Below are 54,663 nucleotides of genomic sequence, written 5' to 3'. Positions count from 1 at the left end.
AAAGTTCAAATTAAATCTTAGTTAGAGTATAAAATAGCCCATACCTTAATACTAGGTGTGGGCTATTTGACGCTTACGTTAAAATAAACTTTACCGATTTCGGAGTTGGAACCAATAATTTCTCGGGTTTTTTCCAATAGGAACCCGGGATTTTTTATTCCTTTATCAATACAAATCAATATTATTCCAATAGCTTTTTCATAAAATAATTATCGCCCTAACCCTTGCCATTACAGGGTTTATTCAATATTTCATTCATGATTAATTTCAATAAATCATTCAATACTTTGCAATATTTATTCTTCTTTTCTCTTTCTTCTTTCTAGCATCCAACTCTTTTTTTTAACTCCACTATTTTCGCAAAACTTTATTTTAATTTCGAAAAAAAGGTGAAAAAACAGCCGAAAAAGGTTCGAAAAACGGTCATTTTTGAACAGAAAAAGTGTGAAAATGGGGGTTCCGTAGCAAAACTTTATTTTAACTGAAACGGTGGAATGCGGGTTAGAGGGGTGGGGGTTGGGAGATGTATTTTTTAGTTGTACAGAAATTATCTAATTAAAATATAAATTTGGCAATTAAAATAAACTTTTGCTATTTCGGAGGTCTTCTTAAACAAGTTAGAGATTTATTTTGTTTGATGGTTGCTTCTATTTTTAATTATACTTTTATAAATGGTCAAGAGATCTACTAAAAGTAAATCTCTTGACTATTGTTAATCCTTTTTCCATTCGAATTGTCTCGAAGGTATATGTTTGTTAAAATCAGTTAGTCTAATATCAAAGTATTCCTCTATATCTCGTTTTAAATTTCTTTCTAAGTTAGTAAATTCATTTACTATATATTCTAAATTAAAAACGTTATATAGTTCTTGTTCTGCCCAAATTGATTTTACTCTGGCCATATTTCCACCAAATGGGATTAGTGAAATAATAGCCCCTTCATCATATTCGTCATATTCTAATGTATAATAATGAAACTCTTGGGTGATATTGTACTTTTTATTGGCATTTACCCAATTATATAAGTATTTATAGAACTCTAGGATGGGAAACTCTTCTTGATCAAAATAAATTTTATTGTTTATTTTGATTGTAAATCTTGCAGAGACATTTAGGATTGAATTAACATCCCTTCTCTTTTTATAAGAAATACAATCCTTGCCGCTTGTAAATTCGTAGTTGAAATTTATTTGACTGGATAAGCTGTCCATACTTTACCTGTATAGTCAAATACGACTTTTATTTTAGTTTCCCCTTTAGTTCCAACCTTTTTCCCAACGTTCGCAGTTATGGTAAACGATAATTTATCATAGTTTTCATTAAATGAAATAGTAGGATTTTTTTGTAACGCTTGCTTCACCCAAGATCTGACAGTAGACTGACTTGTTGTATTAAACTTTCTATAATTACCGCCTGCATTGCTCAAATGTTTTTTTGACACTGAAAATTTAGCTACCTTCTTTATTGCATTACTTAATGCAGCTTTCCCAAAAGCACTAACTAACGCTTTCTTTCCATATTTTTTAACTGCCCATTTTACACCTTGTTTAACGACTAGCCCAATAACAGGGATGATTGATGCCTGTGCATCAATAGTATTTATTTCATATAATTCTCCGTTACTTCTATCTATTAAATGCCCCTTAAATTCCTCACCCTCTATTTCGTAAAGGAAGACATCATATATTGTTTCGGTTACCTCACCTGTTTCAGAAGTTGTTTCTTCTGTAACATAAAATTGCCCAGTATCAATATTTATGTATAGCTCTGAATTAATTGAGAGATCATTTGTTTCAAATTCGGTATTTACAGTCATTTCCTCTTTTGAGTTTTCTTCTACTATCATTTCGAAATTATCATTATTAATTCCAAATTCTTCTTCTACGTTTACTTCATATACAACGTTATTATCATTAGTAGATTTTTCTTCAATTGTATGATCAAAATCTAAATTAATTTGTTCTGGGTTTTCCGTGAGAACCTCTTGAGTAAAAGTTAAATCTGTGTTATCTTCCGCAAATACATTTGGAGCATACCCTACAAGACTACTAAACAAGTATATAGCTACAAGTAGCTTAATAAATTTCTTTTTCACTTATTTTCTCCTTTAACTTTTCTTTTTTCAACGTTATAAGTCCATGTCCAAACTTCTCATTATCTCCTATCTGTAAAACGTAATCAGAAATTTTATTTTTAATATTATGCACTCTGTTTTCATCGTCTTCCTTATTTATAATCGAGGCAATTGCACCGGTGGCATAACCAGTAGAGAAAGAGGTACCTGAAAAAGTAGAATACTTGCCTTTATTATTTGTAGATATAATATCGACACCTGGGGCTGTATAATCTATTTTTCCAATAGCTGAATAAGGGTCAAGTTGAAAATTTTTGTCAAAGGAAGATATTGAAAGGACATTTTCATATTGAGCCGGATAATCTACTGTCAGTCCGAGTGTATTTCCAGCGGCAGCAGTGATAATAATATTATCCTTTACTGCTCTATCAATTGATTCTTTTAATCCCTCTTTATCACTCGTAAAACCAAAGCTAATATTAATAATGTCTACATCTTGATTTATGCTCCACTCTATTCCGTCAATTACAGACTCAATTTTTCCTTCGCCTTTATCATTTAGTACTTTTACGTCATAAATGATTACATTCTGTATCACACCGGTGGTCTCAATCCCTCTTGCCGCAATAATCCCCGCTATCGCTGTGCCGTGGCCAAAATCATCTACTATTTTTTCTCCTGGCGTAACCGCATTATATTCTTTAAAAGTTAAATCTTCAAATTCTTTATGTTGCTTATTAATACCACTATCCAGTATTGCAATTTTTACAGGTGCAGTTTCTTTCTGAAAATCAATTCCAACATAGTCAAGAGCCCAATTTTTAATCTTACCTTTTGATTCCGCTTCTCCCTCATTAAAGCTACCAACTTCATTCCTATTCATTATTAGAATGATGAATAGGATAATTAGAGGAAGTAATAAAAATAATTGATATCTTCTAATCTTGTCCATTTCTTTAATACCTTCTAGTTTTGAGACTTAATTACCTAGCAACTAATAAATTGGTACTTATTTTATCAATGCAACACCACCTTTTACTGATTACCATTAAATAATAACAGAAAATGGCAATAATTCAATTACTTGATAAAATATTTCAAACAAAATATTTATGGATATTAAATAAGCTCTCGGAATTTCTAGAACGAACCGAACGCCCGAACTTTATCTGATGGAAATATAATATGGTTGATGGGGATGGTTTTTGTGATATAACGATGGATAGAACGGTGGAAGAAGGTGGAGTTTACTTCTGTTTAAACTAATACGGTAATCCAAATAACACTAGAATATTTAGAGATAGAATTTCAGTCCTAAATAATAAATTGAATATTGCATAATAGTCTTTCTTATATCTATGGGTCTTCAATCTACTATGTCTAACTAAAATAAATATCTCTCAGTAAAAATAAACATTTCCGATTTCAATCCCTATTTTGTTAAAATAAACTTTACCAATTTTGAAATTGGAACCAATAATTTCTTGGTTTTCTTTTAACAGGAACCCGGGATTTTTATGCCTTTTTCAATACCAATCAATATCTTTTCAATAGTTTTTTCATAAGTGAATTATGGTTAAAACCATTGTCATTACTGTGTTTATTGAATATCTAACCATGATTCATTTCAATAAATAATTCAATACTTATCCAATATTTTTATCTTTCCTCTAGCCCTCTTTTTCCACTATCTTTTTTCCGAACAAACGCTACATAACTAGGTTAAGAAATTCAATCAGGTAGTGAAACTGCTTTTGTAGGAAGGTGGAGCGTGACCTTCAAAGACGAATACGTAACCTGGAGGAGGAAAATATACTTTAAAAAGGCTATAGCATCTTCGCAAAAGACCAGAACTAATTGTTAACGATTGCTTTAACTACTTCTTTACCACAGTCTATAGAAGTATTTTTATTGATAGTTAGTGCTGTGTTAAACATAAATTCCCTATAACTGGGGTAAATTAACTCCCAAAGATAGTAAGGGAGGTAATTAGTATGAAAAAAGTGAAACCATTTTTGATTTTAATGACGGTTCTTTCTTGGTTTTCACTTGCTTTTGCGGGCAAGAAATCCATTAAACGATATCTTCCCGTATCTCTTCTTATGGCTATTGTAGTGACCTTGGTTCAATTTATAGCGAAAAAGAGAAAGTGGTGGCTGTGGTATGGAAAAAGACAACCTTCCGTTTTGGCGTCATTTCCTTTTACATGGGGTTCATTCTTTGCCAGTTCTTTATGGATTATGAAATATACTTACGGCAATTTTAAAAGATATATTGGGTTGAATTTAATCTGGCATTTAGCTTTTACGTACGTTGGTGAACCTATCCTTAAAAGGTTTGGTATTGCATCATTGGTGCGTATGAAAAAAATCCAGTTAATGTATGTTTTTATGATATTAGCACTTACTTTATACGGATTTCAAATTGTTAAAGAGAAATCCTCTACCTACAAAAATAGAACAAAGCCTTAGACCGATTAACACTTTACTTAGGCAAGTGAGTAGAACCCACTTAGAATTTACTAAGTGGGTTGTTTGGCCTACAGTATTGCGCATTCTCAAGCTCGTAGGATCTATTATTTAATAGTATGCTCGGATAATCCTTTTTTATTACAGTACCTCTCTCCAATTTTCAGGAAAACCATAATGGGATAGGTCAATAAGTGGGTAACCTTCGTAAATAAGAATAAGATGCTCTTTAACTAAATGAAAATCATTTGAATTAGAAAGTGATTTAAGCACCAAAATATAAGAAAAAAGTTTATTATTTATTAAATTCTCATTTTCAGTTAAAAGTAAGGATTTCTCTTTTCTTGAAAGTCGAGGTTTTCTTGTAAAAAGTCTGTTATACAAACGGCCACCATGCGCACATATATTTCTAAGTATCGTTATACAGTGTAATAGATTCTCAAGTATTTTATGACCATTTGAATACTTAAAACCAAGTTGAAAAGCTATTTTCTTTTTTAATTCTTCATCTAGAATTAGACAATGTCAGGATTTCAACATAGACCCAAAAGGGAAGAATATCATTTTTCTTTTCTTTATGATGTTTGATAAAAGGTTCAGAATCAGTCATTGCGTTTTTTTGAGATGCTGCTTTTCTTGTTATGTAGAGATAGTTATCCACTACTTTAATATTAATCTTATTTTTGTGTACACAATAAAAGTTATTGATATCTAAGTAACCAGTAGGACCGTATTTTTCACAATGAAAGTAGGCAAGCATGGACTTTAAGCGTACTTCAATAACTTCTATAATCGAAAGCATTGTATGACGCATTCGCCGATCTGCTTCATATATTTGAATTAATCTATCTAATGAAGCGCCTTCAGAGAACATGTCGTTATGACGTAATGTGAGTGTATAGCCACTAACACGATAATAGTTGTTATTTAGTAAAAACTCCTTTGCCCTGACGTATTCATCATCTGTTATTATGAATTTACGTGAACGGAGTAATTCTATTTGTTCCTCAATTTATAGAAATGGTTTTGTTTTAGCCATTATTATCTCCTTAAAATAAAAAAAGCCCATCTAGTGTGCATGTCTAGGACAGAGGCCTGTGGGATTTGTTAATTAAAATATACAATGTATAGGGTGTACTGTCAATGATTTATTGAAGAATATTGGGATTGAAAACGTTAGTAAATGGGGACCAACTCAAATTACAGTAAGAATGGTTGATGGTGATAACGAGAATAAATCTCCTTATATTAGGATGAAAAAGATTACCCTTAAAAGTTCTAATAACAGGTTGTTCCTTTTACCAATTATACCCTAGATTATAGGTGGTCATAAAAAATCTTCATTTTTTTCAAACCAAATGAAGGGTAGCTTCGTCTAGGATATATGAGGGGGTGACAACTAGATGAATGAACTAAATCAATTGGCGGTGACAGATGAAATGATGCTGGATGAGAAAGAGCAAATCATTGATCAATTAATGGATGAATATAGTGATGATATCCTGCATCTGGTATATACATATGTTAAAAACCAAGCCACAGCAGAAGATTTAACGCAAGAGATATTTATAAAGTGCTATGAGAAATTACATCAGTTTAATGAGCAGGCAACAATAAAAACTTGGCTATATCGCATTGCGAGTAATCATTGCAAGGACTATTTAAGAAGCTGGTATTATCGCAAAATAATGCTTAGCAATAAAATATTGGATTATATTCCTTCCAAGTCAAAACAGGTGGAAGAGGAGGTTATCACGAATAGTGAAGAAAACAGATTAACGAACGCTGTCATGAATTTACCTCTAAAGTATAGAGAGGTCGTATTTCTGCATTATTATGAAGAAATGTCTTTAAGAGAAATAAGCAAGATTACTACAGTAAATATAAATACAATAAAAACGAGATTAAACCGTGCGAAAGAATTATTAAAAGATAAGATTGTAGAGGAGGATTAGGTGATGAATGATCCATTTATGAACCTAAAGAGTTCGATGAAAAAAACAGTTTTTAAGGATCTTTCTTTCTCAAATGAAAGGAAAAAAGCTGTGCAAGAAGCCATTCGTACGAATCAACAATCACAAATTCATAATTGGAATATAGAAACTATTATAGCTATATTAGAATCTGTTCAACATGAATCAAAGGATGGCTACAATATTTCCATCCAACTTTTTCAAAAAAATGAACGTACTTTCCAAGAAAATGAAGGGCAGCTTTATACACTTTTACATCTATTAGAAAATAAAGAAATCCTTACTTCAAATTGGATAAATAATAAGAAATATTATTCCTTAGATTCCAAAGGAAAAAAATACTTAGCCACTTATAAACAGGATACCTCAAAACAAAAGTTATCCCTTAAACACTTAATACAGGAGGCTTCCTTATGAGTTCTCCCAAATTTGAGGAATATTTAAGTAAAGTCACTTCCAAAGTGAAATCTAAGGAAGCCCACAACATGATAAAAAAAGAGCTTACTCATCATCTTCAAGAGTTAAGTCAAGCTTATAAAAAAAGGGGATTTTCTGAAGAGGATTCAGATGAAAAGGCCATTCAAGAAATGGGTAATCCATTTACTGTAGGAGAGAAATTAAATCCTCTTCATAAACCAAAAATGGATTGGGTTCTTATCGTTTTATTTGTTATTTTTGCTAGTATTAGTTTTCTCCCATTAGTTGGTGGTATTCCTGAAACTTCCTTATCAAGCACTTATTTTATGAGGAGACAGGCTATCTGGTACTTCCTAGCTGTTCCTGTAATTATTGGGTTCCTTTTCTTTGATTACCAAAAATTCAAGAACTGGTGGATGTACTTTTATGCTATCGGCTTGTTGATCCACTTATATCTCCATTTCTTTGGATATATGATCAACGGAGCAAAAAGGTGGGTTCTTCTTCCGGGCCTAACGCTTGATGGCACTATAATGAGCTTATTTTTCTTTTTTATTGCTTGGGCGGGTATTTTTAACAAAATAAATGAGTTTCATAGTTGGAAAAAACAAGGCTTTCTTCTTGTTTTATTTTGGACTCCCATCTTGCTCTATATGATGGTGCCAAACTTTATGGTCGGTATCATTTATTTCTTCTGTGTGCTAGGAATGTTTACATTTGCCCAAGCCCATAAGAAATTGGCTATCAAACTAGTCATTGCAAATCTAATGGCTGGTGTCATCTTCATGATTATGATGATCATGACCCCGCGCCAAGGTTATTTGTTTACTAGATTATCTGCTTTTATGAACCCAGATGCCGATCCAAATGGAGCAGGATATATGTATATGGTCGTAAGGAATATCCTTGCAGAAGCAGGATGGTTCGGTAACGGACTTTATAATAATCTAAATTTACAATTGTTACCAGGATCACATACAGATTTTGCTTTTCCCTTCCTCGTCTATTCACTTGGTTGGGGGGTTGGAATCGTTCTTTGTTTGATCCTACTGATATTTATTTCAAGAATCTCAAAAAATGCGTTTAAAACAAAGGACCTTTATGGGAGGTTGATTGTAATTGGTGGTGCTGTATTATTTTCCGTCCCTACTGCTTGGAACATCTTGATGGGCTTTGGGATCGTGCCAATTATGGAAGTTTCCCTGCCATTTATTAGTTATGGAGGAAGTACGATCGTATTTTATGCTGCTGTTTTAGGGCTAATTTTAAATGTCTATCGAAGAAAGGATATTGTAGAACCCACGATAGCAGATTTTTAAGTAACGCATCATTAGGTGAGGACTCTAGATTAGATTCTAAAACTCCGACGACATCAGAAATGTTACTCAAGATTAAATGTGTTGTCCACGTAAAAGACGCTTTCTTATGAAAGAAAAGCGCCCGATTGTGGAAGACCCTTTTTTATTGAATAGTATCGTTTACTGCGCAACTGAAAAGTTGTTCTTATTAAAAATAAGCGCCCTACAGATCAAAAAGAGATATGAGTTAATCCTTTACATCTTCCTTGTAATTTCACTAACTAGCTGCCAAAACGCGTTGTTTTCTTTATTTTTTGGTCCAAGCCTATTACAATTTTCATATTAAGGCTTGGAATTCCTTTATTTTTCGGATTAAACTCTATTAAATTTTTCAGAGGTAACTACTTATTATGTCGTTTGTTAACTTCAATCGTAATGAACTCCGGCAAATAGCTGGGAGTACATCCTTTTGCTACTATTTCATCTTTGTAAAGCCCCGTTTTCTCACCAAGTTTAATACAACGTTCGCGATTGTCTTCATCATAAACGCCTATCCAGCCTGCGGTGAAATTCATAGCCCATTGAACTTCCGGTTCTTCCTGCGTAATATTAGCTTCTAATGCAGATAGCAAGTCTGCGGTGTTATCAGGCGGTGTTTGTCCAGTCCATCTCAAGCGTCCTTGGTAATACCAGAAAGCTCGCCTTTGAAGAGCAGAAGGACTATTTTCCCATGACTCCATCAATGCAATTTTTTTCTTGTCTTTGGTGAGCTGATTAGCCATTAACCAATCCATTAATTTATTTCGCTCATCAAAAGTGTGAGTCTGCATATCCTTATCAAGCTTATTTAGCACATCTTGTGAAAGAAGTTTTTTGTCCATAATTAAGATTGCTAATAGTCTGGGCAAAAACTCTTCGGTTGACCAAAGTTCCATAGCTAGTTCGTGATCTTTTTTAATTTCTTTCGCGATTTTTCGTAAGTCGCCTAGCTTAGTTTTACTATTGATCTGAGGGAGAATGTTTTCTACTTTTGAAGAGCGTTTTATTTCTGTACCTTTATTTTCATTCATTTTATACAACCCCTTTATTAAAGCACTGTTTTATAATATGTCCTTGGCAGGATAAGTCTCATTGCAGTGGTGTGCCTCCAAAGTTCTATGTGTAAAATAGTTCCCGGGAATTTGAAACAAAATTCTAGAAAAAAAGAAAAGGCGCTCTATCATAAATGTATGCTTAGCCGGCAAATACATTAGAAAGAGGCCTTTTCATGAATACAATTATATCAAAAATTAGCGAATTATTAAAGGATACAAATGAATTTATATTGTGTCAGCTATTCTTAGGAAGATATAATGTGCTAGTTTTGGACGAGCCAACAAACTTTTTGGATGTTTTCTGTATTGAAGCATTGGAACGATTTTTAAAAGGATATGAAGGAACTGTTCTCCTTGTATCGCATGATCGCACTTTTATTGAAAGAGTGGCTGATTGTGTTTATGTTATGAAAGATAAAAAGCTAATGTAATAATGAGGAGCAGGGGAAACTTCTTTTATACTTTTTTCTCCTTGTTTTATTTTTTATCCCCCTGTTAATTTAAAATACCACTTGAACCTCCAGTTACTGGATGTTTTATAATGAATTTATACCTTCGGATGGGAGGAATTTTGATGGAAAGACATAATATGTTTTCCATTGGGGAATTTTCAAGAAAGACAGGAATATCGATCCGAAATTTACGTTACTATGATGAGATAGGTCTCTTAGTACCAGAGAAGCACCCTACATCAGGGCATCGTATGTATAACGATAAAGACGTTTTAACCCTGCAAAAGATTCTCAGTTTAAAATTTCTAGGATACAGCTTGGATAAAATCACTGATTTGAATGAAACATTATCTCTCCACTTAAAAGCCTTAGAAGAGCAAAAAAAACTGATAGAAAAATCAATGAATACGATAAAAAGGGTTATCCATTTACTAAAAGAAGAAGGAGAAGTGGATAGCACTTTATTATTTAGCCTTATTTTGGGTTTACCAACTGAAGATTTACAAAAGGATTGGTTGGAGCGCCATAAATTAACGGATGTTGTGGAAGAGTTGTCAAAGAAATCAGTTGAAGAGAGCATGAATTTAGATAAAACCTTTGTAGAAATGTCTAAAAAAGTAAAACAATTGTATGGTAAACCAATTAAAGACCCAGAAGTACAAGAAATGGTTGAATCGTATATAGAAGAAACTCTTTCATTTCTTGGTGAGGATGTAATGCAAAAGTTAGCCAATGTAAACGTGGAAAAACAGGGTCTACAAGAACTCGAAGAAATGACTCCTTCCCCCTTTACTGAAGATGAGCAGAAATGACTCAGGCTATTGATTATTATATGGTGCAGTCCGAAATGGGAAATATGCAATAGAAGTACAAGGTACCACGGTAACTATTTAGGGGGTGTTTTTAATAAAAAAATACTATTTATCCATTTTGCTCGTGATATTGGTAAGTTTTATGGGAGGGAGTTACTTTATTTTAAGATTAAATAATATTAGTAATGTTATCGTCATTTTAGTAACGTTGACATTACTAATTTTACCTCCAATAAGCATCCATTGGTTACTGATACGACCGAGGTCAATGCCAAAATTATTGGTATATCTTTCATTTATTATTTGTTTAGGAATCTCTTATTTGATAATCCCTCATTCGCACAAGGGATTTTTTAATCAAATATTGATTTGGATTCTACCCATCCTGGAAATAACTATCGTAATTGCAGTTTTCTATAGTATCATTAAAAGCATTATTCGCTATAGGGCAAGTAGTAAAACTAAAGGAAAAGACTTACTTGAAATAACGAGAATGTCACTTGAGCCCAAATTGGGAGATGGGTTTGTTTTAGGTGCAATTTTATCAGAACTAAGCGTCTTCTATTACTCAATTATAGGATGGTTTAAAGAGTCAACTGTGAACAATAATGAAAGGGTTTATTCCTATCATAAGACTTCACAGGTAAACATTATTATAGTCGTATTTTCGATCCTAATAATATTGGAAGGAATATTATTCCACTTTCTTATCCTGTTATGGAGTGATGTTGCCGCATGGGTTTTTACGATCCTAAATATTTACGCCTTGCTTTATATGATAGGGCTATATAATTCTGTGAGATTTTTACCTCATGTTGTTTCTTTTGACCAACTTATCATTCGCTTTGGATATCAAAGCAGTATTAAATTGGATATCAGGAATATAGACTGTATTAAAAAAGCTAAAGATAAAGGTGGAATTGGGGAAAAGGCACCTAAAGAAACATACATGCCATGTTGAATATGGATTCTCCACAGTATGAAATCTTTTTAAAAGAACCTGCTCTAATGGAAAGCTCATATGGGAGAAAAAAATATGTTAAAACTGTTATATTCAGGGCAGATAATCCAGCAAAAATGATTGAGGAGATAAAATCTAATATGAAGTTATTAAGTAATGAGTAAATAATTATACACCTGTCAAAATCCTCTTCCCCTCCCCCTGCTTTATAGTTGGTATCCAAACTAGAAAGAAGCTGGGGAGAAATGGTGACTGTATTTAACTTAATTCGAAACTACACCAATTAAGGCTGAATCAATAGTGGTTCAGTCTTTTACTTTTCCAAATAATCCTTCAATCTTTTATCCAACACGGATTCAATCGAATTTTGTTTTCTTATCTTCTCACTTCTAATTACGTGCATTATTATTGTGATGTCATTCATCAAACCTGACGTGTTATACATTTTGTAACTACAAGAAAGGTATTATTTGCCATAATCAAGTAAGAAAGCGAGAGGGCCAAATATATTTAATAGTTGTAGAACAACAATTATTGCCTGGGTTTAGAATAGATTTTTAGAGTAGGATATTTTATTAAACTTCCATTAATAGCATGATAGAAACGGATTGAATGTGAATTGTTTTAATTTAGGTATCTAATGAAATTGTTAGTGGCATGGGTACATACGCTTATAAAGAATATGTTAAAACTCTGGAATATAGTTAATTAGCAATACAGGAGGTGTTGATATGTATAATCGTAAAGATGAAATTATCACAGGTTTAGTGTTGGGCAGTTTATCTATTGCTTTAACTGGAAGTATTATCTTTTGGTATTTTGGAGATCCACAAAAATTTATCGAGCATAGATTAGGTGTTAATGCAGAAGCATTTAATAACCCTATTGTTTGGATATTAACAATTATAATTGCATTTGGATATATTATGTACACGGTTAAAGTAATCCCATTTGTACGTGATCATTTATTTACATTTTCATGGCTTAAAGTGATTGGTGTTTGGGCTGTATTCGTTTCTAGCATTGTAGAAGAGATTTTGTTTAGGCAAGTATTGATGGATTGGCTAATGGGTTTAGATTATTCAATACTTATACAAGTATTAGTTTCGGCTTTTATCTTTGGATTAGCACATGGGGCATGGGTATTTCTTGGAGGAGAGTTGAGAATAGCACTTCCAGTGATACTCTCCACTACAATTCTTGGTGGTTTACTAGCTATTCTGTACATTATAGCTGATCGTAATATACTTGCACCAATTGTAGCTCATATATTGATAAACTTATTCATTGAACCTTGGCTTATACTTTCAGCAGTTACGAGGAAATGGGATAACAATATAAAAGAAAATGAAGATAATTAACCATGCCGATCGTGATTACTTTTTGAAAGCCCTTATAGCAAATTTTGTTTTATACAAGTCTATCGAAAAAACAAAAGGAAATCTAAAGATATTGCCTGCTCATTTACAAGAAATCGTATTTAAGTTACCTTATGGATGACAATGAGTATTGTTATTTGTATGTAGCGATTAGTATTGTAACTTATGTGGGATTTGACCTTGTTTCTTATTATTTATAAGTTTTCAAGGATTTTAAGATTTGGTCTGGCGGTTAATAGAAGTTATTGTATGTTACCACGTTTCTAAAGAAAAAGGATAGTTTGGGGGCATGATGATGAAGGTGAACATCGAAATTGACGATAAGCATGCAGAACCATCCATAACCATTCAGACAAATGAATGGTCCGATGAACTGGAAGAAATAGTTGCAATTATTAAACGGAAAAATCGAAAGCGTATACTTGGGATTGAGTCAGATCAAACGGTACTACTTGACCCCAATCAGGTAGAATTTGTATATGCTGAAAAAAGAAAAATTCTTGCATGCATTGGTAAACGGAATATTGAAGTAAGGATGAAGCTCTATGAAATAGAAGATGTTTTAGCTCCTTATGGCTTTATGCGTTTTTCAAAATCAGTCATCGGCAATCTTAATCATATTGAACGTTTTGAGTTATCATTTAATGGAAATCTCTGTGTTTATTTTCATTCTGGAAATAAAGAGTTTATTACACGAAAATATGTGAAATCAATCAAAGATAGATTGGTTATGGGAGGGCAGTCAGATGATTGTTGAAGCAGTTAAAAGAAGTATGATGGGGATAGCTCTAGGTGGTATTTTTACATTTATTGCCCTTACTGTTGTAATGTTTACCAGCACGGACGCTGCTATCTCACAAATATGGATTTATATGCTCTGTTCTTTTATTCTTGGTATTTATTTTGGATTGGCCTCGTTTTTGTTTGAGGATAATGGCTGGAGTTACCTGAAAAAAACCGCTATTCATTTCTGCTTGTCGATAGCTGTTTACTTTACAATCGCCTTGTTTATTGCTGACTGGATTCCATTTAGCTTAGCAGCAATTTTAATAAGTTTTCTGGTTTTTATATTTGTTTATGCTGTTTTTTGGATGGGGTATTATCTATATTACAAAAAGGTGGAAGCATCGTTGAACGCTAGTTTGAAGAAGAAAAATGATATATTCAAGTGAGTAGAATCCATATACTATATTGGGTAAATTCAATAAATGAGTAGCTTTTTCAACAGCATATTTTTGGCATATGACTCTATTCATTAGTTATTGAACTGATGAAATTCTTTTCCCTATGTTAAAAAAGTTTGAAACACCTGCTTTAAAGTCTGGTATCTAGAGTGGAAAGAAGAGGGTGGAGAAAGAGTTAGATTGTGGTGCAAGTAATAGTGATTCTGATGGGTGGTTACTGTAGTGAAATTTTGGAAAGGTACGAATTAATTGAAAGAGCAATAGAAACTTTTCATGAAATTTTTACGAAGATTGAAGAAAACAGTGGTGTATCTGTGATATACACTATGCCTAAAAAATAAGTGTCAAATTGTTCAATTAAAAAGGTCATTCCTTAATGAAGCTTTTATTTTTCTAATCCGTACATAAGGTTATGTGATTATTGTAAATGATGGAGGTGTCAAATGTGTCTAAAGAAGTTATTTTCATCTTAGTTATAGCATCTATGGCTATATGGATTACGGTTTCTCGAGAGGCTGTAAAACCTTCAAAAAAGATAAACTGGCGAAAAATGATAACATTACTGTCTGCTGGATCTTTATCTGCATTAGTTATAACCATTACACTTTTTCAAAGCTTGCTGTTTTAGTTCTGTTTCCGGGTACGTTATTTCAAAAAAGTGGCGATGATTTTTTAGTAATTGGCAGTATAGTTAAATGAAATTTATTTCGGTTGGAGAATGGAGAGAGAAATAGGGTGAAAAAACGATGGTATTTCTGGTGGATTGGTAACATATTTTGGATTATCATTTTTGTAATTGGATTAGCTATTATTTGGTTAAGAGAGGTCGATGGTGCTGGGGTTACTCAAACACCTGAGCTTAAATTATTGGCATTTATAGTCTTATTGATTGCGTTTATAATACCAACGATTATTCAAGGTGTGTGGCTAATTGTTAATTTGAGAATTAGCAGTAGTAAATAAACAAATACGATGTTATTATATAGGGCAGTTTTCTTCAATAACTGAAGCATTTTTTCTATGAAAGCAAGTTTAATAAAGGAAGAACAAGTAGTCTTCAGCTTTTTACCCGTATTATGTTCTCTTCTTTTGGAAACGTTTATATTCATTTTTTATGTTGACATATATTCTTTAATCTAAAACAAAAGATATGGTAAAGTAATATTGTAAGTGAATAATAGAATCTGCGTATTGGCAGGAGAGGTTCGAAATTCCATCCCTCTATAAAAAACTAAGGAGCTAGGACAGCACCTTCTTTAGTGTTGTCTTTTTTGTCTAGCTCCAGCGCCCAGCGACTAGCGAGACTTCCCTCACCTCCGTACGATAAGTCAACATCGACTCACTCCGTTCGTCGTGTTTCCTTTATCTCCTACGGCTCAGTCCAGTCCGTACGTCGCTAAACGGGCGCTTACGCTTTTCTTTATTGGATGGATACAAGCTCCCAAAGATACAAAATAAACGAAGGAGTGATGATTCATGATGCAACAGATTTATCCGGTTACAGAACATCCCTATGCATATGAACTAAATAAAGATTTTCAATTTGCTGCAGCTCATTATGTACCACATGAGGATGCTGGGAAATGTCAAAATATGCATGGGCACACCTATTTTACCAATATCACCATTGCTGGAAACGAACTTGATCACACAGGTTTTTTAGTTAATTTTAAAAAAATAAAAGACTTAATTCACAAGAGATTTGATCATCATGTGATGAATGAAGACACCAAATTCTCCGACCAAGACGCTGAATACTTTCCGACAACAGAAGTGGTTGCCCGGACTATCTATGAAATCATTCAGGAATACCTAAACACCCTACAGAATAAGCCAACTTGTGTTCAGGTATATTTAAGGGAAACGCCTACGAGCTATTGTATTTACCGACCAAAGGAGAAAACATTATGAGAAAAATACCTGTACTTGAAATATTTGGCCCAACTATTCAAGGGGAGGGAATGGTCATTGGCCAAAAAACAATGTTTGTCAGAACGGCCGGCTGTGATTATTCCTGTTCCTGGTGTGATTCGAAATTCACCTGGGACGGTTCAGAAAAGGAATCGATTCAAATGATGGAACCGCAGGAAATAGTGGAAGCATTATATGAAAAGGGAGGCGGACGATTTCAACATGTTACCATCTCTGGAGGAAATCCAGGATTATTGGCTCAATTAAATGCATTGGTAGATTTACTTCATGAAAATCAGGTGAAGGTTGCATTGGAAACACAAGGTAGCAGATGGCAGGAATGGTTTACAAAGATAGATGATCTAACGATTTCGCCTAAGCCGCCAAGCTCTGGAATGACTACAAATTTTGAAACATTGGATTTTATCATCCGTTCATTAAAGGAAAAACAACAGGGGGATTTCAGTTTAAAGGTAGTCGTCTTTGGGAAAAAAGATTTGCAATATGCCATCAACATACACAAAAGGTATCCTGATGTAAAATTGTTTTTGCAAGTGGGTAATGATGATTTAGAAACGGGAGAACAGGAGAAGTTGTTAGCCTATCTGCTTGAAAAATACGAACGATTGGTTGATCTTGTAATGAATAGTTCAGAATTGAACGATGTTCGGGTATTGCCGCAACTTCACACCTATTTATGGGGAAATAAACGTGGTGTTTGATATAAAAACTTTAACCTTACTCTTCCAAAGTAGTGGGTTCAAGCATTTTGTCTAAAGGAATGTGTTCGGTGAGATTCTTTTATTGGAGTTGAACATATTTGGGAAAACATTTTATTAAGAATCGCTTATTAGAAAGGATTATAGGGGCGAGCTTTTCAATATCAATCTTTTTTATCGTCATAATTAGCAGTAGTGGATTTAATTTTTTTGAATTCCATGAACTGATTACAATACCGGCGATTTGGGCTTTATTTTTTGGCTACGGAATAATTAGTTCCATTTTCATAGATGTTATTGGGAAATTCATACCCAATTTTACAGGTAAACAAATTTTGCTTTATTTTTTGATTGGATATCCCCTTTTCTTGGTTTTGATGCCAATAGAATACGCGTTAATCGCTGGAACAATTGGTGGCTTTTTCTCTCTTCTCTTTTTATTTGGTAAAGAAAAGTTAAAGCCTTTAAAGTGGTATAGCTGGATTGTAATTGTTATACCGCTTGTTTGTTTGGTGATGATTCCTATGGATCATACAAGTAAAGTCGGGTGGAATGAAGTGACAGGAGATACATTTGTAGAGGTGGAATACGAATATTTTAATGGGGAGCACTTGATACCTATTCATGGAGAACAAGGTGAACGAATTTACTTTGACGTAGAACATCATTTTAAAAATGGAAATAGCTATGGCATGTCTCTTTATGATGAAAATGGCGATTATGCAGGAATGAATGAAGAAAATGACGATGTATCAAGCGTGGATTTTAAAAAAACAGCAACAAAATATATTGTTGTTCAAGCTATTAATGGGGAACAAGGACAATTTCGGGTGAGGTGGTGGAAGGAAGGGGAGACAGTGCCTGATTGGGCTAAGTGACTTTCAACTTATTGCCGATCTATTTGATGTCTATAGAAAATAGGAAAAGGGGAAATAAAATGATACCGATTATTTTATCTATAATACTAATACTAGTACTGATTTTTTCCATAATTCTTGTGGTCCGAAAAAGAAAAAGGGCTGGTATAACAGGGATAAAAAGTGCTTTAACTCCAATTTGTTTTTATATTATTGGTATTACAAACCTTTTAGCCTATTGGTTTAACTTTATGGGAATATTGAATTGGTCTATTTCTATGATTTTGCTAATTTTAGGTGCTTATTTTACAAAATATATGCCGGTTTCTGAAAAATGACTAGTTCAATTATAAAATGTTGATTTTATTTAATTGAAATGAAATGGGATGGGATTAAACATGACGAAGAAATATACCACATTTGGAAAGGTAATTTATTGGTTAGGTTTTCTATTTTTTATATCAGGATTATTCTTTTTTAGTGAGAGTGGTGTGTTGGCAGAAGATATTCCAGAAACCTTCTATCCTTTTGCATTACCATCAACCATAATAGGGATTATTCTACTCCTTATTTCTAATTTCTTTAAAAAAAGGAACGTTTAGTTGTTTCGAATTTAATTTGTATATAAAAATATTCAGGGGGGAGATAATTTGAAGAAGGTTCTAGTATTAATACTTTGCTATATTATTCTTTTCGCGACTTTAGCTGCGTGCCAAAAAGAATATACTGAAGAATACATAGAGTGGGGAGAAAAGACAAATGGCAATGTTGCTGAACTGTTAGAAAATAATGATATACCATATGAGATAAGAGATGGAATCATATATATACCGGAAGATGCTTTTGATAAAGCTATTTATTGTTGTGCTTAGTAGAAAATTGTAAGTTAACAGATGCGGTTGCCGGACAAGGAGGATGCTGTGCGTAAGGAAGTCGCTTACCGTGTTAAAGGGGGGGTTATTAAAAGAAAGTAACGAGACATTATCGTTACTCTCTTTCCCATCAAAAAGATTTGTTGTAGAATCATAGTCTAATTTTTCACTTAATTGAGTGTATATTCGTATTGTTTCGCTCTTTCGTGTCCAAGTGTGTAGACAATACTCATTCTATGAGGCGAAATACTTTTCTTTGTTACCTCAATAAATGTAAGGGCATATGTTAAAATATTAGATGTTTATCCTTGTAGCGTTATGCATTCCTTCCATTCCTTCCAATCCTTCCCCAATAAGGTTTTTAACATTTTATCAAATCATCCTTTATTCTATTCCTTTATAATCCCACTGTATATACATCAAGGTATTCCCTACGTTCTCTAATATCCCCTACATGACTATTCTAAAAAACTTAAGGTTTTCTTAAGGAATCTATTAAGGTCTTCTTATGTTTTGGTATGTAAATTGAACATATCAATTATTTCTATGGTAACAGACAAGGGGAATGATTATGACAGAGAGAAAGGTGTATATTCTTTTAACGGATACTGGTACATTTTTTACAAAGTTGATAAAGCTATATACAAAGAAACCTTATAACCATGCATCAATATCTTTTGACTCTGAATTATCAGAAGTATATAGTTTTGGAAGAAAAAAGGTTTGCAACCCATTCAATGGGGGGTTTGTAAAAGAAGATGTGAGACAAGGTATATTTAAAGAAGCAGATTGTGCGGTTTATTCCCTTACAGTTACAGAAATTCAAATGCAAAACATGAAGCGTTATATACAGGAGATCGAAGGACATAAGGAATACTATCGCTATAACTTTTTAGGTTTATTCGGGTTTATATGTAAAAACCCAATAGAAAGAGAAAAAGCATTATTCTGTTCTCAGTTTGTTGCTTCAGTGCTAAAAGAATGTAACATCATTGATTTTGAAAAGCCACTATCACTAATAGCGCCAGATGAATTTCAAGAAGTAACTGAATTGCAACTGGTGTATAAAGGAAATTTAAGGGCTTATGCTAGTAAAGAGGAAGGGAATAAATTGCCTATTCCTGTTCAGTATATACCAGCCGAATTGTGATCCATCTTCTAATAAATTAAACGAAAAGGAAGAAGTTAAAGTGAATCAGACGATCAATATTTTAGTTGTTGAAGATGACAATGATATTAACCAATTATTATGCCGAATTGTAAAAAAGAGCCAGTATCATCCACAACCTGCTTATTCTGGTACAGAGGCTCTGATTTATTTAGATAAACAGAATTGGGACTTAATTTTACTTGATTTAATGCTTCCAGGTATGGCCGGTGAACAAATTCTTGAAAAAATAACAGAAAAAGGTTCGATTCCAGTTATTATTATTTCAGCAAAAAGTGAAAAGGAAACAAAAATTAATAGTTTAAGATCAGGTGCGGATGACTTTATTTCTAAACCTTTTGATGTTGATGAGGTATCTGCTCGCATTGATTCGCTCCTTCGTAGATATAGACGTACGAATGAAACTCCTAAACAAGTATTAACTCACAATGGTATTCATCTTGATTTGGAAACAAAGGCCGTTTATGTAGAAGGGGGAGAAATCACGTTAACCGTTCGAGAATACAAGATATTAAAGCTTCTAATGACTACACCTAAAAAAGTCTTTTCTAAATCTAATTTATTCGAAAGTGTATGGGACGAGCCTTTTCATGGGGATGACAACACGGTTAACGTTCACATGAGTAATTTGCGAAATAAGCTCTTAAAGGCAAATCCGAATAAAGAATATATAGAAACGATATGGGGGATGGGATATCGTATGAAAACTTAAGTTTTTCTTAAGATTTGTCTTAATCCTTTCTTAAGTTTTAGAGACCATACTGGACTGGTGAACAATTATGGAGGGATAAATTAATGGATGAATATATTCTAAGAACGAATAAGCTAACAAAAAAGTATACAAATGATTTTGCCCTTGAAAAGGTTAATATCTCCATTAAAAAAGGTGAAATTTACGGATTCATTGGTAAAAATGGTGCAGGTAAATCAACGATGCTACGTTTAATAACGGGGCTTGCCTTCCCAACAAGCGGTTCAATAGAGTTATTTGGAAATGATAATCGAAATGAGCTAATTAATGCACAAAAAAGAATGGGCGCCATTATCGAGAATCCTGCTCTTTTTCCGAATATGAGTGCCTATGAAAATTTAGAAGTCCATCGATTACAAAAAGGCATTCCTGGAAGTGTTTGTATCCAAGAAACATTGGAGCTTGTCGGACTTTCTAATACTGGAAAGAAAAAGGCAAAAAATTTTTCACTTGGAATGAAGCAAAGGCTTGGTCTTGCGATTGCCTTATTAAGCGATCCTGAATTCTTAATTCTTGATGAGCCAACAAATGGATTGGACCCAATGGGAATTGTTGAGTTGAGGGAATTAATAAAAAAGTTAAACCGTGAAAAGGGATTAACCGTTTTAATATCAAGCCATATATTAAGTGAACTCCATCTTCTCGCAACCAGTTTCGGAATCATTCATAAAGGTAAACTACTTGAAGAGCTTACTGCTAAAGAACTGGATGAAAAATGCAGACAACATTTAAGAATAAAGGTTGATGATCCGATAATGGGTGCAACCGTACTGGAACAGAATCTATCAACGACTGATTTTGAAGTGATGCAAGATGGTACATTAAAACTTTACAAGTATCTCGATGATGTACGTAACGTTTCACGTGCACTAACAAATCATGGTCTTGTTATCGAACATCTCTCGCAAAATGGTGATAGTCTTGAAAGTTATTTTTCAAAATTAGTAGGGGGCCATAAGGAATGACTAATCTTATTAGAGCCGAAATGTTCAAATTACAACGGAATAAGACATTTTGGGTTTTATTACTAACCATAATAGTATTAAGTACTTTGTTACATTACCTCATTATAATTGACTGGTGGCAAATTAATGAAACTTCATTTGATACTGCTGGATTAAGCGAATTAAATGCTTTATCAATCTTTACAGTCCCTCTATTTTTCAACTTAATTGTCAGCACACTCGCTGGATTTTTTATCTCAATCGAATTCTCACAAAGCGGTGTAATTAAAAATCAGGTAATAAGCGGTAATAAAAGATCAACTATTTTTATGGCAAAGTCTTTTATCTTTTCACTGGGCGCCATCGTTGTTACAATACTGATTCCATTAGTAACAGCTATCATTTTGGTCATCTTAACTGGACACGGAGATATAATAGATAGTTCTAATTTGATGTATTTAGGGAGAGCTTATGGGTTATTTACACTTCAATTTCTAGGTTATACTGCTATTATTATGTTATTATCCATTATTACGGATGATAGTGGAAAAACAATTATTATCTCTATTTTATTCACAATCGTGATGTATGCAGTTGAAAAACTTTCTAAGCCGCCGTTGATTGAGATGGTATATGAGAATTCTATCTTTCAGCAATTTAGCGAAGTATTTAAATACACCATGACAAAAGGTGAAATCATAAAGTCCATGCTTATTGGGGTAGTAACGATAATAATTGTTACTTTATGTGGAGTATTCTATTTTAATAGAAAAGAAATTAAATAATATATAGGTAAGCGGGTGGGAACCATGTTTTATGTAGTCATATTCATATTCTTAATAACAGTTTTTTTACTCACTCGCTTATTTGCTTTAAAAAAAGAAGTGAAAAACATAAGTAAGCAGTTAAAAATCTATAATGATCGAAAAACTAACAAAAAAATACATATGGCTCTTTTGGATAAAGATGTGGAAAGTCTAGGGTTGGAAATTAATAAACTTATTGATTTATACATGTCTGAGAATAGAAAGAGAGTCAGATTTGAAAGGGAACAGAAACAAGCAATTGCTAATATATCCCATGACTTGAGAACTCCATTAACTTCTATTTTAGGATATATTCAGATGGCTGAGGAAGATGATGTTACAGCTGCTGAGAGAAAAGAATTATTATCTATTGCAAACAAACGAGCAAAAAGGCTGGAGATGTTGTTAAAGGACTTTTTTGAGTTGAGTATTATCGAGTCTACAGATCATCAACTAAAGTCTGAACGAATCAATCTGAGGAGCATAACAATAGATGTCTTGATGAGTTTTTATGACCGTTTTTATGAGAGGAATATGGAACCCACCATTCACATACCTGAAAGCGATGTATTTATAATGGCTGATGAGTCAGCAGTTACGAGAGTCATTGAAAATCTAATTTCCAACGCCATTTCTCACTCAGATGGAAATATTATTATAAGTCTTGAGGAACGAGATTTTATGGTTGCACTAGTTGTAAAAAATGATGCACATTCCTTGACTGAACAGGATGTGGACTTCATGTTCGACCGGTTTTATAGGGCAGATCAATCACGTTCTGGCAAAAGTACTGGACTAGGCTTGTCGATTGTGAAGAGCTTTATGGAAAAAATGAATGGAACAATTATGGGACAGTTAAGTGATGGACAATTATCTATCGTTTGTGAATGGAATTCGGTGGTAATTAAAGATTAAAATGAACCGGTGAATCAGCTTATGTTGTGTTAAGTTAATCTTTCCCTAATTAAATTATAGCATATAAAAAATAGCAAATATAGACTATTTATTTTCATTCCCTACTGTTAGAATCAACAATACATTAATGGATAGGGGAGATTGGATGAGTTCTTTGGTTCTCGGTTTAAAGGAAATAGAAAATTCACAGCTTTTGCTTGTTGGAGGAAAGGCGTTAAATTTAAGGAAGTTATCCAAAATCCAGGGAATTCAGGTACCGGAAGGATTTTGTGTTACGTCAGAGGTTTATCAAAAAGTCCTCAAACATAACGTAGACTTCCACGCATTGTTGGATCAACTAAATCTAGTAAAAGCAGAGGAACGTGACAAAATTAGTGTCATCTGTCAGAGGATTCGACAAACTATTATGGAAGTAGAAATTCCTTCCGATGTTGTGAAAGCAGTTGACCATTATCTCTCCAGGTTTGGTGAGGAACAGGCTTATGCAGTGCGTTCTAGTGCAACTGCTGAAGATCTACCATATGCCTCTTTTGCTGGCCAACAAGACACCTATTTAAATATCATCGGTAAAAATGAAATTTTACAACATATCAGTAAATGCTGGGCTTCTCTATTTACTGATCGTGCAGTGATTTATCGTATGCAAAACGGATTTGACCACAGACAAGTATATTTATCTGTTATTGTTCAACGGATGGTGTTTCCACAGGCTTCAGGAATTTTATTCACTGCTGATCCGATTACCCATAACCGAAAGATACTATCAATCGATGCCAGTTTTGGACTTGGAGAAGCACTAGTCTCAGGTTTGGTCACTGCTGATTGTTATAAAGTTAAAGCAAATAGAATTATTGATAAGAGGATAGCAACTAAAGAATTAGCTACCTATGGACGAAAAGAAGGAGGAACGAAGACCGAGCAGATCGATCCGGATAAGCAAAGGTCTCAAACACTTACTAACGGACAGATTTTACAATTGGCACGCATCGGAAGACAGATCGAGGCTTATTTTGGTTTTCCACAAGATATCGAATGATCTTTGGTCGATGGCACATTTTTTATTGTTCAGAGTCGCCCAATCACAAGGCTTTTCCCTATCCCTGAAACGAATGATGATGAAAAACGTGTTTACGTATCTGTCGGTCATCAACAAATGATGACTGACCCCATGAAGCCGTTGGGATTATCTTTTTGGCTATTAACAACTCCTGCGCCAATGCGTAAAGCTGGTGGAAGGTTGTTTGTTGATGTTACAGATCAGCTTGCTTCCCCTGTCAGTAGAAACATGTTATTAAATGGCATGGGACAGCATGATCCGCTTATGAAAGACGCACTCATGAACATCATTGAACGGGAAAACTTTATAAAATGGTTACCAAATGATCATAAAGCACCGAGTCCCACAAGAGGCAATATAGATATGCAGGCACAAATCGAAAACAATCCATCTATCGTGTCTGATTTGATTAAGCATAGTCAAGAATCGATAAAACAGTTAAAACAGAACATCCGAACGAAGTCAGGAACAAATTTATTTGATTTTATTCTTGAGGATATTCAGGAATTAAAGAAGTTGTTGTTTGACCCACAAAGTTCAGCGGTATTTATGGCAGCTATGAATGCTTCAACATGGATAAATGAAAAAATGAACGAATGGTTAGGGGAAAAAATGCAGCGGACACACTTTCTCAATCTGTACCAAATAATATTACTTCGGAAATGGGTCTAGCACTATTGGATGTCGCAGATGTAATTCGTCCTTATCCAGAATTAATAGCTTATTTACAGGGTGTAAAAAATGATAACTTTTTGGATGAGCTGGTAAAGTTTGAAGGTGGACAGGAAGCCCAAGATGCGATAACAGCTTACCTGAACAAATACGGAATGCGATGTGTCGGCGAAATCGATATGACGAAAACCCGTTGGAGCGAAAAACCAATTACACTTATCTCCATGATTCTTAGTAATATCAAAAACTTTGAGCCTAATGCCAGCAAACGGAAATTTGAGCAAGGGCGACAAGAGGCTTTGAAAAAGGAACAAGAGTTATTAGACCAATTGAAACAATTACCGGATGGTGAACAAAAAGCGACAGAAACAAAGCGGATGATTGACCTCATCCGGAATTTCATCGGATATCGTGAATATCCGAAATACGGTATGATTAGTCGTTACTTTGTTTATAAGCAGGCATTACTGAAAGAAGCCGAACAACTCGTACAAGCGGACATTATTCATGAAAAAGAAGATATATACTATCTCACTTTTGAAGAACTTCATGAAGTCGTACGCACGAATAAACTGGATTACCAGATCATCAACAAGCGAAAAGACGATTACAAATTATATGAAAAACTAACTCCTCCGCGTGTGATCACCTCTGATGGTGAAATCATTACAGGTAAGTATAAACGAGAAAATCTCCCAGACGAAGCAAAAGTGGGTCTACCTGTCTCTTCAGGAGTTATAGAGGAACGTGCTCGAGTCATCTTAAACATGGAAGAAGCTGATTTAGAAGAGGGAGATATATTAGTTACTGCCTTTACTGACCCTAGCTGGACACCATTGTTTGTATCGATAAAAGGTCTCGTCACTGAGGTTGGCGGACTGATGACCCACGGAGCAGTTATTGCACGCGAATATGGCTTACCTGCAGTTGTTGGCGTGGAAAATGCTACAAAACAGATAAAAGATGGGCAACGAATTCTTGTGAATGGAACAGAAGGGTATATCAAAATATTGTAATTGCTTAATAAGACCAGATTTAGAAAACCAATCAAGATTTTAGGCTGAATCCTATATATAAGGGTTCAGCCCTTTTTATTGGTTCAATATTTTTTTCAATTCTTGACCAGCCCAGATATAGTGAAACTTTACTTTTCCCAATCCGTAGTAACATATAATGGCAAAGTAATAGGATAAAGGATTACCAAATAGCGGAATAAAATAATGCTTTCAATCATTGTGGATGATCTAAATAAATATAATGTGGGATAATGTCTCACTAAAAATGAGTTATCAATCTGTTGGGCAGTTGTTGAATAAGGATAACTCAAGAATTTAAAGGGGGATTAGTTGTATGAACCTCAACAGAAATTGGGGAATATGTTTTTGGATATAAAAAGGCAAAAAAAGATATGGTAATTGAGAATTTAAAAATTGTTATAAATGATGGTGAAACGGTCTTAAATGAAAGTGAATACAAAGGTGCAACTGTTAAGTTTCCATCTAAATGCTCAGGTTGTGCGATTACTGATACAGACACACCTATCCAAGTGACGATAGAATGGGGGAAAGGAAAAGAAGAAACTTTTTCAATGGAGTCGAAATAGTTTTTTGCTCAACTATTAGGCGCAATGGATGGACAGGGGGTTGTCGAGTTTACTTGTTGTGTTAAGTGCAGTATTGTTCTAGTCATGAAACGTTTTTTTAGGTTCAATCGTACTTAATGTGATGGACAGTGAAGGTAGGGTTGAAAAGAAAGAGTGAGAGTGGAGGGCGTTGTAGTTTGGTACTTTTAGGTTTTATCGTAATAGTTATGACTCTTTTATCAATAGAAGGGCAGCTTAGAAAACGATATAAACAACAACAAGAAATAATTGAATTACTAAAGCAAATAAAAGAAAAGGATTGATTAATTTTTGAAAATTAACAAGACGACTATTGTTTTCCATACTGTTTTTAGTGGAATTATTGCACTTTTTGTATCTACATTTTTCGCTTCTGGAACAATTGCGGAGAATTATACGGATGACACATTTGTAGCTCCATTCTTCTTCTTTGTTTTAGCAATATGGTTAGTTGGTGTGCTGTTTCTCTTTCTCTTTCCTAGAAAATTTCATACATCCATTAATATCATGTGGTTATCCATACCATTAGGAATAGTAATTGCATTTCCAATAGAAGCGTTGTTATAAGTTGTAGGTTATGTTGTGAAAAAAAGCGTGCTAAAACTAAAGGGGACGTTACTTTGAAAACGGCAGCATATATTAGAGAATTAAAAAGGAGAGCAAGTTACTGCCTCCCTAACAATTGCAAATTAATAAAGGCAGAATATGGTCAATGGGGAAAATTAGAAAGTGAAATTGAGGTGTTATGTTTTGCAAAGTTGTGAGAACTGTAATGCAGAATTTAGCTGGAGTAGAATCTATAAATCTTTGTTTTGGAATTATAAACCTATTAAATGTAACGAATGCAATACGATACATAAGATAACGATTCCTAGTAGGTTCATTTTTGTCTCTTTCACTATTCTTCCAATGCTAATCTTTGGTCACTTCCTGTCCCCTTTTAGCAATATTATTGTGACACTTGGTATAGCTTTTTTTATTTTTATAATCGGCTCTTTGTTTACCCCTTTTTTAGTTACGTATAAAGAGTCCTAGCGACCTAATGTACTCGAGTAATTGGTGCATATATTTATAGGATTGATTAGTAAGAATAGTGAGTTGTGATTATAAATAGAAGATGAAAGATATATTGCCACTCAGGGTTCTAAAACGATGAAAAAATAAATAAGGTGAGAAGTGCGATAAACACTTCTCTTTAAGGATTAATATCCACCCCCAACATATGAAGCACCAACAATGATAAGCAGGATGAAAAGTACAACGATCAATGCAAATCCTGCTCCCATACCATATCCGCCACCTTCGTAGCCCATAGAACCCCCTCCTTCCTGTGAATATATAATAGTTTATGAATCAACTATATGATTCGACATGGACAAGCGTGGAATTTAGCAACAATGGAATTTAGCAACAATGGAATTTTCGTCTATGACGTATTACATCTGCTTTAGCAGGTGGTCGTTTAAGATTCCTGCTACAAAAGCTGTTGGAGTTTCTAGTTTACGAACTTGGCAGAACGCCCCTTATTTTAATGAGGGGATGAATGCCAAGTTTATTTTTTGAACAACTTTGTTATCCAAGGCCTTTTAGGTTGATAACCGAACGTGTGTTTGTTAAAATTTCCCATATGGAGGTGAAAATATGGCTACGACGCGCAAAAAAAGCTGTTTCTGATTATAAAAAGGGGAGAGCAGCGACGATTCCTGTTTTTAAAGAATCACTTGGCGTGAAAATAAATAATCAAAATTGGAATTCCATAGAGAAAAACGGAAGATGGTACATTGCCTTTACCTCAAATATGGGGAAAAAGGCACTGCCAGTAGTAGAAACAAAAGATGTACAAACGTTTTTTCCATTTTTAACGCAAAAAAGGAAAGGATTTCGTGGAACCATGGAATTGTTACGTAAAGGGAAACATTGGTATGTGGCGATTCCAATACAAATAAGTTCAGAACTAGACTTTGGAAAGAAACATAAACGCATCTTTGAAAACTATACATCTATTGGTGTGGACTTAGGGTTGCGACATATTGCGGTCGTCTCTGAGCTTCTTAGTGGTAGAAGACAATTTTTCTCTGGTAAAGAAGTCGGTTATATGCGACGTCATTTTCGTTCCCTACGACGTTCGTTAGGTAAAGCAAAGGCGCTGCGCGTCATGAAACGTATAGGTAAAAAAGAAAGACAGTGGATGAAAGATTATAACCGAAAACTAGCCAAAGATATAGTAGATCTCTCTCTACAATTTGATAACCCAATCATAAAAATGGAAGCATTAGACGATATTTGAAAAACATGTCGTAGCATGAAGAGAGCAGATAAAACCATTCATTCGTGGTCTTTCTATCAATTAAAACAGTTCATCAAAGAAAAGGCTTCAAAATACAATATCCCAGTTGTAGATATTAACCCTTATCAAACAGGCCAAATTTGCGGATGTTGCGGTCATGCAGAAAGGAAAAATCGCAATGGTATTAAATTCCACTGCGTAAAATGTAATTATACGTGTCATGCTGATTTGAATGCTGCAAATAATATTGCACGTAGCACAAGCTTGGCGGGGTAACACGGAACAGTCGTGAGATAGGTTCGTGTTATAGACCAAGTGCCTAGTTGGTACAATCCAACCTAGGAGCCCCAAGTGGCATGGGGTATGGCGGTCATGTTGGAAGGTGGGTCAGAAATGGAACAACATGGGATTGTCGTGAGACAAGCTCCCACCCTAGTGAACCGCTTCCGCCTCCTTTTAAGAGGTTTCCACTTTGGAAGCTCGGTATTTTAATGCCGAGAGGATGTCACAGAATCAGAGGTGAATGCTGAGTTGGAAAAAGGATATACGGATTTCATACAAGGAGATACAAAATCAGTTGCAAAGGCTTTTTCGGAAATTCGGCGTGATCATGGTATTTGAAATACAAAGTAGTATTAACTAAACAATTGAATGGAATTAAAAAGGCCATACCAAGTTTAGATAAACTGGGGCGATTCCGAATGGTCAAAAAGGAGAAAATAAAGGATGATACATATTCTATCGAGTGCATCAGCTTCAGGTTGTTTGAAAGCTGCGTTAAAAGAAATGGGTCTTGATAAAAAGGAAAGGATCATTTCTTTTTGGGACACTTTCTCTGTTGGTCCAGTCTGGAAGTTGCATGAGGAAGCTGGAGTTAAATTCAGATTTGGTTGGATGGAGAAGTGTATGAGTGAAGAGTTTGGTGAATATGCCGATTATACTCACTGCTTTGAAAAGGCAATGAATCGAATTAACTCTATACCTGAAGGAGTTCATGTAACCATTTGGGCATCTAATAACGCACATGAACAGACAGGACTACGATTTATTATGCATCTTTTAAAGGAAAAAAATATTGACATCACTATTATTAACACAACAAAAGCATATGAAGAGCTTTTTAGGGTGAAAAAAGCTAAATATACGCTACTCCACACAGGTGAAATTCCTCCTGAGAAGCTACAGGTTATTTATGAACAGGATTATGGGAAGCTTCTTACAGATCATGATAGAGAGGACTTAGAAAATGAATGGTTAGCCCTTTCAGAAAGTCAAGAAACATTAAGAATTTGGAGAAATGGAAGGATACAGAGTGTTTCTGAAGACTATTATGATGGAATTATTATAAAGAAAGTTAAAAAGCTGCATGGTAAACAAGTGACAAAGGAATTTATAAAATCAGCAAGGGTAATCGGTGAGGTACTGGGGCATTTAGACCAATACATAGGGGATACGTTTCTCGAATATCGAATTAGAAAGCTGATTGAAGCTGGAGTATTTGAGTCGAAAGGTAGTCTTGAACAGATGCGTTTTTATAGTGTGAGGTTAAAAGGTTGAAATAAAATTGGGAAAAGGTAACCTGTTGCTTTCCTTACGTACTAACATAAACAGGTGTGAATGGTTAGTTCGGATCGAAACTAGAATTTCCATTAGTAATAAAAAAGCCGTCCGGACTTTAACGATTAAGTGGACGGCAGCTTTACGATAAGTTATTTCTTTACAGCATGTATATAATGAATCGTTTCAAAGGCAGAAAGGTAGTCGCTTCGATTGGCGAAGTATGTTTTATCAATTTCGCTTGGCGATAAATGTTCATAAATAAGTAATCCTGCTCTTTCTAACATATTTTCAACTTCATTATATGAAAAACCAGACTTCATTGGTTCCCCACTTGCTGATGCCATTTTTACCATGTTTGAAACCCTATTTGATTCTCCGTTCACATTAAATAGGGTTTCATCAGCATAATCAAAAACGATAGAACTACCTATTGGAACTTCAGCAAATAAGTTTTTCAGTAATCTTGAGTTTTCCTCTTTCGTTAAATAATAGGAAACTCCTAAAAGACTAAAGAATGTTTTATGGTTGCTAAAACCCTTATTTATTAGATTTCGGTAAGTAAATTCTTTGGTGAAGTCCATCGAAATAAAATGGAGATTGTGTGGTATTTCTAAATGAGCGTTTGACAATCGTTTTATCTTAAATGCTTGTGTCGCTGGATGATCGATTTCAAATATTTCGATGCTATTTTTCAGTTCTGGGTGACGAAAACAAAAGGTATCTAGTCCAGCTCCAAGTATAACGTATTGTTTCACCCCTAACTTAATTTCATGAAGCAACACTTTCTCACAAAATGCAGCGCGTGCTAAAGGGGTTGGTGAAAGTTGGACTTGTGTGATCCATTTTAATATTTCATCCTTATCTCCATTTAAAAGTTGTGCTTTTTCTTTGTTGAAGAATCCTATCCCTTGAACCATATTCGTTTTAATGTCATCAAACTCTTTTTGCGTTATTAAATCGTTAGCGATATGGTCGTTAAAGATCTTTGGTGTATCAAATTGACTATGATATGCACGACCAAAAGCAGATATTAATGAAGTTAAACTGGACTTATCTTGTTTCATGCAAGTGTCCTCCTTCAATAGAAAAATGAGATTCCCCTGGCCAGGAGAATCTCATTATAATTCAATCTATATATTTCGTCAATTATAGCATAGAATAATTATTTTGTCAAATATTTTATACCAAATCTACCTCTGAATCAATTTCCTAAACTAAAGAAGAAATGTTGGACAGCATTAATGGGCAAGAGGTTATTTCTGTGTAACAGTTGGAACAGTAAATAAGGAAAGGATAAGAAATTATATTGCAAGACAATTCTATCATAGCCTATAAAAAAGAAATGTATCTTTTTATGTCGATATATATATCATTTGGCGTCCGGTTAAGATTCATCCTAATTAAAAATTAAATATCCGCAAGAATAATCAAAAAATCTCCTTTTGATATTTGATATTCTATTAATGAAGGGAGGAAGCAGTCATTCAATATGAAGGGATAATTAATAAAACGATAAACTATATTGAAGAACATCTGCATGAATTACTAACGATGGATGATATAGCAGAGCAAGCAGGTTTTTCTAAGTTTCATTTTCATCGAATTTTTCGTTCATCTGTTGGGATGTCCATAACCGAGTATATTCGCGTAAGGCGCTTGGCAAATGCTTCAACGGCTTTACTCTACACGAACGAAAGAATTCTTGATATTGCATTTTATTATCATTTTGAGTCCCAGGAAGCTTTTACAAGGGCTTTCAAAAAATATTATCATTTGCCACCAGGACAATACAGAAGGCTGATGTCAACTATGTTAAAAAACAAGGAGGAATCTTATATGGATAAACAAGTAAAAGGTTGGTTTTTAAGTGGTTCAGATCCGTTTAATTATGAAATGGGGATTGATCGTGCGGTAGTTCATCAGGGGAAGGCATCAGGTTATTTAAAGTCTAAAACCGTGCTTGATTCCGCAAACTTTGCCACGATGATGCAGCAATTTAAAGCAGACAAGTTTATTGGGAAGCGAATCAGACTTTCTTGTTTTTTAAAGACAAAAGACGTAGAGTACTTTTCTAGTATGTGGATGAGAGTGGATAATGCTTTTGATGATGTATTACAGTTCGACAACATGAGCAATCGCCCAATCAAAGGGGATACGAACTGGAACCGTTACTCTATTGTTTTAGATGTTCCTTCAGGCAGTTCTACTATATCATTTGGTATTATTTTATCGGGTCGTGGTCACGTGTGGGTAGATCAGTTTACATTTGAAGAAGTGGGTAAAGATGTGGAAACAACAAATTTGGAGATACAATCGGAATTATTGGATGAACCATTAAACTTGTCTTTTGAAGAGGAAATCTAAATTATTGATCTCTGGGGGAGTGAAGCGTGGTGGAGATATAAAAGGATGCAATTACATTATTTGTTCAATTTGTAAATGGGGATCTACCATTATTTTTCCTATATTCCTTAATAGCTCTTCCGTTTCTTTTGTTGATTTCAGAGATTATCATACGTAAAGTGGAAGTAAATGTTGCTGAGAATAGAACGGTGTGAGAAATAATACCAGGTATTCTTCTAATCAAAAGTCAATCAAAATTTCGACTGGGTCCAGTAGTGATTCAGTCTGTTTTCTTTTGTTCAATAGTCTTCCAATCCCTATATCGATAAAGTTTTTCAAGGTGCTTTCCCTCTTTCTATTTTTTCATTTTTCTCCCAATAAGTTCCCTCAATCATTTTTTGAACTAAACATGATATTAATGAAATTGGAGTAATATATGGTGAACGCTGTGCTAATAGAAAGTGTACAAGGAAGATCTTAAAATGGTTCTTTTTCCGTGTACTATTATATTATGTTAATTAAAATAAACTTTTCCGATTCATATCCAGTTTTTATGAACAATCCATTGATAAAAAGTGCCTAAGCATGGTATAAGTGTAAAGGAAGCAGGGACATTTTGCTTTTTAATTTTGGGATAAGGTTTGGACAGGCTATCCCATTATGAAAGGATTTTGATTGGATTATGACTGATAATTTTTGGCGTGATTTACCACGACCGTTTTTTATATTGGCACCAATGGAAGATGTGACGGATGTTGTTTTTCGTCATGTAGTAAGTGAAGCAGCCAGACCTGATGTGTTTTTTACAGAATTTACAAACACGGAGAGTTATTGCCACCCAGAGGGAATATATAGTGTGCGTGGGCGCTTGACCTTTACAGAGGATGAACAACCAATTGTAGCTCATATATGGGGAGATAAGCCTGAACACTTTCGACAAATGAGTATTGGAATGGCTGAAATGGGTTATCAGGGCGTAGATATTAATATGGGCTGCCCCGTACCCAATGTAGCAACAAAGGGAAAGGGAAGTGGCCTCATCCGTCGTCCAGAAGTTGCAGCGGAGTTAATCCAAGCAGCAAAAGCAGGAGGATTGCCTGTTAGTGTAAAGACAAGACTTGGTTACACGAATATAGAAGAATGGCGCGACTGGCTGACACATGTATTCGAACAAGATATTGCAAATCTTTCCATTCATCTGCGTACTAGAAAAGAAATGAGTAAAGTAGATGCTCATTGGGAGTTAATCTCAGAAATTAAGAAACTTCGTGATGAGGTAGCTCCAGATACACTTTTGACAATTAATGGAGATATTCCTGACCGTCAAACGGGTTTGAAGCTCGTTCAAGAATTTGGAGTGGATGGCGTGATGATTGGTCGTGGTATTTTTAAAAATCCATTTGCTTTTGAAAAGGAGCCAAGAGAGCACAGCAGTGAGGAATTACTGGATCTCTTAAGGTTGCATCTGGATCTTTTTGATAAATATTCAAAATTAGAACCACGTTCCTTCAAACCTCTTCGCCGCTTTTTTAAGATATATGTTCGCGGGATACGAGGAGCGGGTGAATTAAGAAATCAGTTGATGAGTACAGAGACAACAGATGAAGTGCGTGCATTGCTTGATAACTTTGAGGGAAGGAATGTTGAGGGGAAGAGGGAATAGTACTGTCCCGATTTAGGGTGAAAACAAAAGGGGCGTTAAACGGTTGTGACCTAAAAAATAAAAGGTATATTAAGTAGTAAATTGGCTGTGTGAATGCGGTAATGAACTGGACCCATTTACATCGGTCAATTTTTGCTTTATACGTTAGTTGTTTGTTATAAATAATATTAAAAGTCACGATAATTACCATCCTCCGGCATATGCAACTAGTCTAAAGCTTGGCATAAGCAAGTTTTCTAAACCTTAATTTACTTCTCAATTTTTATAAGAGGACTAAATTGAAATACGAATGATTGCTTTTGTAAATACAATAGCATACAATGACTATATAAAAGGAGTGAATTAATAATGGCGAAAACAACAAATCTCTATGTAAGGCTTGAACCTGAACTTAAAGAACAAGCTGAATCCATTCTGGGACAGTTAGGAATACCGCTATCCAACGCAGTCAATATATTTCTGAAACAGGTTGTTATGCAGAAGGGAATTCCTTTTGACGTTAAGATTCCTGCCACAAAACCTGTTGGAATCTCCAATTTGACAGAGTCAGAGGTGAATGCCGAGTTGGAAAAAGGATATACGGATTTCATGCAAGGTGATACAAAATCTGCTACAAAGGCTTTTACGGAAATTCGTAGAGATTATGGTATATGAGATACAAAGTATTATTAACAAATCAGGCAGATGCAGATTTAAGGGTATCTATGAGTATATTGCTTTTACCTTGCATGAACCAGAGACAGCAACGAATCAATTGGAAAGGATTGAAGAAGCCATATTAAGTTTAGATGAAAAACCAAGGAGGTTCCGGATGTTTGAAAAGGAACCTTGGTATAGCAGAGGACTTCGACAGTTGCCTGTTGACAATTTTATTATATTCTATATTCCCAGCATTGAGGACGGAATAGTTACCGTTATCCGTGTTATGTATGGAGGGCGAGATATAGATGACCAGTTAAATAAGACTAATCAATAATTAATACTGAACAGCCCTTTGTTATTTTACCCTATTTATAATTGACTTCTGCTTTATATACCTCTTTCTATTATCATTTCTCCACTTACTACTTCCGTTAGAAATCTCAGAATAAAGAACATGACCAACCCAAATATTAATAAAACTCTCCATCCTTTAATTGAATAAGACAATTCCAAAGAGCACTCATAGGGGCTCTTCTTTTTTGGTATTGGATTTGATGTGTAAAAGGTATTTGACATTTTAGGGGCTGATGATACAATTGTGTCAAATACTTTTTACTTTTTAGGTGAGGGAGGAATAAATATGGATTGGATAGTTGTTGTGTCTTTTGCTGCTTTAGCAATTTGTGTGATACTAATAGTTGTTACTTTTGCGTCATTACCTAAGATGGGAGATGAAGGGAAAAATTTCATTAGAATGAAAGCACAGTCATATGCATTTACGGTTGTAATTGGTGTGGTGCTAATTGAAATTGCTGAATCTGTTTATTTAACTTTTGGACAGAACGATCTTATGAGGGTATAAATCCGTTTATCTTTCTTGTCGTAATTTCAACTGTATATTTAGTCTCATTACTTTTTTCCAAGAAGAAATATGGTGGTTAAATGAAGAATCGTATCAGGGAATATAGAAAATCTGCAAAACTATCCCAAGAAAAATTAGCTAAACTCTGTAATGTCTCAAGACAAACGATAAATGCGATTGAAAACGATAAATATGATCCTACGTTACAATTAGCATTTGATTTAGCAAGAACGTTAGGCGTTAAAGTAGATGAATTATTTTTAGGAGGGAGGAAGGATGCAGAATGAAAATCTTTTTTATGCTAATAATTCTACTTGTGTATATTTCCATCATTGGTTATTTCACAGGGAGTAAAGATTACTTTTTAGGACCTAATGATGATGAAAGGAAAAAGGTAATAAAGCAAAAGTCCGTTGTTCAGAGTTGGAGTACCATATTGCTATTCTTACTAACAAATTTTCTTTTTGACTTATTTAATCTGCATGACGAACGCTTGTCAGAGGCTCCTTTTGTTTTTCCAGAACTTTTCTATTTAATTATTTTAATATTGAGCTACTTTATTTTCTTATTAATAAATAGTAGAAAAATGAGTGCTTAGTAATTTTCTCTTAAGTATTGTCTAATATCAACAAAGCAAATATTCGGATTCTGTTTTGATTTATTTTATTCAAACTGAGCTTGGTTTTTTATGTGCTTTTGCAACTAAAGATGCCAATTTATGGGGGATGTATATATATGAAACAAAACTTTGAACTGTTGTTGTGATAGTGGTAAAACAAATGATTTAAAAATTGAAGGTGATGTAGGAGCAGATCCAATTTGGTGTAATAGGTGCGGTTGTAATCTTAACATAGAAGACATTCCAATGTCAGCTAGTTTAGTAGAGGAATTGTCTTATTGGGCAGAAAAGTATGGAGAATGGATTGATTGGGATTTAGATAAATTGGTTCCTAATGGGGGTGAACTGGAAGAAAGATTTAATCAAATGGGACTTGCTTTAACGGAAAAAGTTAAACAAGAATTGGACAGTAAATATAAAATAAGATACGTAGCCTCTACCAGTGCAAGGATTTATGATCATAGCTAAAAGGCTTTTATGAACACCATATATCCGAATGGGAGTGAAGTACATAAATGCTACATTCTCTGGTCTTGTGTTGAAGCCAAGTCTTTATAGTGGAAGCATCACGTAAATGCTTGCTTACTGATATAATTATTCTATTATCGAGGTGATTAAATGAAATATACTTGTCCTTGTTGTGGCTATAAAACATTAGATGAAGAGCCACCTGGAACATATGATATTTGTAGTATTTGCTTTTGGGAAGATGATGAGGTTCAGTATATTGATCCCGACTATGAAGGCGGTGCTAACATTCCATCTTTAAGACAAGCACAAAATAATTACGTATTATTTGGAGCATGTGAGGAAAGATGTATAGAGTTTGTAAGAAAGCCTAATGAAAATGATGAGTAAGACCTTAAATGGAAGAGTTATAGCAATTAAAGTAACGGGGATTGTTCAAGAGAAGAAGAGCTGGTTCTTGCATAAGTGTTTATGCGCGGATCGTTTCTTTATGCATATGGCAAAGATGGAATATATAAGAGAAATTTGTAAGGGATAACTTTTAGGGTATTAAGATATAAGGTGATGAAAATTCAGGCTGGATCCAATAGTGGTCCAGTCCTTTTTATTTGGAAAAGAATAATAGAACGATTAAAGTTCTTCCACACTATCCTCACACTCCAAGAAGAGATAGAAATACAAGAAAAGTAAAAGACCTAATTATGGATGTATTGGAACAATAACTCGCCACTGCATAAATCCACTAAAAATCCACAAAATAAATGAGAGACAAGAATCACATATCAGAGTTATGGAATCAACTTCATTTAAAAATAATTGAAATGGACGATATTCGTAATGGAGGTGCAACTACTCTGGTGGTTTACTAAAGAGGTGATAATGTGGAAAACGACAAAAATAAATTAAAACTCACATCTTCTGAAATAGGAACACTATGGCAGGAGTATGTAACTGGAACAATGACAGATATAGTAAATAGATACATGTTCTCCATAATTGAGGATGATTCAATAAAGGCTATTTTTGATGATGCGATCAAGACATTCGCAAAACAAAAAAATCAAATAGCAACTTTTATGGAGAATGATGGGTTTCCAGTTCCAATAGGATTTACGGAATCTGACCTTAATAAAGGTGCAGATAGATTATTTTCCGATATATTTTGTTTAAATTATTTACACATCATGACGCTACATGGTTTGATAGGACACACGACTTCACTAGGCGTCTCGGTAAGAGAAGATTTACGTTATTTTTATGATTCATGTGATAATGACGCTAAAAGAATATATCATCAAATCATAGATTTAATGCTTGAGAAGGGAGCTTTTCAGAGAGACCCAATGTTCTATCCTACAAAAAGACCAGAATTTGTTTCTAGCCAGGATTTCAAGGATGGAATTTTAGGGAAAGGAAGACGTTTATCTGCTATAGAAATAATAAATCTCTCTTACAACCTTAAAAAAAGCATTATGGCTAAAACTCTTTCCATTGGATTTAGTCAAGTTACACAATCTAAAGAGGTTAGGAAGTTTTTAGAAGATACGGAGAATACGTCTGATGGTCAAATACAGTCTCTTTCAAAGATAATGCACAAGGATAATTTACCAATTCCTACGTCGATGGAAACAGAGGTAACCGTTTCAACGGATTCCCCATTTTCCGATAAGTTAATGTTATATCATATCGGTTTCTTGTTCCAAACAGCACAGGGATACCAGGGGGCAGGATTAGCATCAGCTATTCGAACAGACCTCGTAAAAACTTATGAAAGCATCATTCTAAAAAATCTAATGGTAACAAAAAAGTGGTTTAATCTTATGGTACAAAATAAATGGTTTGAACAACCACCACTTGCCCCTAATAGAAAAGAAATTGCAAAAGATAAATCATAAAAACATCTAATATGTACTAATAATATCAAATGAATTTATTTGTACCGTTTGTATGAAGTGATTATTTTGTACCTATCGGGCCGATTTTTTCCTTATTGCATGTGATATATAGGATGTTATTCGGTCTTTTTTTATTCGATTAACAACAAATCTGGTAGTACGTCTGAAAGGATTTGATTTTGTTTTATGGAAAAATTTATTCTAAGGAGTTTCTTCGTATTGGGAATAGGTGCATTGCCATTTATATTATTGAGAAAACCTGCAAAGGATTGGATGATTGTTTTCTTCCTAACGGGTTTTTTTGCAAATTTACTTGATGAATTTATGGTTAAAAGTAAGCGAGTTATTTATCCAGTCAGATTATTTGAAAAATATAGTGACAAGAGCATTTTATTTGATTTTTTAATTTTTCCGATTTGCTGTACCCTTTTTATACAAGCAACCTATCAATCTAAACTCCCTGCCATTTTGGGTAAAGCCTTTTTATTTAGTGTGCCGTTGACTGCTTTTGAATGGCTTCTGGAACAAAAAATCCATCTAATCAAATGGATTCGTTGGTCGACAACACATACATTGGTTTCCGTCACTCTTTATCTTCTCACAACTCGTTTAGTTATAGCAATTATCAGAAAGTCAAAACGCTTGGGTTTTCTTAGCAATAACACAAACACCGGTAATTAGCTTATAGATCTTCTTAACATATAGATAAGCAGACGAATGATAGGTATGTAATTTACTAGATAGAAGGGATTTTATGGGAGTTAATCAAGGTAATGAATATAAATCACCTATTGCTGCTTTATTATGGTCGATTATGATGGTTGGCTTTGGCCAACTCTATAACGGGCAGTATATTTTTGGTTCATTACTCTTCTTTTTTGAAATTGCTGCAAATGGAGTTTCTAATTTAAATTTGTCTATTTTGCATTCTTTCCATGGATATGCACAACAAGCTCATGATGTTTTCGATCATCAATGGGGATTATTCTATCCCTCTTCTTACGCTTTTTCTATGTGGCAGGCTTATAACAAAGCAATCATTATTAATTGTCTGCAAGAGAAGAAAGAACCTCCTAAAGAGACGTATCTAACTGGTTTTTTTATATCATTTGTTGTGGGGATGAATTTAGGTGTTTACTACCATCACTACTTTTTAAATCAATTACCCTATCTGGAGCTTTTTTCCAGTCCGATATTCAATGGACTATTATGGGGAATTTTCTTCGGTATTGCAGGTCACTTCATTGAAAAATACATAAAGGCAAAAAGAAATAAATAAGTGAGTGAGAAGGTTTCCTTTCTCTCCCACTTATTTTATGGTTGTATTGTCCTATTTCGCTAGATTTTTCCTGTCAGCTGCAATTGGCGGTTGCTCCATCCAAGCATTTTTAATCAAAATATTCGCTCCCTGATTGGAATACTTGCCTATCTCCGCCATTAAACGGGTATAATGAACACCTAAATCATGTCTTGGACTGATAGACATAGAGGTCCCGTATTGGCCCATACCAGAAGCAATAAGTGTTGTAACAAGAAACATCATTAATTTATCTGAAAAAGGTGGGTTCGTTGAGTCGGTTACTTCTGATGTCAAAATACGAGCTCCATCAGAGATATATTCTTCTTTTAAGATGGACGAAAAAACTTCTAACTGTTTTCCAGCAATGTCACGCCCTTGTTCAAAATACTTTTTAACCTCTTTTGACTGTGCAACCTGAGCGAATCCAGTAATAAGTGCTTGACCAAGTGCATTACGCTTAGTGTTTAACACAAGTGCTGCAATTTCAACACCTAGTAATGGTCTTCTCTTTCCAAACCATCCCGCCAAAAAACTATTATCCGTTACAAAGTCGACTTGCTTCGGTTTAGGAATTTGCGGATAACGTATGTAATAGCCTTTTGCTTTGGCTGTATCTTTTGTTATTTTGTGCATTCTTTGTGACTCGTCTAGAGCTTCAGTATAAAACTGAATAATATCATCTCGTTCGACCTGGGACAAGGCTAATCCGTAAATAGCTAAACTAAAATTAGCTACATTTAACATTAATTCAAGGTATATACGATCAGAAAAAAGCCTCGGTGCATCCAAATTAACATCTTGTTCCGTAAATCCTTGAGGAACTGGATAGTTTTCAGCGTTAAAAATTTCAGTTAACTTTTTTTGGTGTTTTTTTGATATTGCTAAGTATTGTTCAAGTATGGAACGGATATCTTCATCGGCAACATTTGTTAAAAAATGACGTAATCCACAATCCATCATGGTGTCATTTAGATACGATGTCCAAAGGGCTGAAATCTCTGCTGCAGTTAATTCCTCTTGATGGGTATCATTTTCCATAGATAAAACCTCCATTGTGCTATGATACTATTATTTACTTTACTCTATAGATTAATACCCTTTTCACCAAATTTTACAGAAAAATATAATATACTTGTTGTATAATGGCACTATTATAAATCAAAAGACAGCAACAAAAGAGGTGACAACATGAAAGGTCGAACGCATTTAACAGTGGGGCTAGGAATAGGTGCAGTGGCGTCCGTTAATCAATCGCTTGAAGTGATACCTGTCGTTTTAATTGCATCAGGTGTAGCTTCCCTTGCTCCAGATTTAGATGGCAATAATTTGTTAAATAGACGTGTAACTAAAACAGCTAAATTAATTAAAAAAATTGGCGTATTTGTCGCTGTGACAATGATGGTACTGTCTTTGGTTACATTCTTTGTAGATGTAGAATTCCTATCTTTCCTAGACGAAAGATGGTTTGAGCAACAACATAGGCTTCTACTTTTTGGATGGGGTGCGGTAATTTTAGGTTTATCCTTTAGGAGTCAAGAAACTTTAAAAAATATAATGATGAGTATCATAGGCTTATTCCTTCTTTATTATGCTGCAACGAATGAGTTGTGGTGGCTGGTGATGTTCGCCTTATACATTGGGGGAGTTGGCTGGTTTGCACACCGAGGACCAACTCACACTATTTGGGCATTGATTTACTGGTGGTATATGTCACATTTATTGGAAATTAACATTGAAGTAGACGGCCTGGCTCTTATTTCCACGATAGCTTATTTATCACATATTGTAGGAGATATGCTAACGAAAAATGGGGTTAAATTTTTATATCCATTTACCAAAAAAGTATTTCGAATCCGTATTTAAAGTCTGCATTCATGCTAAAAGTATAATACTCCATTAAAATTAAAAGAGCTGAAGAATTATTTCTCCAGCTCTAGTACCACAAGTTGATCTCCCTCGTCAAGTAAGGGTTTTTCCTTAAAAGTGACAAAGACCAGATTCCCGTTTTTACGTTTAATACATAACGGTATTCCTTTCGACTTCCGTTTTTCTTTCAGTAGAGTTTGTTTGCTATTAATTTCAATAGTATGAAAGGTATAACCAATGTTGACTTTTTTATTTAGCTCTGTAAATGTTGCACCTTCTTCAAATAACAAATTCGCTTTAAGAGCAGATGGGATTTCTCTATGTTCGACTTGACTCGTTCCAATTGGCAGGGAGAACGTGTTGTGATAACCGAATTCAGGGATGTAGGTTTGGCAAACAAGTGCATTATACGCTGCATCTCCCTTCATAGCTAAAATTGTGTCATAAGGGGTCATGTCTACTTCGAAATCACTATGCTCCGAGAGAATTTCTCCATGATAAGTAGGAATACCAAATTTTCTTGCCCGGTACAATTGATCATCGGATGTATCGGTAATCAAGACCGAAGCCCCCATATCTTTTAAATGCTGTGCAAAAGCAATCGAAAAACTACTAGCACCCACCATCACAACACCTGAAGAGTTGGTATTAGCCAAACCCAGCTTTCGAGCAATGGGACCGATAGAAAAACCATGAGCACAAACGGTAATAAAAACTAAAGCTAACGTAAGTGGTGTTAAAATGGAGGCATTTGGATAGCCATCTTCTATTAATAAACCGGCAAAATACCCTGAAACCGTCAATGCAACGACTCCCCTTGGCGCAATCCAACCTACAAGTGTTTTTTCTTGTAAAGTCAGTTCTGTTCCAATTGTTGATATCCAAATAGATAACGGTCGAACAAGGAAAAGCATAATGATAACAAATAAAATGATCGGCCAAGTGAAAATTTCCATAATCGTATCCCTTGTAAGTGATGCCGTCAATAAAATAAAGACGGTAGACGTAAGCATAACCGAAATATTTTCCATGAAATGACCAATACTTCCAATAGAATGGACATATTTCTTGGACCGAGCTAATGTTAGCCCCATGACGGTTACAGAAAGCATCCCCGTTTCATGCATGATGACTTCACCAGATGCAAAACAAATTAAGACAAAGCAAAAAATAATTGGGGACTTTAAGTATTCAGGGAATAATCCTTTACTAACTAAAAGACTAACGAGCATACCAATGGCATAGCCAACTAAAATTGCCAAAATGGAATCGACAAAAAATGGAATGAAATCACTAAGTTGAAACGGTTCCTCCGAGGTTATTTTGATAATCTCATAAGCAAATAAAGCTAGCAACGGACCAATTGGATCAACAATAATGCCTTCCCATTTCAATACCGAAGAAACTCGGGGGGTTAATTTTGCTTGCCTAAGTAGTGGAATAATGACTGTAGGACCGGTCACAACAAATAACCCACCAATGATAAAAGAAATCTCGAGACTAAGCCCAGCAATAAAATGTGCCGCTAATGAGCCTCCAATCCAAGCTATAAGGGCACCAAAGGTCACGATACGAAAGACGGACTTAGAGATACCTTTCAATTCACGGATATCAAGGCTTGTACTACCTTCAAATAAAATCAATGCAACGGCAAGGGAGATAATGGGACTATAAAGTTCTCCTAGTCCTTCCTGTGGATTGATTAAACCAAATATTGGACCAATCAAGAGTCCAGCAATCGTCATGATCACGATAGAAGGCCACTGAATCCTCCACGCTAACCATTGTGAAAACATACCAAGTGCAATGACGACAACAATACTAATCAACGTAAGTTCCTGTTGAATTTCCATCACCTTCTTTTTTGAATAGGAATAGTTTATCATTATCCTGTGCAATAGAAAAGTTTATAATCAAAATGATGTGATAAAAACCCCAGTAACTTATGTTTCGTAATAAAATTTGAAATCCCTAATGTAGGTATTTATAAACTGAATTTTTGTTTTAAATAATGGTATAACCCATTTTGTTCATAGCCGAAGTCTGTTACTGTATCCGCCTGGGCTTGGACATTTTTTTCTGCGTTTTTCATAGCTACTGCATGTCCTGCTAGTTCAAACATTGGTAGGTCATTTTCACCATCGCCGACTACTAGTAAGTTTTCTTTATTAATTCCACTTTCTTCAAGCAATAATTTAATTCCAGTTCCTTTGGAAACACCGGAAACCATCATTTCTACATTGTGAAGAGAGGAACAAGAGGTGGTGAATGTTATTTCTTTCTTTAAATTTTCGAGATGCTTTTTCCAAGTATTAATTTTTTCAGTATCCACACTAAAGAAATAAACCTTTACAATATGTTCATATTTTAATTTATTGACCCAATTAATATGCTCTCTAATAGCCTTTTTTCTTGAATTCAATTCGTTTTCAAGTAATGTTTCAGGAATATACTTTTCTAGCTCTGCAACAAAATACGGTTTATCCTCTGTTAAAGCTAAGCGGGGTCCTTTTAAAGGATGTACCTCATAATAGATGTTTTCTTCACGGGCTTCTGAAATTACCTTTTGAAGTAAAGTTTCGTCTAAGGAGTGTTGGGAAAGTTTCTTTTCCTTGGTATAAGCCCCCATTCCGTTTGCTGATACATATCCATCCATATTAACATGACTAGGTAGTACATCTACTATTTCTTTTTGTGTGCGTCCTGTTGCTATGAAAATCTTAATTCCTCTTTGTTGTAGCTTTTCAAGTTGGTGGATAAGTTTCTCATCAATTAAACCAATGGGGTTAAGTAATGTTCCGTCCATATCTAAAGCGATTGCTTTTATGTCCATTCTATTTCCTACCTTTCTTTATTATGATGTTTGTGTAGTTGTTATAGTTAGTATTATAAGAGATATCTAGTACCAATTGGGAAAACTATCAGCACAATTAGTGTGCAGTGTCTAGGAACATAGATTGGGTCCAAACGTTATTGAAGGTGCAATGTAAACGTTATAAAATTGAATTAAGAAATGGAGGGCATTACTTTGATAGATCAACGCTCCTATATCTTACTTAAAGAAATCACTTTCAATAATCAAATTTCTAAGTCAGAAGTAATGAGAAAGCTTAGCATAACCGAGCGACAGCTTCATTATGATTTAGATAAAGTGAATGCAGTTCTGAGAAATCTCGAGCTACCAGAAATAATTATCGAAAATAATGTATTTCTAGTTCCAAAAGAATTAAAAGACATTACAAACTTTAATCTATTGACAAATGTTAGTTCTAATATGTTTATCATTTCCGAACAGGATAGGATTTTTGCTATTTATCTTTATACGTTCATTCGTAAGGAAATTATATCGAATTATCACTATCAATTATTACTAAGGGTAAGTAAGAATACTGCCTTATCAGATGTCAAAAAGATAAAGGAACTTTGTAAGCAATGGAACCTGGAATGGGTATATTCAAGAGTAGATGGATACCATGTTGTTGGTAGTGAATTGGATAAGAGAAGGCTTGCTGCATACTGTAGTGACACATTAATTACCCAACCGCTTGGAAAAGAGATTATTATCCTAATTTTAAAAAGTTGGGGATATGAAAATGAAATCATTCATACAAAACGTGTAGTGGATGACCTATTGAAGCAGTTTAATATCAGCCTTGTCAAAAGCCGAAAGAGTGAAATGATCATTCGATTAGCTTTTCTTCGGGTACGGACTTCAAAAGGAGATTTGGACTTTAAGGAACACGAGAAAAAGATCATTGAAAGGCAAAAGATCTTTAAAGCGGGTACTGCTCTTACATTTCAATTATTTCCAAAAGGTACACCCAATGAGAGTTATTATTTAACATTACAACTTTTAGTTTCCTTACAGGAGATTGATACAGCAGAAAACCCTACTCTTTATCAGTTAGCAGAAAGAATTATTACGGAGTTTGAAAAGGTCACTTTATTACCGATTAAAAACAAATCCTTCTTAAGAAAGAGTTTATATAATCACTTGGTACCAGCATTCTTTCGTATTTCATTTGGTATACCACTTGCCAATCCTTTGAAAGATAGAATAAAAGAGGAATATAAGGATTTGTTTGAATTTGTTCGCCAAGCATTAGCGCCACTTACAATGTGGACTGGTCGAACAATAAGTGATGAGGAAATCGGCTATTTTACTCTTCACTTTGGGGGACATTTAACAGAGGATAAGAAAAAGGTTACGGAAAAACTACGCGCCTTAATTATTTGTTCCAATGGAATAAGTTCATCAATGATGTTGAAGGCACAGCTATCTCAAATGTTTTCTGACATCGAGTTTTCAAGTATTCACTCTTTAAATAAACTAGCGGAGATTTCTCCAGATAGTTATGATATGATCTTTTCCACTGTAGAATCGGCGGCACCAGGAAAACCATTTTATGTTGTGAAACCACTTCTTACGGAGGTAGAAAAGAATTATCTTATTCAACAGGTTGCAACGGATTTTCCGAGAATGAATGTCAAAAATATATCAATGGACAGATTAATGGAAGTGATTGCAAAATATGCTGATATTCATGATGAAGATAAATTATTTTCTGAGCTAGTCAATCTATTATATTTTAGAAATACAGAAAGAGGGAGATTTTCACCCATGCTATCAGAATTACTTACAGAGCCTATGATTCAATTTACTGATGCAGATTTAAATTGGAGAGATGCAATTTCTGAAGTGTCTTCACCACTACTTGCAAAAGGTAAAATTGAACAAAGCTACATCGAAGCAATGATTAAGAATGTCGAAGAAGTGGGGACCTATATTCATATAGGTAAAGGAATTGCTATTCCGCACGCTAGACCAGAGGCAGGCGTAAACCAAGTTGGTATGTCTTTCTTAAGAACTAAAAAGCCCGTGCTACTACTTGATAAAGAGGAACATGCAATTGATATCTTCATTTGCATCGCGGCAATTGATAATGAAGCACATCTTAGAGCATTATCAAGTTTAACTAAAATTTTAGCAGATGATAGTAAGCTAAATTTATTAAAAGAAGCAAACTCAAGTGCTGAAGTAATAAACATTATAAAAAAAGGAGAAGAAGAATAATGAAAATAATGACAGTATGTGGACATGGTTTAGGTACAAGTTTTATGGTGGAAATGAATATTAAAAATATATTACAAGAACTTGGGGTAACTGGTGTTGAGGTAGAACACTCTGACTTAAGCTCCGTCGGCCCTGGAGATGCCGATGTATTCTTTCTTGCAAAAGACATTGCAGATGGTGGATCACATTTAGGTGAAGTAATAGTGTTAAATAACATTATTGATATGGATGAATTAAGAGAGAAAGTAACTAATTTGATGAAGGAAAAGAACCTAATCTAAGATTTTAGGGGGAGACAACATGAATTCATTCTTAAGTACACTGGTTGACATTTTAAGTCAACCAGCAATACTAGTAGCGATCATCGCATTAGCTGGTTTACTTTTACAACGAAAAAAACTGTCGGACACAATTAAAGGTACCACGAAAACATTTGTAGGTTTTCTAGTTATTTCAGCTGGTGCCGGAATCCTAGGTACAGCTCTTGAACCATTTGGATCCATGTTCCAGGAAGCATTTAACGTGTCCGGTGTTGTTCCAAATAATGAAGCAATTGTGGGACTAGCTTTAACAGAATACGGTACAACAACTGCGTTAATTATGTTTTTCGGTATGATTGTTAATATTTTGATTGCTCGCTTTACACCGTTTAAATATATATTCTTAACAGGTCACCATACGCTTTATATGGCTTGTATGTTAGCTGTAATCATGGCGGTTGCAGGTTTTAAAACTCCTGGTTTAATCATTGCCGGTTCAGTTGCCTTAGGTATTATTATGGCTTTATCTCCAGCAATATTACAGCCATTCATGCGCCAACTAACAGGTCATGACAATGTTGCTCTGGGTCACTTTAGTGCTGTAGGTTATGCAATTAGTGCCTTAGTTGGTAAAGCCGTTAAAGGAAAAAAAGAAGTTGTTTCAACAGAAAAAGTGAATTTCCCACAAGGACTTGGATTTTTACGGGATAGTACTGTGAGTATTGCGTTAACAATGGCTATTATTTATATTATTGTTGCGTTATTCGCTGGTCCAACTTTCATTGAGGCTGAATTAAGTAATGGGACAAACTATTTAGTATTCTCACTAATTCAAGCCGGTAATTTTGCCGCTGGTGTATTCATTATCCTAGCTGGCGTACGTCTAGTTCTTGCTGAAATCGTACCCGCTTTCCAAGGTATTTCAACAAAACTTGTAAAAAATGCAAAACCTGCACTTGATGTTCCAATCGTATTCACATACGCACCAAACGCTGTGTTAATTGGTTTCTTCTCAAGCTTTGTTGGTGGTATTGTTTCTATGGTAGTGATGGCACTTTCAGGTAGTGTTATTATCCTACCGGGTGTTGTACCTCACTTCTTCACAGGTGCAGCTGCAGGGGTGTTTGGGAATGCAACAGGCGGTGTAAGAGGTGCCGTACTTGGTTCCTTCATTAACGGTGTTATTGTTTCATTCTTACCAGTATTCCTAATGCCAGTACTTGGAAATCTTGGGTTCGCTAACTCAACATTCTCAGACGCAGACTTCGGGGTAGCAGGTATCTTCTTTGGATCACTTGCAAACTACTTCGGGACAATGGCAATTGTAATCGCTCTAGTAGTAATCCTTGTACTAATGGCAATTCCGTACAAAAAGAAAAATATTAAAGACTAATCAAGAGTTTATCATCAAGGAAATGTTTTTTCTGTAATTGTTGATGATTTTAGTAAAAATGAAATTTAAATCCTTTATTTTTAGTGACCCGATATACGTAGTATTCGGGTCACGGATTTGTCTAATGTATTTAATCATCTAACAAGAATTAACACAAAGCGATATGGAGGAGAAATGATGACCAAAAACGAAATATCTGAAATATCCATTAATACAATCCGCACCCTAACAATTGACAGCGTAGAAAAAGCGCAACACGGTCATGCAGGAATGCCAATGGGCGCAGCACCAATGGCATACGCACTTTGGAAAAACTTTTTAAACGTAAACCCAACAAACCCAAATTGGTTTAACCGCGACCGTTTTGTACTTTCGGCGGGACATGGATCAAATCTCTTATATAATTTACTTCATTTAACTGGTTTCGATGTAACTCTACAAGACTTAAAAACAACAAGACAATGGGGAAGCAAAACACCAGGACACCCAGAATATGGTCATACACCGGGTGTTGAAGCAACAACAGGCCCACTAGGTCAAGGAATTCCCATAAGTGTTGGTATGGCACTTGCTGAAAGGTATTTTGCTGAAACTTATAACCGTGAAGGTTTTCCAGTAGTTGATCATTATACTTATACAATCTGTGGAGACGGGGATCTAATGGAAGGGGTTTCTTATGAAGCTGCTTCTTTAGCAGGTCATCTTGGACTTAGTAGATTAATTGTTCTATATGATTCTAACGATATTAGTTTAGATGGTAATTTAAGTGTTTCCTTCTCAGAAGATATTCAAAAACGGTTTGAAGCCATGAACTGGCAATATCTTCGGGTGGAAGATGGAAATGATGTAGAAGCTGTTGTGGCTGCTCTTCAAGAGGCGCGTCAGGACGAAAATCATCCAACTATTATTGAAGTAAAAACAACTATTGGTTATGGTTCTCCTACACTACAAGGAACACATAAAGCACATAGTAATCCATTAGGAATCGATGAAATTAAACGTACAAAAAGATATCTTGGTTGGGATTATAAAGAAGACTTTTATGTTCCAGAAGAGGTTTATGAAGATTTTAGATCCGTTCGAGAAAACGGAATCGAAAAAGAAAAAGAGTGGAATCAATTATTTACAAGATACGAAGAAAAATACCCTACGAGCGCAAAAGAGTTAAAACGTATTTTGAATGGGGAACTTCCAGAAAACTGGGATGCAAATCTACCAATGTTTGAAGTTGGAGAATCTCTAGCAACAAGAGCTTCTGCAAGTAAAGTAATGAATGCTTTAGGGGATGTTCTTCCTGAATTAGTTGGCGGGGCTGCTGACTTAAACTCTTCAACACAGGCAATACTAAACAATTATGGAGATTATAAATCAGAAAATCTCACTGGTAGAAATGTTTGGTTCGGTGTTCGTGAGTTTGCGATGGGTGCCATTGCAAACGGTATGGCACTTCATGGACTGAAACCATTTGTAAGTACATTCTTTGTATTCTCTGATTACTTACGTCCAGCAATTCGCTTAGCATCATTAATGAAACAACCAGTAACATATGTGTTTACCCATGATAGTGTTGCAGTAGGAGCGGATGGTCCTACTCACCAACCAGTAGAACATTTAGCGTCATTCCGTGCAATGCCAGGACTTTCTGTTATTCGTCCAGCCGATGCAAATGAAGCGAAAGAGGCGTGGAGGCTTGCTGTTTCACAAAACGACAGACCAACAATGCTTGTCCTCGGACGTCAAGATTTACCAACATTAGCTCAAACTAGTAAATATGCAAGTGAATGTGTTGCAAAAGGTGCTTATGTTATTTCTCCAGCTAAGGGTGAGGCAACCGGTATCATTCTTGCTGCGGGATCAGAGGTAGCTTTAGCAATTGAAGCCCAAAGGGAATTAGCTAAAGAAGATATTTATGTGAATATAGTAAGTATGCCATCTTGGGATCTGTTTGAACAACAATCGGATGAGTATAAGGAGTCTGTATTGCCTCGGAACCTAACTAAACGTCTATCCGTTGAAATGGGGTCGAAGTTAGGATGGAGGGAATATGTTGGAGATGCTGGAGCAGTAATGAGTATCGACACATTCGGAGTATCTGCACCAGGAGATGAAGTAATCACAAAATTTGGCTTCACTGTAGAAAACGTCGTAAATCAATATAAAAACCTAAAATAATGTTTTGGCAATAAGTTATATTAAGCTTCCAAAATTAAAAGGCTCAATTTCTTAACATAATTAAGAAAATGGGCTTTTTTCTATTAAAGTTTTAGATAGTATCATTGAAGTTGCTCGCTTTTTTGTAAAGAACCCCATTGGAATATTATGCTAGTATAGATTTAAGGATATTAACCTTAAAGTGTAGTTAATTGAATAAGGATCAATACAAACTGAAATTCTTGGGGGATAATTTATGGAATTGATTACTGGAATAGCCATTATACTTATTGTGTTTTTTTCTTCAAATATGATTGAAAAAAGATTGAGGAGTATAGAAAACCAAAACAATCGTGTAATAGAAGAAGTAACTTTCCCTTTTTTAGTACCAAGAGTAGTTTGAAGCTACTCTTCTTTACTATCATATATTACAAATCGAATGTTTTTTTAATATAGTGAATGTGGTTTTCTATGGTGAATCACTAATTGAGGGAGGGGCAGATTTGAATAAATATCTAAAGATCATACTTGGAGTTCTGGGGGTCCTTTTGTTAGGAATAGGATTACTTGTAGTCACCTTTATATTAGAAATGAAGCCTGATAAAGATGAAGAAGAAAAGATATGGAGTCTAGCTGAAGCGTATTTAAAAGATAATTTTAATGATAACTTCGAGTTATATGATACTTTGTATGATAATATGGGGAACTTTGGATTTGAATATGCTGCTAAGGTTAGGGATAAGAAAACGAATACGCAATTTTTAGTTTATTATGATGATGAAACAAAACGAATGGTGGATACGTATATTGCAGATAAATGGGCAAAGGATTTAGAATCTGAAATACGTCCTTTTATTAAAGAGAATTTTGGAGAAACAACTAATATGTTCATTTTCTTTAATGATACAATTGGGCAAGAACTGGGTATTGATCCTATTAATCTTACAAGTTATAAAGAGTTTGATGTTAAACCTACCATCCGTATTACTGTTCCACGTAAAAATAGTGACGGTGATGAAAAACTTGTTGATGAATTCATATCTTTCTTAAGAAACGAAGATAAATTGCAACATGGTTCGGTTATTATAGAGTATATCGCTGAAAGTGGTGAAATTTTAGATAATGAATGGGGTAAGGATTTTTAAATAGTTAAGTCAGAAATGATCCATTGTTCTTAACGTAAAAATGAGTTAAAAAAAGTTATGCCAGTATACGAGGAGTTGATTTTTCGGTTACTCTATTGAAAGAAATACATCAAGCATCGATATTACTATTACTTGTATGTTCATTCTTATATTATAGACATCTTAAAAAAAATAAAGAGAGAAAGAAAACTCACTCCATTTGAATTTTCAATGTTTATCGTAACGCAACTTGCCTATCTTCTTTGGGCGGGCAGCTTCCTTCTTCTTCTTTTGGATAAAATTTAAATAGAGTTCCTTTTTAGCAAACTAATATGATTGGTTAGGGGGAATTATCATTAGAAAAATTATGCTTGTTTTAATGGTCATAACTATTTTCGTCTTATCTGCTTGTAGTGAAGAAAATTTAGTCCATTATTCTTCCAAAAAAGAAGCTTTTTTCGAAAAGAATAAAGAGGATTCGAATTACATAAAACTTTCTAACGGAGAATACGATATCTCTCTTGTAGAGGGGCATACGATAAGTGAAGACGTTCCAAACTATATATCGGGATAAAGGAAGTTAAAGAATAGATTAAAATAACTGAGGTATAAGGGGGAAGAAATATGAGGGTGTTACTTGAATTACTACGCATCATTATTATTTTGGGGCTTTTCGGTGGAATAGGATGGCTGCTTATAGAAAATATTTATACTGTCAATGAAGCAACTGAAAATTATTCTTGGCTAGGAGCAATAGCCATTTTATTATTACTGTTTGTATTGTACAGAAATAAGTTTCAATTCTCTGGTTGGTATAAAGGAAAAGGCAGAGTAAAACTTCCAAGGCATATTTCTTTCATATTAATTTCGACTTCTATATTACTAATCGTATCACCATTTGTATTGGGTTCTTTACAGGGGTAATGATTGGTTATTATTCAAGACAAACATTAAGGGTGCCTTCCAAGATAAGGAAGGCACCCTTAATCATCAATGTGGTATTTTAATGGAATAATGGAACTTTTTCCATTTCCATTCGTACGTAAAGTATAAAGACAAAATGGTAGGGAGTGTAGCAAGTGAAAAAGTATATTATTTTTGTAGTTAGTTTTTTATTGGTATTTTCATTAATCCAAGTTCTGTCAGGAATACTTCTTACATATACATATACTCCAGACATGATGGAGGCTTGGAATCTTAGTCCTAATCTAACTCAAGAAGTTGTTATTAAAGGTAGTCATCCTTCATTGTTATTAACATTATTAATTGGACTCATTTCTGTTACAATTGCATATTTTATCTCAAAAAAATATATAAATAAACATTAACAATTGAACGGAAGAAAGTGAATTGCTTAAAAAGGGAAATTAAAGTTTTTTACTTAAAATATTCCGTTCAAATAAACATCCAATTATGCTATCGTATATAGTAGAAATGATTTTTGAACGTAAAACGATTTTTAAATAAGTTAGTGTAAATATGTCGTTATTGCGAATTTTGTTGATGTGTGTTTCTATTTGTAGAAAAATTTAATCTAGCAAAGGGAGGTATTAAAGTGTTTAGGCGTAGAAGGTTAAACACCAGAGGGAAGATTGTGGTTTTCATTCTATTAACCATTATGATTCTACTATTAACTGGGTTGGTTGGTAATGATAAAATGAATGCTGCAAAAGAAAATGACACGAATATAGAGAATTCACACGAAATGTTATCATTTTCTTCTGAGCCAGTATTAGCTTTTTCCGATTCTACATTAAGTCAATCTATCATTGATAGGGAAAATAAAAAAAGAGAATCAGCCCGAAAAAAAGAGGTCGAGAAGCAAAATAAGATAGATCAACAAGAAAAAGCCATCTATCTAACATTTGATGATGGGCCATCAGATATTTCAGGCCAATTACTTGATGTCTTAGACAAATATCAGATGAAGGCAACCTTTTTCATGGTGGGTCTAAAGATAAAAGAACATCCTGAAGTTGTAAAGCGAATGCATAAAGAGGGATTTGGACTTGGACTACATAGTATTACTCATGATGTAGGTAAAGTTTATAGTAGTAAATCCTCTCCGTCAGAAGAAATGATAGAGAATCGGGAGATATTGGAAAACATAATAGGTGTACGTTCTAACATTGTCCGTTTACCCTATGGAAGTATTCCATATCTAACGGAAGCTATGCGCTATTTATTAGACCAAAATGATTTTAAGGTTTGGGATTGGAATGTAGATAGTCTAGACTGGAAATTTAAAAATGAACGATATGTTCAACATACAATCCAAGAAATAAAAAATATGGAGCAAGCAGGCGAAACTCCGGTAGTCCTTCTTCATGATAAACAAGAGACAATAAAACATTTACCCAAACTATTATCTTTTATTAAGAAACAAGGCTATCAAACGGAAATACTCACTAACGATATGGCACCATTAACTTTTTCGTGTAACGGACGTTGTCATACCATAAACTAATTCCAGTTTAGCAGCAGGAGGTAACTTTGGGTGAATAGATTAATAGTATTAACGATTGTTTTATTTTTCTCATTTTTTCTAACTGGATGTTCTTCCGATGAAAGACAGGCTACCAACATCCACAAAATAATGGAGGAATCTGCTGAGTTTGAAAAAGATTTCGCCGCTAATGAAAAAGAACTAAATGAAACTAGAAAAAATGCACAGTTGGTATACAATGATTTGATTAGTCTCGATATCAATGATAAGGACATCATTAAGCAAAAGATAGAAGAAGCCAATACA

Annotated in this window: 62 protein-coding genes, 4 pseudogenes and 1 riboswitch (1 of these 67 cut by a window edge); of the genes and pseudogenes, 55 read left to right on the top strand and 11 right to left on the bottom strand. The window is 34.5% G+C overall.

Translation table 11 applies throughout. The features are described 5' to 3' along the window. Positions 1 to 712: 712 nt before the first annotated feature. From KM885_RS07265 to KM885_RS07255, 3 genes are read right to left on the bottom strand one after another with little or no spacing between them, the layout of a single operon-like run. Complete coding sequence (locus tag KM885_RS07265) at positions 713 to 1,210, bottom strand: DUF7878 domain-containing protein (protein ID WP_047184047.1); 498 nt, start codon at positions 1,208 to 1,210, stop codon at positions 713 to 715. Next, a complete protein-coding gene (locus KM885_RS07260) occupies positions 1,186 to 2,094 on the bottom strand; it encodes an SAR2788 family putative toxin (protein ID WP_052771624.1) in 909 nt (302 codons plus the stop codon). Before KM885_RS07260 ends, KM885_RS07265 begins: the two co-directional genes overlap by 25 nt. Further along, positions 2,075 to 3,025, bottom strand: coding sequence for a S8 family peptidase (locus KM885_RS07255; RefSeq protein ID WP_244986936.1), 951 nt, complete (start codon positions 3,023 to 3,025; stop codon positions 2,075 to 2,077). Before KM885_RS07255 ends, KM885_RS07260 begins: the two co-directional genes overlap by 20 nt. Positions 3,026 to 4,067: 1,042 nt before the next feature. Here KM885_RS07255 and KM885_RS07250 point away from each other — a divergent pair. Further along, positions 4,068 to 4,544, top strand: coding sequence for a hypothetical protein (locus tag KM885_RS07250; protein WP_216883724.1), 477 nt, complete (start codon positions 4,068 to 4,070; stop codon positions 4,542 to 4,544). 138 nt (positions 4,545 to 4,682) lie between these two features. On the opposite strand, the gene KM885_RS18250 is transcribed toward KM885_RS07250, so the two are convergent. Beyond that, entirely contained in the window at positions 4,683 to 5,030 is a 348-nt protein-coding gene (locus KM885_RS18250; protein WP_420874569.1) for an Abi family protein, read from the bottom strand. Positions 5,031 to 5,046: 16 nt separating this feature from the next. Beyond that, positions 5,047 to 5,511: an Abi family protein gene (locus KM885_RS18075; protein ID WP_255449105.1), complete on the bottom strand. Its 465-nt coding sequence runs from the start codon at positions 5,509 to 5,511 to the stop codon at positions 5,047 to 5,049. Positions 5,512 to 5,944: 433 nt separating this feature from the next. Here KM885_RS18075 and KM885_RS07235 point away from each other — a divergent pair, with 433 nt between their 5' ends. The 3 genes from KM885_RS07235 to KM885_RS07225 are packed head-to-tail and all read left to right on the top strand — an operon-like array spanning position 5,945 to position 8,250. After that, positions 5,945 to 6,496 carry a sigma-70 family RNA polymerase sigma factor gene (locus tag KM885_RS07235; RefSeq protein WP_060668743.1) on the top strand — a complete coding sequence of 184 codons (552 nt, stop codon included), beginning with the start codon at positions 5,945 to 5,947 and terminating at the stop codon, positions 6,494 to 6,496. 3 nt (positions 6,497 to 6,499) lie between these two features. After that, on the top strand, positions 6,500 to 6,931 hold the full coding sequence (locus KM885_RS07230; RefSeq protein ID WP_060668744.1) for a PadR family transcriptional regulator: 432 nt from the start codon (positions 6,500 to 6,502) through the stop codon (positions 6,929 to 6,931). Continuing rightward, positions 6,928 to 8,250 carry an FtsW/RodA/SpoVE family cell cycle protein gene (locus tag KM885_RS07225; protein WP_060668745.1) on the top strand — a complete coding sequence of 441 codons (1,323 nt, stop codon included), beginning with the start codon at positions 6,928 to 6,930 and terminating at the stop codon, positions 8,248 to 8,250. The genes KM885_RS07230 and KM885_RS07225 overlap by 4 nt, the downstream gene beginning before the upstream one ends. Positions 8,251 to 8,630: 380 nt before the next feature. Here the strand turns inward: KM885_RS07225 and KM885_RS07220 are convergent, their stop codons facing one another. Next, entirely contained in the window at positions 8,631 to 9,299 is a 669-nt protein-coding gene (locus tag KM885_RS07220) for a DNA alkylation repair protein (protein WP_145523520.1), read from the bottom strand. Positions 9,300 to 9,550: 251 nt separating this feature from the next. Between KM885_RS07220 and KM885_RS07215 the strand changes: the two are divergent. The 24 genes and pseudogenes from KM885_RS07215 to KM885_RS18245 form a co-directional block, all read left to right on the top strand. Further along, positions 9,551 to 9,754: pseudogene (locus tag KM885_RS07215) on the top strand (P-loop NTPase family protein); the annotation flags it as partial. A gap of 143 nt (positions 9,755 to 9,897) precedes the next feature. After that, positions 9,898 to 10,640, top strand: a pseudogene (locus KM885_RS07210) (MerR family transcriptional regulator). Positions 10,641 to 10,855: 215 nt separating this feature from the next. Next, positions 10,856 to 11,548 (top strand): hypothetical protein, encoded by a 693-nt coding sequence (locus KM885_RS07205; protein ID WP_225344167.1) that lies wholly within the window; start codon positions 10,856 to 10,858, stop codon positions 11,546 to 11,548. A gap of 731 nt (positions 11,549 to 12,279) precedes the next feature. Then, positions 12,280 to 12,909 carry a CPBP family intramembrane glutamic endopeptidase gene (locus tag KM885_RS07200; protein ID WP_060668747.1) on the top strand — a complete coding sequence of 210 codons (630 nt, stop codon included), beginning with the start codon at positions 12,280 to 12,282 and terminating at the stop codon, positions 12,907 to 12,909. Positions 12,910 to 13,222: 313 nt separating this feature from the next. Continuing rightward, entirely contained in the window at positions 13,223 to 13,684 is a 462-nt protein-coding gene (locus KM885_RS07195) for a LytTR family DNA-binding domain-containing protein (RefSeq protein WP_047184046.1), read from the top strand. Continuing rightward, entirely contained in the window at positions 13,674 to 14,099 is a 426-nt protein-coding gene (locus tag KM885_RS07190) for a DUF3021 domain-containing protein (protein WP_060668748.1), read from the top strand. The genes KM885_RS07195 and KM885_RS07190 overlap by 11 nt, the downstream gene beginning before the upstream one ends. A gap of 457 nt (positions 14,100 to 14,556) precedes the next feature. Further along, on the top strand, positions 14,557 to 14,739 hold the full coding sequence (locus KM885_RS07185; RefSeq protein ID WP_047184044.1) for a hypothetical protein: 183 nt from the start codon (positions 14,557 to 14,559) through the stop codon (positions 14,737 to 14,739). Positions 14,740 to 14,846: 107 nt separating this feature from the next. After that, positions 14,847 to 15,074, top strand: coding sequence for a DUF3923 family protein (locus KM885_RS07180; RefSeq protein WP_047184043.1), 228 nt, complete (start codon positions 14,847 to 14,849; stop codon positions 15,072 to 15,074). A gap of 231 nt (positions 15,075 to 15,305) precedes the next feature. Next, positions 15,306 to 15,352: riboswitch (PreQ1 riboswitch) on the top strand. Positions 15,353 to 15,587: 235 nt separating this feature from the next. After that, complete coding sequence (queD, locus tag KM885_RS07175) at positions 15,588 to 16,022, top strand: 6-carboxytetrahydropterin synthase QueD (protein WP_047184042.1); 435 nt, start codon at positions 15,588 to 15,590, stop codon at positions 16,020 to 16,022. Beyond that, positions 16,016 to 16,744 carry a 7-carboxy-7-deazaguanine synthase QueE gene (gene queE, locus KM885_RS07170; RefSeq protein ID WP_257455672.1) on the top strand — a complete coding sequence of 243 codons (729 nt, stop codon included), beginning with the start codon at positions 16,016 to 16,018 and terminating at the stop codon, positions 16,742 to 16,744. The genes queD and queE overlap by 7 nt, the downstream gene beginning before the upstream one ends. 98 nt (positions 16,745 to 16,842) lie before the next feature. Continuing rightward, positions 16,843 to 17,619: a hypothetical protein gene (locus KM885_RS07165; RefSeq protein ID WP_060668749.1), complete on the top strand. Its 777-nt coding sequence runs from the start codon at positions 16,843 to 16,845 to the stop codon at positions 17,617 to 17,619. Between the two features lie 59 nt (positions 17,620 to 17,678). Next, positions 17,679 to 17,936, top strand: coding sequence for a hypothetical protein (locus KM885_RS07160; protein ID WP_047184038.1), 258 nt, complete (start codon positions 17,679 to 17,681; stop codon positions 17,934 to 17,936). Positions 17,937 to 17,996: 60 nt separating this feature from the next. Next, on the top strand, positions 17,997 to 18,200 hold the full coding sequence (locus KM885_RS07155) for a hypothetical protein (RefSeq protein WP_204798459.1): 204 nt from the start codon (positions 17,997 to 17,999) through the stop codon (positions 18,198 to 18,200). A 48-nt stretch (positions 18,201 to 18,248) separates the two neighbouring features. Continuing rightward, positions 18,249 to 18,470, top strand: coding sequence for a hypothetical protein (locus tag KM885_RS07150; RefSeq protein WP_047184037.1), 222 nt, complete (start codon positions 18,249 to 18,251; stop codon positions 18,468 to 18,470). 571 nt (positions 18,471 to 19,041) lie between these two features. Further along, entirely contained in the window at positions 19,042 to 19,620 is a 579-nt protein-coding gene (locus KM885_RS07145) for a hypothetical protein (RefSeq protein WP_204798458.1), read from the top strand. Between the two features lie 40 nt (positions 19,621 to 19,660). Continuing rightward, positions 19,661 to 20,350, top strand: coding sequence for a response regulator transcription factor (locus KM885_RS07140; RefSeq protein WP_047184035.1), 690 nt, complete (start codon positions 19,661 to 19,663; stop codon positions 20,348 to 20,350). A gap of 83 nt (positions 20,351 to 20,433) precedes the next feature. Beyond that, positions 20,434 to 21,354: an ATP-binding cassette domain-containing protein gene (locus tag KM885_RS07135; RefSeq protein WP_204798457.1), complete on the top strand. Its 921-nt coding sequence runs from the start codon at positions 20,434 to 20,436 to the stop codon at positions 21,352 to 21,354. Continuing rightward, on the top strand, positions 21,351 to 22,118 hold the full coding sequence (locus tag KM885_RS07130) for an ABC transporter permease (RefSeq protein WP_047184033.1): 768 nt from the start codon (positions 21,351 to 21,353) through the stop codon (positions 22,116 to 22,118). The genes KM885_RS07135 and KM885_RS07130 overlap by 4 nt, the downstream gene beginning before the upstream one ends. A gap of 24 nt (positions 22,119 to 22,142) precedes the next feature. Then, the gene (locus tag KM885_RS07125; RefSeq protein ID WP_047184032.1) at positions 22,143 to 23,054 is read left to right on the top strand and encodes a sensor histidine kinase; all 912 of its coding nucleotides are present in this window, start codon (positions 22,143 to 22,145) and stop codon (positions 23,052 to 23,054) included. Between the two features lie 145 nt (positions 23,055 to 23,199). After that, a pseudogene (ppsA, locus tag KM885_RS07120) lies at positions 23,200 to 25,799 on the top strand (phosphoenolpyruvate synthase). A gap of 392 nt (positions 25,800 to 26,191) precedes the next feature. Then, entirely contained in the window at positions 26,192 to 26,386 is a 195-nt protein-coding gene (locus tag KM885_RS07115) for a hypothetical protein (protein ID WP_060668752.1), read from the top strand. A 176-nt stretch (positions 26,387 to 26,562) separates the two neighbouring features. Continuing rightward, entirely contained in the window at positions 26,563 to 26,688 is a 126-nt protein-coding gene (locus tag KM885_RS07110; protein WP_216883723.1) for a YrzO family protein, read from the top strand. 7 nt (positions 26,689 to 26,695) lie between these two features. Beyond that, positions 26,696 to 26,971: a hypothetical protein gene (locus KM885_RS07105; protein WP_060668753.1), complete on the top strand. Its 276-nt coding sequence runs from the start codon at positions 26,696 to 26,698 to the stop codon at positions 26,969 to 26,971. Positions 26,972 to 27,133: 162 nt separating this feature from the next. Continuing rightward, entirely contained in the window at positions 27,134 to 27,439 is a 306-nt protein-coding gene (locus tag KM885_RS18245; RefSeq protein WP_083452578.1) for a TIGR04104 family putative zinc finger protein, read from the top strand. Positions 27,440 to 27,606: 167 nt separating this feature from the next. On the opposite strand, the gene KM885_RS07095 is transcribed toward KM885_RS18245, so the two are convergent. After that, on the bottom strand, positions 27,607 to 27,690 hold the full coding sequence (locus KM885_RS07095) for a YjcZ family sporulation protein (protein WP_379566416.1): 84 nt from the start codon (positions 27,688 to 27,690) through the stop codon (positions 27,607 to 27,609). Between the two features lie 257 nt (positions 27,691 to 27,947). Between KM885_RS07095 and KM885_RS07090 the strand changes: the two genes are divergently transcribed. The 3 genes from KM885_RS07090 to KM885_RS07080 all read left to right on the top strand — a co-directional run bounded on the left by KM885_RS07090 (position 27,948) and on the right by KM885_RS07080 (position 30,248). Continuing rightward, on the top strand, positions 27,948 to 28,691 hold the full coding sequence (locus tag KM885_RS07090; protein WP_216883722.1) for a hypothetical protein: 744 nt from the start codon (positions 27,948 to 27,950) through the stop codon (positions 28,689 to 28,691). Positions 28,692 to 28,706: 15 nt separating this feature from the next. Then, on the top strand, positions 28,707 to 28,967 hold the full coding sequence (locus KM885_RS07085; RefSeq protein ID WP_204798326.1) for a zinc ribbon domain-containing protein: 261 nt from the start codon (positions 28,707 to 28,709) through the stop codon (positions 28,965 to 28,967). Positions 28,968 to 29,417: 450 nt separating this feature from the next. After that, positions 29,418 to 30,248, top strand: a complete 831-nt coding sequence (locus KM885_RS07080; RefSeq protein WP_204798327.1) for a DUF1835 domain-containing protein — start codon at positions 29,418 to 29,420, stop codon at positions 30,246 to 30,248. A gap of 152 nt (positions 30,249 to 30,400) precedes the next feature. On the opposite strand, the gene KM885_RS07075 is transcribed toward KM885_RS07080, so the two are convergent. Continuing rightward, positions 30,401 to 31,315 (bottom strand): class I SAM-dependent methyltransferase, encoded by a 915-nt coding sequence (locus tag KM885_RS07075; RefSeq protein WP_204798328.1) that lies wholly within the window; start codon positions 31,313 to 31,315, stop codon positions 30,401 to 30,403. Positions 31,316 to 31,502: 187 nt separating this feature from the next. Between KM885_RS07075 and KM885_RS18240 the strand changes: the two are divergent. The 13 genes and pseudogenes from KM885_RS18240 to KM885_RS07015 form a co-directional block, all read left to right on the top strand. Then, positions 31,503 to 31,586, top strand: a pseudogene (locus KM885_RS18240) (hypothetical protein); the annotation flags it as partial. A 147-nt stretch (positions 31,587 to 31,733) separates the two neighbouring features. Then, positions 31,734 to 32,615 carry a helix-turn-helix domain-containing protein gene (locus tag KM885_RS07070; RefSeq protein ID WP_216883729.1) on the top strand — a complete coding sequence of 294 codons (882 nt, stop codon included), beginning with the start codon at positions 31,734 to 31,736 and terminating at the stop codon, positions 32,613 to 32,615. Between the two features lie 661 nt (positions 32,616 to 33,276). Next, a complete protein-coding gene (locus KM885_RS07065; protein WP_216883721.1) occupies positions 33,277 to 34,257 on the top strand; it encodes a tRNA dihydrouridine synthase in 981 nt (326 codons plus the stop codon). 348 nt (positions 34,258 to 34,605) lie between these two features. Then, positions 34,606 to 34,911 (top strand): type II toxin-antitoxin system RelB/DinJ family antitoxin, encoded by a 306-nt coding sequence (locus KM885_RS07060; RefSeq protein WP_204798330.1) that lies wholly within the window; start codon positions 34,606 to 34,608, stop codon positions 34,909 to 34,911. After that, a complete protein-coding gene (locus KM885_RS07055) occupies positions 34,901 to 35,233 on the top strand; it encodes a type II toxin-antitoxin system RelE/ParE family toxin (protein ID WP_204798331.1) in 333 nt (110 codons plus the stop codon). Before KM885_RS07060 ends, KM885_RS07055 begins: the two co-directional genes overlap by 11 nt. Positions 35,234 to 35,539: 306 nt before the next feature. Next, the gene (locus KM885_RS07050; RefSeq protein ID WP_244986934.1) at positions 35,540 to 35,761 is read left to right on the top strand and encodes a hypothetical protein; all 222 of its coding nucleotides are present in this window, start codon (positions 35,540 to 35,542) and stop codon (positions 35,759 to 35,761) included. Positions 35,762 to 35,841: 80 nt separating this feature from the next. After that, positions 35,842 to 36,048 carry a helix-turn-helix transcriptional regulator gene (locus KM885_RS07045; RefSeq protein WP_204798332.1) on the top strand — a complete coding sequence of 69 codons (207 nt, stop codon included), beginning with the start codon at positions 35,842 to 35,844 and terminating at the stop codon, positions 36,046 to 36,048. Next, on the top strand, positions 36,045 to 36,359 hold the full coding sequence (locus KM885_RS07040) for a hypothetical protein (RefSeq protein ID WP_204798333.1): 315 nt from the start codon (positions 36,045 to 36,047) through the stop codon (positions 36,357 to 36,359). The genes KM885_RS07045 and KM885_RS07040 overlap by 4 nt, the downstream gene beginning before the upstream one ends. A 150-nt stretch (positions 36,360 to 36,509) precedes the next feature. After that, complete coding sequence (locus KM885_RS07035) at positions 36,510 to 36,848, top strand: hypothetical protein (RefSeq protein ID WP_204798334.1); 339 nt, start codon at positions 36,510 to 36,512, stop codon at positions 36,846 to 36,848. 150 nt (positions 36,849 to 36,998) lie between these two features. Continuing rightward, positions 36,999 to 37,238, top strand: a complete 240-nt coding sequence (locus KM885_RS07030; protein WP_204798335.1) for a CPCC family cysteine-rich protein — start codon at positions 36,999 to 37,001, stop codon at positions 37,236 to 37,238. Between the two features lie 491 nt (positions 37,239 to 37,729). Continuing rightward, positions 37,730 to 38,743, top strand: coding sequence for a DUF3231 family protein (locus KM885_RS07025; RefSeq protein ID WP_204798336.1), 1,014 nt, complete (start codon positions 37,730 to 37,732; stop codon positions 38,741 to 38,743). Positions 38,744 to 38,962: 219 nt separating this feature from the next. Continuing rightward, positions 38,963 to 39,424, top strand: a complete 462-nt coding sequence (locus KM885_RS07020; RefSeq protein WP_216883720.1) for a CBO0543 family protein — start codon at positions 38,963 to 38,965, stop codon at positions 39,422 to 39,424. A 73-nt stretch (positions 39,425 to 39,497) separates the two neighbouring features. Further along, a complete protein-coding gene (locus KM885_RS07015; protein WP_204798338.1) occupies positions 39,498 to 40,022 on the top strand; it encodes a hypothetical protein in 525 nt (174 codons plus the stop codon). A 51-nt stretch (positions 40,023 to 40,073) separates the two neighbouring features. Here KM885_RS07015 and KM885_RS07010 read toward each other — a convergent pair whose 3' ends face one another. After that, positions 40,074 to 41,081: a DUF3231 family protein gene (locus tag KM885_RS07010; RefSeq protein WP_216883719.1), complete on the bottom strand. Its 1,008-nt coding sequence runs from the start codon at positions 41,079 to 41,081 to the stop codon at positions 40,074 to 40,076. Between the two features lie 150 nt (positions 41,082 to 41,231). Between KM885_RS07010 and KM885_RS07005 the strand changes: the two genes are divergently transcribed. Continuing rightward, positions 41,232 to 41,906, top strand: coding sequence for a metal-dependent hydrolase (locus KM885_RS07005; RefSeq protein WP_060669086.1), 675 nt, complete (start codon positions 41,232 to 41,234; stop codon positions 41,904 to 41,906). A gap of 56 nt (positions 41,907 to 41,962) precedes the next feature. Here the strand turns inward: KM885_RS07005 and KM885_RS07000 are convergent, their stop codons facing one another. Together KM885_RS07000 and KM885_RS06995 are read right to left on the bottom strand one after the other, a co-directional pair. Further along, complete coding sequence (locus KM885_RS07000; RefSeq protein ID WP_060669085.1) at positions 41,963 to 43,762, bottom strand: cation:proton antiporter; 1,800 nt, start codon at positions 43,760 to 43,762, stop codon at positions 41,963 to 41,965. 131 nt (positions 43,763 to 43,893) lie between these two features. Next, a complete protein-coding gene (locus KM885_RS06995) occupies positions 43,894 to 44,742 on the bottom strand; it encodes an HAD family hydrolase (RefSeq protein ID WP_216883718.1) in 849 nt (282 codons plus the stop codon). Between the two features lie 195 nt (positions 44,743 to 44,937). Between KM885_RS06995 and KM885_RS06990 the strand changes: the two genes are divergently transcribed. The 10 genes from KM885_RS06990 to KM885_RS06945 all read left to right on the top strand — a co-directional run. Then, complete coding sequence (locus tag KM885_RS06990; RefSeq protein ID WP_060669083.1) at positions 44,938 to 46,983, top strand: BglG family transcription antiterminator; 2,046 nt, start codon at positions 44,938 to 44,940, stop codon at positions 46,981 to 46,983. Continuing rightward, the gene (locus KM885_RS06985; RefSeq protein ID WP_060669082.1) at positions 46,983 to 47,264 is read left to right on the top strand and encodes a PTS sugar transporter subunit IIB; all 282 of its coding nucleotides are present in this window, start codon (positions 46,983 to 46,985) and stop codon (positions 47,262 to 47,264) included. The genes KM885_RS06990 and KM885_RS06985 overlap by 1 nt, the downstream gene beginning before the upstream one ends. A gap of 19 nt (positions 47,265 to 47,283) precedes the next feature. Continuing rightward, positions 47,284 to 48,636, top strand: coding sequence for a PTS ascorbate transporter subunit IIC (locus KM885_RS06980; protein ID WP_216883717.1), 1,353 nt, complete (start codon positions 47,284 to 47,286; stop codon positions 48,634 to 48,636). 177 nt (positions 48,637 to 48,813) lie between these two features. Beyond that, a complete protein-coding gene (tkt, locus tag KM885_RS06975; protein ID WP_216883716.1) occupies positions 48,814 to 50,808 on the top strand; it encodes a transketolase in 1,995 nt (664 codons plus the stop codon). A gap of 235 nt (positions 50,809 to 51,043) precedes the next feature. Next, a complete protein-coding gene (locus tag KM885_RS06970; protein WP_165589220.1) occupies positions 51,044 to 51,190 on the top strand; it encodes a hypothetical protein in 147 nt (48 codons plus the stop codon). A gap of 100 nt (positions 51,191 to 51,290) precedes the next feature. Further along, positions 51,291 to 51,932 (top strand): hypothetical protein, encoded by a 642-nt coding sequence (locus tag KM885_RS06965; RefSeq protein ID WP_060669079.1) that lies wholly within the window; start codon positions 51,291 to 51,293, stop codon positions 51,930 to 51,932. 603 nt (positions 51,933 to 52,535) lie between these two features. After that, positions 52,536 to 52,835 carry a hypothetical protein gene (locus tag KM885_RS06960; protein ID WP_060669077.1) on the top strand — a complete coding sequence of 100 codons (300 nt, stop codon included), beginning with the start codon at positions 52,536 to 52,538 and terminating at the stop codon, positions 52,833 to 52,835. Positions 52,836 to 52,990: 155 nt separating this feature from the next. Next, positions 52,991 to 53,239 carry a hypothetical protein gene (locus tag KM885_RS06955; protein WP_047184378.1) on the top strand — a complete coding sequence of 83 codons (249 nt, stop codon included), beginning with the start codon at positions 52,991 to 52,993 and terminating at the stop codon, positions 53,237 to 53,239. 227 nt (positions 53,240 to 53,466) lie between these two features. Beyond that, complete coding sequence (locus tag KM885_RS06950) at positions 53,467 to 54,378, top strand: polysaccharide deacetylase family protein (RefSeq protein ID WP_338113671.1); 912 nt, start codon at positions 53,467 to 53,469, stop codon at positions 54,376 to 54,378. Between the two features lie 30 nt (positions 54,379 to 54,408). Next, a protein-coding gene (locus tag KM885_RS06945) for a YkyA family protein (RefSeq protein WP_204798340.1) crosses the window boundary here: on the top strand, positions 54,409 to 54,663 show its beginning. It continues 381 nt past the right edge of the window; 255 of the gene's 636 nt are visible here — the first part of the coding sequence; it begins with the start codon at positions 54,409 to 54,411; its stop codon lies off the right edge, out of view.

Source organism: Oceanobacillus caeni, assembly GCF_019037185.1.
Classification (GTDB): domain Bacteria; phylum Bacillota; class Bacilli; order Bacillales; family Amphibacillaceae; genus Oceanobacillus; species Oceanobacillus caeni.
The sequence above is the reverse complement of the archived record's forward strand: the minus strand, read 5'-3'. Positions and strand labels throughout refer to the sequence as shown.

Excerpts from the sequence above, each read along its gene's own strand:
- KM885_RS07265 (WP_047184047.1), bottom strand. The coding sequence starts at position 1,210 with ATGGACAGCTTATCCAGTCAAATAAATTTCAACTACGAATTTACAAGC.
- KM885_RS07255 (WP_244986936.1), bottom strand. The coding sequence starts at position 3,025 with ATGGACAAGATTAGAAGATATCAATTATTTTTATTACTTCCTCTAATT.
- KM885_RS07250 (WP_216883724.1), top strand. The coding sequence starts at position 4,068 with ATGAAAAAAGTGAAACCATTTTTGATTTTAATGACGGTTCTTTCTTGG.
- KM885_RS07235 (WP_060668743.1), top strand. The coding sequence starts at position 5,945 with ATGAATGAACTAAATCAATTGGCGGTGACAGATGAAATGATGCTGGAT.
- KM885_RS07230 (WP_060668744.1), top strand. The coding sequence starts at position 6,500 with ATGAATGATCCATTTATGAACCTAAAGAGTTCGATGAAAAAAACAGTT.
- KM885_RS07225 (WP_060668745.1), top strand. The coding sequence starts at position 6,928 with ATGAGTTCTCCCAAATTTGAGGAATATTTAAGTAAAGTCACTTCCAAA.
- KM885_RS07220 (WP_145523520.1), bottom strand. The coding sequence starts at position 9,299 with ATGAATGAAAATAAAGGTACAGAAATAAAACGCTCTTCAAAAGTAGAA.
- KM885_RS07205 (WP_225344167.1), top strand. The coding sequence starts at position 10,856 with ATGCCAAAATTATTGGTATATCTTTCATTTATTATTTGTTTAGGAATC.
- KM885_RS07200 (WP_060668747.1), top strand. The coding sequence starts at position 12,280 with ATGTATAATCGTAAAGATGAAATTATCACAGGTTTAGTGTTGGGCAGT.
- KM885_RS07195 (WP_047184046.1), top strand. The coding sequence starts at position 13,223 with ATGAAGGTGAACATCGAAATTGACGATAAGCATGCAGAACCATCCATA.
- KM885_RS07190 (WP_060668748.1), top strand. The coding sequence starts at position 13,674 with ATGATTGTTGAAGCAGTTAAAAGAAGTATGATGGGGATAGCTCTAGGT.
- queD (WP_047184042.1), top strand. The coding sequence starts at position 15,588 with ATGATGCAACAGATTTATCCGGTTACAGAACATCCCTATGCATATGAA.
- KM885_RS07160 (WP_047184038.1), top strand. The coding sequence starts at position 17,679 with ATGATACCGATTATTTTATCTATAATACTAATACTAGTACTGATTTTT.
- KM885_RS07155 (WP_204798459.1), top strand. The coding sequence starts at position 17,997 with ATGACGAAGAAATATACCACATTTGGAAAGGTAATTTATTGGTTAGGT.
- KM885_RS07145 (WP_204798458.1), top strand. The coding sequence starts at position 19,042 with ATGACAGAGAGAAAGGTGTATATTCTTTTAACGGATACTGGTACATTT.
- KM885_RS07135 (WP_204798457.1), top strand. The coding sequence starts at position 20,434 with ATGGATGAATATATTCTAAGAACGAATAAGCTAACAAAAAAGTATACA.
- KM885_RS07130 (WP_047184033.1), top strand. The coding sequence starts at position 21,351 with ATGACTAATCTTATTAGAGCCGAAATGTTCAAATTACAACGGAATAAG.
- KM885_RS07125 (WP_047184032.1), top strand. The coding sequence starts at position 22,143 with ATGTTTTATGTAGTCATATTCATATTCTTAATAACAGTTTTTTTACTC.
- KM885_RS07115 (WP_060668752.1), top strand. The coding sequence starts at position 26,192 with ATGGTAATTGAGAATTTAAAAATTGTTATAAATGATGGTGAAACGGTC.
- KM885_RS07095 (WP_379566416.1), bottom strand. The coding sequence starts at position 27,690 with ATGGGAGCAGGATTTGCATTGATCGTTGTACTTTTCATCCTGCTTATC.
- KM885_RS07090 (WP_216883722.1), top strand. The coding sequence starts at position 27,948 with ATGCCAAGTTTATTTTTTGAACAACTTTGTTATCCAAGGCCTTTTAGG.
- KM885_RS07085 (WP_204798326.1), top strand. The coding sequence starts at position 28,707 with ATGAAGAGAGCAGATAAAACCATTCATTCGTGGTCTTTCTATCAATTA.
- KM885_RS07080 (WP_204798327.1), top strand. The coding sequence starts at position 29,418 with ATGATACATATTCTATCGAGTGCATCAGCTTCAGGTTGTTTGAAAGCT.
- KM885_RS07075 (WP_204798328.1), bottom strand. The coding sequence starts at position 31,315 with ATGAAACAAGATAAGTCCAGTTTAACTTCATTAATATCTGCTTTTGGT.
- KM885_RS07065 (WP_216883721.1), top strand. The coding sequence starts at position 33,277 with ATGACTGATAATTTTTGGCGTGATTTACCACGACCGTTTTTTATATTG.
- KM885_RS07060 (WP_204798330.1), top strand. The coding sequence starts at position 34,606 with ATGGCGAAAACAACAAATCTCTATGTAAGGCTTGAACCTGAACTTAAA.
- KM885_RS07055 (WP_204798331.1), top strand. The coding sequence starts at position 34,901 with ATGGTATATGAGATACAAAGTATTATTAACAAATCAGGCAGATGCAGA.
- KM885_RS07050 (WP_244986934.1), top strand. The coding sequence starts at position 35,540 with ATGGATTGGATAGTTGTTGTGTCTTTTGCTGCTTTAGCAATTTGTGTG.
- KM885_RS07045 (WP_204798332.1), top strand. The coding sequence starts at position 35,842 with ATGAAGAATCGTATCAGGGAATATAGAAAATCTGCAAAACTATCCCAA.
- KM885_RS07040 (WP_204798333.1), top strand. The coding sequence starts at position 36,045 with ATGAAAATCTTTTTTATGCTAATAATTCTACTTGTGTATATTTCCATC.
- KM885_RS07030 (WP_204798335.1), top strand. The coding sequence starts at position 36,999 with ATGAAATATACTTGTCCTTGTTGTGGCTATAAAACATTAGATGAAGAG.
- KM885_RS07015 (WP_204798338.1), top strand. The coding sequence starts at position 39,498 with ATGGGAGTTAATCAAGGTAATGAATATAAATCACCTATTGCTGCTTTA.
- KM885_RS07010 (WP_216883719.1), bottom strand. The coding sequence starts at position 41,081 with ATGGAAAATGATACCCATCAAGAGGAATTAACTGCAGCAGAGATTTCA.
- KM885_RS07005 (WP_060669086.1), top strand. The coding sequence starts at position 41,232 with ATGAAAGGTCGAACGCATTTAACAGTGGGGCTAGGAATAGGTGCAGTG.
- KM885_RS07000 (WP_060669085.1), bottom strand. The coding sequence starts at position 43,762 with ATGGAAATTCAACAGGAACTTACGTTGATTAGTATTGTTGTCGTCATT.
- KM885_RS06995 (WP_216883718.1), bottom strand. The coding sequence starts at position 44,742 with ATGGACATAAAAGCAATCGCTTTAGATATGGACGGAACATTACTTAAC.
- KM885_RS06985 (WP_060669082.1), top strand. The coding sequence starts at position 46,983 with ATGAAAATAATGACAGTATGTGGACATGGTTTAGGTACAAGTTTTATG.
- KM885_RS06980 (WP_216883717.1), top strand. The coding sequence starts at position 47,284 with ATGAATTCATTCTTAAGTACACTGGTTGACATTTTAAGTCAACCAGCA.
- tkt (WP_216883716.1), top strand. The coding sequence starts at position 48,814 with ATGACCAAAAACGAAATATCTGAAATATCCATTAATACAATCCGCACC.
- KM885_RS06970 (WP_165589220.1), top strand. The coding sequence starts at position 51,044 with ATGGAATTGATTACTGGAATAGCCATTATACTTATTGTGTTTTTTTCT.
- KM885_RS06960 (WP_060669077.1), top strand. The coding sequence starts at position 52,536 with ATGAGGGTGTTACTTGAATTACTACGCATCATTATTATTTTGGGGCTT.